Origin of the sequence: Citrobacter telavivensis (assembly GCF_041807075.1) — a bacterium.
Taxonomy (GTDB): domain Bacteria; phylum Pseudomonadota; class Gammaproteobacteria; order Enterobacterales; family Enterobacteriaceae; genus Citrobacter_A; species Citrobacter_A telavivensis.
Map to the genome: position 1 here is coordinate 344,929 of NZ_JBGUBF010000003.1, position 57,671 is coordinate 402,599.

General features: G+C 54.8%; 52 protein-coding genes (2 of these 52 only partly in view). 33 read left to right on the forward strand and 19 right to left on the reverse strand.

The annotated features are described in order from the left end of the window. From ACERJC_RS16305 to ACERJC_RS16325, 5 genes are all read right to left on the reverse strand, one after another. Positions 1 to 226 carry the start of a lysophospholipid acyltransferase family protein gene (locus ACERJC_RS16305; protein WP_371305785.1) on the reverse strand. The gene continues 608 nt to the left of window position 1, outside the view, so only the first 226 of its 834 coding nucleotides appear in the window; it begins with the start codon at positions 224 to 226; the stop codon falls past the left edge of the window. Further along, positions 205 to 927 carry a beta-ketoacyl synthase chain length factor gene (locus ACERJC_RS16310; RefSeq protein WP_373672077.1) on the reverse strand — a complete coding sequence of 241 codons (723 nt, stop codon included), beginning with the start codon at positions 925 to 927 and terminating at the stop codon, positions 205 to 207. Before ACERJC_RS16310 ends, ACERJC_RS16305 begins: the two co-directional genes overlap by 22 nt. A gap of 54 nt (positions 928 to 981) precedes the next feature. After that, complete coding sequence (locus ACERJC_RS16315; RefSeq protein ID WP_373672078.1) at positions 982 to 2,043, reverse strand: methyltransferase; 1,062 nt, start codon at positions 2,041 to 2,043, stop codon at positions 982 to 984. 68 nt (positions 2,044 to 2,111) lie between these two features. Continuing rightward, on the reverse strand, positions 2,112 to 2,489 hold the full coding sequence (locus tag ACERJC_RS16320; RefSeq protein WP_125369396.1) for a hypothetical protein: 378 nt from the start codon (positions 2,487 to 2,489) through the stop codon (positions 2,112 to 2,114). A 375-nt stretch (positions 2,490 to 2,864) separates the two neighbouring features. Next, positions 2,865 to 3,914, reverse strand: a complete 1,050-nt coding sequence (locus tag ACERJC_RS16325) for an AI-2E family transporter (protein WP_178828424.1) — start codon at positions 3,912 to 3,914, stop codon at positions 2,865 to 2,867. A gap of 98 nt (positions 3,915 to 4,012) precedes the next feature. On the opposite strand from ACERJC_RS16325, the gene ACERJC_RS16330 reads away from it, so the two are divergent. Then, on the forward strand, positions 4,013 to 5,263 hold the full coding sequence (locus ACERJC_RS16330) for an MFS transporter (protein ID WP_152406216.1): 1,251 nt from the start codon (positions 4,013 to 4,015) through the stop codon (positions 5,261 to 5,263). Positions 5,264 to 5,266: 3 nt separating this feature from the next. Here ACERJC_RS16330 and ACERJC_RS16335 read toward each other — a convergent pair whose 3' ends face one another. Beyond that, the gene (locus ACERJC_RS16335; RefSeq protein ID WP_044327800.1) at positions 5,267 to 5,824 is read right to left on the reverse strand and encodes a DcrB family lipoprotein; all 558 of its coding nucleotides are present in this window, start codon (positions 5,822 to 5,824) and stop codon (positions 5,267 to 5,269) included. Between the two features lie 77 nt (positions 5,825 to 5,901). Continuing rightward, a complete protein-coding gene (locus tag ACERJC_RS16340; protein WP_152400376.1) occupies positions 5,902 to 6,567 on the reverse strand; it encodes a 7-cyano-7-deazaguanine/7-aminomethyl-7-deazaguanine transporter in 666 nt (221 codons plus the stop codon). 305 nt (positions 6,568 to 6,872) lie between these two features. Between ACERJC_RS16340 and tusA the strand changes: the two genes are divergently transcribed. Then, on the forward strand, positions 6,873 to 7,118 hold the full coding sequence (gene tusA / locus ACERJC_RS16345) for a sulfurtransferase TusA (protein WP_152406215.1): 246 nt from the start codon (positions 6,873 to 6,875) through the stop codon (positions 7,116 to 7,118). Positions 7,119 to 7,282: 164 nt separating this feature from the next. On the opposite strand, the gene zntA is transcribed toward tusA, so the two are convergent. Continuing rightward, complete coding sequence (gene zntA / locus ACERJC_RS16350; RefSeq protein WP_373672079.1) at positions 7,283 to 9,481, reverse strand: Zn(II)/Cd(II)/Pb(II) translocating P-type ATPase ZntA; 2,199 nt, start codon at positions 9,479 to 9,481, stop codon at positions 7,283 to 7,285. A gap of 76 nt (positions 9,482 to 9,557) precedes the next feature. Continuing rightward, positions 9,558 to 10,184 (reverse strand): lysoplasmalogenase, encoded by a 627-nt coding sequence (locus ACERJC_RS16355; protein WP_286631862.1) that lies wholly within the window; start codon positions 10,182 to 10,184, stop codon positions 9,558 to 9,560. A 141-nt stretch (positions 10,185 to 10,325) separates the two neighbouring features. On the opposite strand from ACERJC_RS16355, the gene ACERJC_RS16360 reads away from it, so the two are divergent. Continuing rightward, positions 10,326 to 10,685, forward strand: a complete 360-nt coding sequence (locus tag ACERJC_RS16360; RefSeq protein ID WP_195505669.1) for a DUF2500 domain-containing protein — start codon at positions 10,326 to 10,328, stop codon at positions 10,683 to 10,685. Between the two features lie 2 nt (positions 10,686 to 10,687). On the opposite strand, the gene ACERJC_RS16365 is transcribed toward ACERJC_RS16360, so the two are convergent. Both ACERJC_RS16365 and rsmD read right to left on the reverse strand, forming a co-directional pair. Continuing rightward, positions 10,688 to 10,957 (reverse strand): DUF1145 family protein, encoded by a 270-nt coding sequence (locus ACERJC_RS16365; protein ID WP_042998484.1) that lies wholly within the window; start codon positions 10,955 to 10,957, stop codon positions 10,688 to 10,690. Then, positions 10,947 to 11,543 carry a 16S rRNA (guanine(966)-N(2))-methyltransferase gene (gene rsmD, locus ACERJC_RS16370; protein ID WP_286631860.1) on the reverse strand — a complete coding sequence of 199 codons (597 nt, stop codon included), beginning with the start codon at positions 11,541 to 11,543 and terminating at the stop codon, positions 10,947 to 10,949. The genes ACERJC_RS16365 and rsmD overlap by 11 nt, the downstream gene beginning before the upstream one ends. Before the next feature lie 250 nt (positions 11,544 to 11,793). Here rsmD and ftsY point away from each other — a divergent pair, with 250 nt between their 5' ends. The 6 genes from ftsY (at position 11,794) to livJ (ending at position 18,807) form a co-directional block, all read left to right on the forward strand. Next, the gene (ftsY, locus tag ACERJC_RS16375; RefSeq protein WP_373672080.1) at positions 11,794 to 13,275 is read left to right on the forward strand and encodes a signal recognition particle-docking protein FtsY; all 1,482 of its coding nucleotides are present in this window, start codon (positions 11,794 to 11,796) and stop codon (positions 13,273 to 13,275) included. A 2-nt stretch (positions 13,276 to 13,277) separates the two neighbouring features. Then, the gene (ftsE, locus tag ACERJC_RS16380) at positions 13,278 to 13,946 is read left to right on the forward strand and encodes a cell division ATP-binding protein FtsE (protein WP_042998481.1); all 669 of its coding nucleotides are present in this window, start codon (positions 13,278 to 13,280) and stop codon (positions 13,944 to 13,946) included. Then, on the forward strand, positions 13,939 to 14,997 hold the full coding sequence (gene ftsX, locus ACERJC_RS16385) for a permease-like cell division protein FtsX (protein ID WP_042998480.1): 1,059 nt from the start codon (positions 13,939 to 13,941) through the stop codon (positions 14,995 to 14,997). Before ftsE ends, ftsX begins: the two co-directional genes overlap by 8 nt. 250 nt (positions 14,998 to 15,247) lie before the next feature. Next, complete coding sequence (gene rpoH, locus ACERJC_RS16390) at positions 15,248 to 16,102, forward strand: RNA polymerase sigma factor RpoH (RefSeq protein WP_042323016.1); 855 nt, start codon at positions 15,248 to 15,250, stop codon at positions 16,100 to 16,102. A 130-nt stretch (positions 16,103 to 16,232) separates the two neighbouring features. Then, positions 16,233 to 17,498, forward strand: coding sequence for a 4-aminobutyrate--2-oxoglutarate transaminase (locus tag ACERJC_RS16395; RefSeq protein WP_373672081.1), 1,266 nt, complete (start codon positions 16,233 to 16,235; stop codon positions 17,496 to 17,498). 208 nt (positions 17,499 to 17,706) lie between these two features. Continuing rightward, positions 17,707 to 18,807, forward strand: a complete 1,101-nt coding sequence (gene livJ / locus ACERJC_RS16400; protein ID WP_152400362.1) for a branched chain amino acid ABC transporter substrate-binding protein LivJ — start codon at positions 17,707 to 17,709, stop codon at positions 18,805 to 18,807. Positions 18,808 to 18,905: 98 nt separating this feature from the next. Here livJ and panM read toward each other — a convergent pair whose 3' ends face one another. Further along, entirely contained in the window at positions 18,906 to 19,289 is a 384-nt protein-coding gene (gene panM / locus ACERJC_RS16405) for an aspartate 1-decarboxylase autocleavage activator PanM (RefSeq protein ID WP_152406214.1), read from the reverse strand. 420 nt (positions 19,290 to 19,709) lie between these two features. Between panM and livK the strand changes: the two genes are divergently transcribed. From livK to ugpQ, 10 genes are all read left to right on the forward strand, one after another. Further along, a complete protein-coding gene (livK, locus tag ACERJC_RS16410) occupies positions 19,710 to 20,819 on the forward strand; it encodes a high-affinity branched-chain amino acid ABC transporter substrate-binding protein LivK (RefSeq protein WP_152400361.1) in 1,110 nt (369 codons plus the stop codon). Positions 20,820 to 20,988: 169 nt separating this feature from the next. Further along, entirely contained in the window at positions 20,989 to 21,915 is a 927-nt protein-coding gene (gene livH, locus ACERJC_RS16415; RefSeq protein ID WP_042323006.1) for a high-affinity branched-chain amino acid ABC transporter permease LivH, read from the forward strand. Then, positions 21,912 to 23,189 (forward strand): branched chain amino acid ABC transporter permease LivM, encoded by a 1,278-nt coding sequence (gene livM / locus ACERJC_RS16420; RefSeq protein ID WP_152400360.1) that lies wholly within the window; start codon positions 21,912 to 21,914, stop codon positions 23,187 to 23,189. The genes livH and livM overlap by 4 nt, the downstream gene beginning before the upstream one ends. Further along, complete coding sequence (gene livG, locus ACERJC_RS16425; protein WP_042323002.1) at positions 23,186 to 23,953, forward strand: high-affinity branched-chain amino acid ABC transporter ATP-binding protein LivG; 768 nt, start codon at positions 23,186 to 23,188, stop codon at positions 23,951 to 23,953. Before livM ends, livG begins: the two co-directional genes overlap by 4 nt. 1 nt (position 23,954) lies before the next feature. Further along, positions 23,955 to 24,668, forward strand: a complete 714-nt coding sequence (livF, locus tag ACERJC_RS16430; protein WP_046491597.1) for a high-affinity branched-chain amino acid ABC transporter ATP-binding protein LivF — start codon at positions 23,955 to 23,957, stop codon at positions 24,666 to 24,668. Between the two features lie 302 nt (positions 24,669 to 24,970). Further along, a complete protein-coding gene (gene ugpB / locus ACERJC_RS16435; protein ID WP_152400359.1) occupies positions 24,971 to 26,287 on the forward strand; it encodes a sn-glycerol-3-phosphate ABC transporter substrate-binding protein UgpB in 1,317 nt (438 codons plus the stop codon). Between the two features lie 97 nt (positions 26,288 to 26,384). Next, positions 26,385 to 27,272: a sn-glycerol-3-phosphate ABC transporter permease UgpA gene (gene ugpA / locus ACERJC_RS16440; protein WP_152400358.1), complete on the forward strand. Its 888-nt coding sequence runs from the start codon at positions 26,385 to 26,387 to the stop codon at positions 27,270 to 27,272. Then, positions 27,269 to 28,114: a sn-glycerol-3-phosphate ABC transporter permease UgpE gene (ugpE, locus tag ACERJC_RS16445; protein ID WP_373672082.1), complete on the forward strand. Its 846-nt coding sequence runs from the start codon at positions 27,269 to 27,271 to the stop codon at positions 28,112 to 28,114. Before ugpA ends, ugpE begins: the two co-directional genes overlap by 4 nt. Positions 28,115 to 28,123: 9 nt before the next feature. Next, a complete protein-coding gene (locus ACERJC_RS16450; protein ID WP_373672083.1) occupies positions 28,124 to 29,194 on the forward strand; it encodes a sn-glycerol-3-phosphate import ATP-binding protein UgpC in 1,071 nt (356 codons plus the stop codon). Further along, positions 29,191 to 29,937, forward strand: a complete 747-nt coding sequence (ugpQ, locus tag ACERJC_RS16455; RefSeq protein ID WP_373672084.1) for a glycerophosphodiester phosphodiesterase — start codon at positions 29,191 to 29,193, stop codon at positions 29,935 to 29,937. The genes ACERJC_RS16450 and ugpQ overlap by 4 nt, the downstream gene beginning before the upstream one ends. Here ugpQ and ACERJC_RS16460 read toward each other — a convergent pair. Next, a complete protein-coding gene (locus tag ACERJC_RS16460; protein ID WP_286632062.1) occupies positions 29,921 to 30,298 on the reverse strand; it encodes a DUF2756 family protein in 378 nt (125 codons plus the stop codon). The genes ugpQ and ACERJC_RS16460 overlap by 17 nt on opposite strands. A gap of 119 nt (positions 30,299 to 30,417) precedes the next feature. Here ACERJC_RS16460 and ggt point away from each other — a divergent pair, with 119 nt between their 5' ends. Beyond that, positions 30,418 to 32,163, forward strand: coding sequence for a gamma-glutamyltransferase (ggt, locus tag ACERJC_RS16465; RefSeq protein WP_373672085.1), 1,746 nt, complete (start codon positions 30,418 to 30,420; stop codon positions 32,161 to 32,163). 87 nt (positions 32,164 to 32,250) lie between these two features. Here ggt and yhhY read toward each other — a convergent pair whose 3' ends face one another. Then, positions 32,251 to 32,739, reverse strand: coding sequence for an N-acetyltransferase (gene yhhY, locus ACERJC_RS16470; protein WP_178825009.1), 489 nt, complete (start codon positions 32,737 to 32,739; stop codon positions 32,251 to 32,253). A 458-nt stretch (positions 32,740 to 33,197) separates the two neighbouring features. Here yhhY and ACERJC_RS16475 point away from each other — a divergent pair, with 458 nt between their 5' ends. The 5 genes from ACERJC_RS16475 (at position 33,198) to gntU (ending at position 38,151) form a co-directional block, all read left to right on the forward strand. Then, positions 33,198 to 34,235: an oxidoreductase gene (locus tag ACERJC_RS16475; protein ID WP_152400353.1), complete on the forward strand. Its 1,038-nt coding sequence runs from the start codon at positions 33,198 to 33,200 to the stop codon at positions 34,233 to 34,235. 123 nt (positions 34,236 to 34,358) lie between these two features. Further along, complete coding sequence (locus ACERJC_RS16480; RefSeq protein WP_044253806.1) at positions 34,359 to 35,054, forward strand: pirin family protein; 696 nt, start codon at positions 34,359 to 34,361, stop codon at positions 35,052 to 35,054. Between the two features lie 90 nt (positions 35,055 to 35,144). Beyond that, positions 35,145 to 36,140: a gluconate operon transcriptional repressor GntR gene (gene gntR / locus ACERJC_RS16485; RefSeq protein WP_152400352.1), complete on the forward strand. Its 996-nt coding sequence runs from the start codon at positions 35,145 to 35,147 to the stop codon at positions 36,138 to 36,140. Positions 36,141 to 36,279: 139 nt separating this feature from the next. After that, entirely contained in the window at positions 36,280 to 36,807 is a 528-nt protein-coding gene (gene gntK, locus ACERJC_RS16490; protein ID WP_373672086.1) for a gluconokinase, read from the forward strand. A 3-nt stretch (positions 36,808 to 36,810) separates the two neighbouring features. Next, on the forward strand, positions 36,811 to 38,151 hold the full coding sequence (gene gntU, locus ACERJC_RS16495; RefSeq protein ID WP_152400351.1) for a gluconate transporter: 1,341 nt from the start codon (positions 36,811 to 36,813) through the stop codon (positions 38,149 to 38,151). Between the two features lie 93 nt (positions 38,152 to 38,244). Here the strand turns inward: gntU and yhgN are convergent, their stop codons facing one another. Next, positions 38,245 to 38,838, reverse strand: coding sequence for an NAAT family transporter YhgN (yhgN, locus tag ACERJC_RS16500; RefSeq protein WP_042322978.1), 594 nt, complete (start codon positions 38,836 to 38,838; stop codon positions 38,245 to 38,247). A 191-nt stretch (positions 38,839 to 39,029) separates the two neighbouring features. Here yhgN and asd point away from each other — a divergent pair, with 191 nt between their 5' ends. The 7 genes from asd (at position 39,030) to ACERJC_RS16535 (ending at position 50,661) form a co-directional block, all read left to right on the forward strand. Continuing rightward, positions 39,030 to 40,136, forward strand: a complete 1,107-nt coding sequence (gene asd, locus ACERJC_RS16505) for an aspartate-semialdehyde dehydrogenase (protein ID WP_286631841.1) — start codon at positions 39,030 to 39,032, stop codon at positions 40,134 to 40,136. 270 nt (positions 40,137 to 40,406) lie between these two features. Then, positions 40,407 to 42,593, forward strand: a complete 2,187-nt coding sequence (gene glgB, locus ACERJC_RS16510; protein WP_373672087.1) for a 1,4-alpha-glucan branching enzyme — start codon at positions 40,407 to 40,409, stop codon at positions 42,591 to 42,593. After that, positions 42,590 to 44,563, forward strand: a complete 1,974-nt coding sequence (glgX, locus tag ACERJC_RS16515; protein WP_373672088.1) for a glycogen debranching protein GlgX — start codon at positions 42,590 to 42,592, stop codon at positions 44,561 to 44,563. Before glgB ends, glgX begins: the two co-directional genes overlap by 4 nt. A gap of 17 nt (positions 44,564 to 44,580) precedes the next feature. After that, positions 44,581 to 45,873 carry a glucose-1-phosphate adenylyltransferase gene (gene glgC / locus ACERJC_RS16520; RefSeq protein WP_178827513.1) on the forward strand — a complete coding sequence of 431 codons (1,293 nt, stop codon included), beginning with the start codon at positions 44,581 to 44,583 and terminating at the stop codon, positions 45,871 to 45,873. 2 nt (positions 45,874 to 45,875) lie between these two features. Then, a complete protein-coding gene (gene glgA, locus ACERJC_RS16525) occupies positions 45,876 to 47,309 on the forward strand; it encodes a glycogen synthase GlgA (protein WP_042322968.1) in 1,434 nt (477 codons plus the stop codon). 19 nt (positions 47,310 to 47,328) lie between these two features. Next, on the forward strand, positions 47,329 to 49,776 hold the full coding sequence (gene glgP / locus ACERJC_RS16530) for a glycogen phosphorylase (protein WP_152400339.1): 2,448 nt from the start codon (positions 47,329 to 47,331) through the stop codon (positions 49,774 to 49,776). A 129-nt stretch (positions 49,777 to 49,905) separates the two neighbouring features. Beyond that, entirely contained in the window at positions 49,906 to 50,661 is a 756-nt protein-coding gene (locus ACERJC_RS16535; protein ID WP_152400337.1) for an IclR family transcriptional regulator, read from the forward strand. Between the two features lie 54 nt (positions 50,662 to 50,715). On the opposite strand, the gene ACERJC_RS16540 is transcribed toward ACERJC_RS16535, so the two are convergent. From ACERJC_RS16540 to ACERJC_RS16550, 3 genes are read right to left on the reverse strand one after another with little or no spacing between them, the layout of a single operon-like run. Continuing rightward, entirely contained in the window at positions 50,716 to 51,621 is a 906-nt protein-coding gene (locus tag ACERJC_RS16540; protein ID WP_373672129.1) for a dihydrodipicolinate synthase family protein, read from the reverse strand. A gap of 53 nt (positions 51,622 to 51,674) precedes the next feature. Continuing rightward, the gene (ilvD, locus tag ACERJC_RS16545) at positions 51,675 to 53,390 is read right to left on the reverse strand and encodes a dihydroxy-acid dehydratase (RefSeq protein ID WP_152400335.1); all 1,716 of its coding nucleotides are present in this window, start codon (positions 53,388 to 53,390) and stop codon (positions 51,675 to 51,677) included. After that, positions 53,387 to 54,718, reverse strand: coding sequence for an MFS transporter (locus tag ACERJC_RS16550; protein ID WP_178825718.1), 1,332 nt, complete (start codon positions 54,716 to 54,718; stop codon positions 53,387 to 53,389). Before ACERJC_RS16550 ends, ilvD begins: the two co-directional genes overlap by 4 nt. 337 nt (positions 54,719 to 55,055) lie before the next feature. On the opposite strand from ACERJC_RS16550, the gene ACERJC_RS16555 reads away from it, so the two are divergent. Next, the gene (locus ACERJC_RS16555; RefSeq protein WP_373672089.1) at positions 55,056 to 56,165 is read left to right on the forward strand and encodes a glycerol dehydrogenase; all 1,110 of its coding nucleotides are present in this window, start codon (positions 55,056 to 55,058) and stop codon (positions 56,163 to 56,165) included. Between the two features lie 47 nt (positions 56,166 to 56,212). On the opposite strand, the gene glpD is transcribed toward ACERJC_RS16555, so the two are convergent. Continuing rightward, positions 56,213 to 57,671, reverse strand: the 3' portion of a protein-coding gene (gene glpD / locus ACERJC_RS16560) for a glycerol-3-phosphate dehydrogenase (RefSeq protein ID WP_373672090.1). 50 nt of this gene lie beyond the right edge of the window; the window shows 1,459 of its 1,509 coding nt (coding positions 51-1,509); the start codon falls outside the window, past its right edge; the stop codon is at positions 56,213 to 56,215.

A 57,671-nucleotide genomic window follows, 5' to 3' on the forward strand; every position in this document is an offset into this window, starting at 1 on the left:
CGCGGGTCACCGTTAAAAAGAGACGGAAACTGGCGGCGATACTGCGCCGGGCAATGCGGCGGCGGCGGGCGTTGTCCCATACGAAAACTAACAAAACGTTAAACCAGACGACCGAAAGCAGCAGTCCGCCGAGTCCGAAGAGGGCGAAGCAGAAGCCGGTCATGGCGATCCGCCAGAGTCGGTTCAACGAGGAGATGACCCCTTTCATGTCCGACTCCAGTGCCACTGCACGCGCTCGCCGGGGAGGGTAAACGCCTCGGCATTCAGTAAATAGTGCTGTAAAAACAGCAGGCTTTGCGGGAGCGTGGTTTCAGCGCCTGCCTGAACCGGTTCGCTCTCACACACCCAGTCGTTACCTGCTTCGCAGACCAGTGCGGTGGCGTACGGCCAGGTTGGCATATTTTCCGGGAGTCGCGGGTGGTAGAACTCGGGAAGAAAACCGTCGAAGTCGACCATCAACACGCGCTGATAACCCGCCTGTAGCAGGCAGATGACTTCACATAACCCCTGCTGGAAGGTATCGCGCCCGGCGGAAAGCGATGACGAGACGATGGGGTGTTTGGCCGCGATAGTCAGGTTGCCCACCGCTGAATTGTGTACTGACAACGCGAAATCGGTCGGTGAGAGCGCCTGTTCGGTCGCCAGCGCATGCAGAATGCGGTAGTTACGTTCAAGTTCACCGTGCCGACTGGTGTACAGCACCGCATCGATATCGTGGCGGCGCAGCATCGCCAGCCCGCACTCGACGGCCAGTTTACTGCCGGAGCTAAGACGACGGGCGGTCATCATTGGCAGTTCACGCAGCTTTCCCTGTGCCGCCGCCGGATCGATGGCGTGCGGATGCCGTGACCATTGCAACCACTGTATTGATTCGCCCAGACCTGGCGCCATCGCCCGCCAGTCGGTAATGTTTAGTGAGAATTTCATCAACGCGCGTCCGCGGTATACCGGTGATTCCAGTAGCGTTCTGATGCTACTTTGTTATTTTTTCTTCTGACATATCAGTAAAGTATGTCCAACGCCTAAATTATCGTGGCGTGCTTCCACCTGGAACCCTGCCTTGTCCAGATAGCCATAAAATTTCTCTGCGCTGTAGAAACGGCTGTTGCCGTTCGCCATGCAGGTAAAGTAAAGCGAAGACGCATTCAGACTGAATGAGGCGGCTTCAAAGCGCTGCGCATCCCAGAACAGCTCCATAATGCACAGCCTTGCACCGGGCTTCATCACACGGGCAACCTTGCTGAGCATGGCGACAATTTGCTCCGGTGAAAAACAGTCAAGAAATTGACTCATCCACCAGATATCGGCCTCTGTGGGTAAAGGCGCATCGCCAAGCATATCCACCGCATGAAAATCGATGCGATCAGATAATCCTGCATTTTCGATATTTTCGCGGGCAAGTGCAATTTGTTGTGGCAAATCTAATAGCGTCACCGCGATATTTTCGTCGAACTGGCTACAGCGTATTGCCCATTTACCCGTATTTCCGCCTACATCGTACAGGGTTGCAGGACAACTGGCGAATACATGCGGTAATGCTGCATCAAACGCACCGTCAGAATAGTAATGATCGAAGGCGAACCAGCTTTCACGCGCGGACGGTGGTAATTGTGACAATGCCGGGTAAATGGTTGGCCAGTCGCCAAATACTTTTAACCCGGACGGTTTTCCTTCTTTCAGCGCATTTTCTAAAAAGAATAATCCCTGATAACAGACGTCGTGGGTGAAATCCATATTCACGCGTGTCATGGTGTCATGCAAAAGGAAATGTCCGATTTTCGCCAGATAATAGCGTCCCGCTTGACGGGTGATGATGCGTCCGCTTAATCCCATATCCAGCAGAACGCTGACCGCATATTCGTTGACGTGACTGTTTTCGGCGATCTCTTCAAGCGTTGCACCCTGTTTACCCTGGCGGTCAAGATAAGCCAGCACATCTGCATTTCGCAGGCAAAGCGCGGTTTGAAACAGCATGGGGGCGAAGGCGATACGCTGCGCTTCAGTGATCGCATCCAGTGCGCTGAGGGAGTCCTGTTCGTACATGGCGAGTACAACCTGTTAAGAAAACGAAAAAGGTTATCGGGCCGCGCGCGGCCCGACTTCAGGCGTCATTACAGATTTGCACCCGCAGACAGGTTCAACTGAATGTCTTTATCCAGGTTACGTACCCAGCGGTTGTAGTTTTTATGAATTTTACCGCCAGAAGCCTGCAGATTGAGGCTGCTGTCGTACTTGATATCGTAGCTGGAGGCGGTGTAGGTAATGCGCACTTCCGCAACGTGGTCGCGAGACTGCTGACGCGCTTTGATCACTCCCGGACCCGCTTCAGTCATGATCCATTTACGCTGAATGCCGGCTTTCAGAATCGCATTTTTTACCTGATCCTGGGTGTGGCCTGCGGTAACCGAAGAGTGAACCTGATCGATGGGGGCAGTACGCGCACAACCCGCCAGCGCACCAACAACCGCAATCGCCGCAAACCACTTAATGTATTGTTTCATGAAAACTCCCTATCAAAATCACTATTTATATTAACGTTGAATGCATTTCTGAATTTAGTTTTAGTTACAATAATACCGACTATTATTAATGTTAACTTTGACGGACGGCCGTGAAATTCTTGTAATTAATGAGTGAACGCAGAAGGTAATTTATCTTCCGGGTTATCATGGCGTTAGTCAGTTAATTCTCACTTAAATTCCATTGTCGATATCATTTAATTTGAATTAAATGCACTGTGGGAGACCTGGATCTCATTTTGCAAAGGAAACCGCGCGCTTATTGAAATACTCAGATAACAAAAGCGCGCCTTATAGTACTTTCATCTGTAAGTGAATGAAACTACCCTGGTTGGTAGGGCTGGTTTATCCCGGTAATCTATTTTTCGGTCTCCCCGGGCCCAGTAATATGGCCAGTTTGCTGCCGCCTGTCGTGGTTTCCATCCAGATTTTGCACACGCTGGTCAGAGGGACGGAGAGCAACATTCCCACCGGGCCGAGCAGCCAGCCCCAGACCAGCAGGGAAAGGAACACCACCAGCGTCGACATGCCCAGGCGATGCCCCATCATGCGTGGTTCAACCATGTTGCCTAATACCATATGAACCACCAGGAACAGCGCTCCCACCAGCACGCACTCATAAATGCCGTTGAAAAGCAGCGCCTGAACCATCGGTGGAACGGCGGAAATCACCGAGCCAATGTTTGGTACATAGTTCAGCAGGAACGCCAGCACCCCCCACATCAGGGCAAACTGAATGTGCATCAATTCCAGTCCCAACCAGACAATGACCCCGGTCCACAGGCTAAGCAGCGTTTTTAACGCCAGATAGTGCGAAACCCCCTTCAACGCCCGGTGCAGTCCGGCAATGTGGATTTGTGGGTTATGCAGCGCAAAACGCATTTTGTAAGGCACATGGCGGACTTCAAACAGCATAAATACGACGGTCATTACCAACAAAATGACGCTGGCCATCGCGCCCGACAACCCGGTCATCAGCGTGGTGGTGAAGGTGACAATTTTGTCGGAGTCGATTCGCTGTAACATCCGTTCCGGGGACATGTGTAGATTTAAAAATGGAATCATCTCCTGTACATACAAGACCTTGCGCGTCAGTTCTTTGTTGTACTTCGGCAGCATGGCAATAAATTCGTTAACCGAGGCGGCCAGCACGCCAATCAGCGCGGTGAGCACAAACAACATCACAACCACCACAATCGTAATTGCCACCGGGCGTTTCACGCCCCGGCGAATAAACCAGGTGACCAGCGGATTGAGGACAATGGCAAAAAAGAGTGCCAGCAAGAGCTGCACAATGATATCTGCGGCGGCGTGGATCCCGGCGAGAATGACGACCAGCGCGGCCAGTTTGAGCAGAATATGTAAACCCGTTTTATCGGGCTGAGGGGTTGTCATGGTGGCTTCCTGTTATTGATTTTCATTAAGTGTAGCGGCTGGCCTGCTGCCGATATTCCTAATCTGGCTGCTGATTTTCCCGGCGTGGCATGATAGAAATGAAACATTGTTGTAAAAACGTGGTGGTCCCCATGCCCGAACCCGTCGCTGAACCGGCGCTTAATGGATTGCGCCTCAATCTGCGCATTGTTTCTGTTGTGATGTTTAACTGTGCCAGCTACCTGACCATCGGCCTACCGCTCGCGGTGCTGCCTGGCTATGTCCATGATGTGATGGGCTTTAGCGCCTTCTGGGCGGGACTGGTCATCAGCCTGCAATACTTCGCGACCTTGCTCAGTCGCCCTCATGCCGGACGCTACGCGGATTTACTTGGTCCGAAAAAGATTGTGGTTTTTGGTCTGTGCGGCTGTTTTCTCAGCGGCGCGGGCTATTTTCTGGCGGGAAGCGTCAGCAGTTGGCCGGTCGCCAGTTTGCTGCTGCTGTGTCTGGGTCGCGTCATTCTGGGGATTGGACAGAGCTTCGCCGGGACCGGCTCGACGCTGTGGGGAATAGGCGTGGTGGGGTCGCTACATATCGGACGGGTGATCTCCTGGAACGGTATTGTGACCTACGGGGCGATGGCGGTCGGCGCACCGCTCGGCGTGCTGTTTTATAACTGGAGCGGACTACAGGGATTAGCGCTGATTATCATGGGGATCGCGCTGCTGGCGGTTCTGTTGGCGATTCCGCGCCCGGCGGTGAAAGCGAGCAAAGGAAAGCCACTTCCCTTTCGTGCGGTGCTCGGACGCGTCTGGCTATACGGGATGGCGCTGGCGCTGGCCTCGGCGGGTTTTGGGGTGATCGCCACCTTTATCACCCTGTTCTATGACGCCAAAGGCTGGGACGGCGCGGCGTTTGCGCTCACCCTGTTTAGCTGTGCTTTTATCGGTACGCGTCTGCTGTTTCCTAACGGTATCAACCGCCTGGGCGGTCTGAACGTGGCGATGATCTGCTTTGGCGTTGAGATTGTCGGACTGCTGTTGGTGGGCGTGGCGATGATGCCGTGGATGGCAAAAATCGGCGTGCTGCTGGCAGGAATGGGTTTCTCGCTGGTCTTCCCGGCGCTTGGCGTGGTGGCGGTAAAAGCCGTGCCGCAGCAGAATCAGGGCTCGGCGCTGGCAACTTATACGGTGTTTATGGATCTGTCGCTGGGGGTGACGGGGCCATTGGCCGGGCTGGTGATGAGCTGGGCTGGCGTGCCGGTGATTTACCTGGCGGCGGCGGGTCTGGTGGCGATTGCGCTACTGTTAACCTGGCGGTTAAAAAAACGGCCTCCGCAGGAATCGCCAGAGGCCGTTTCATCATCCTGACGGTTACTGAATAACCAGCGTATTGATGATGTTTTCCGCGGCCGTTTGCGCTTTCTGCTGGTCGTCAGCCGGCAGCGTAATTTGCAGGGTCAGCAGTTGGTTATCCACTTTACCCAGTACGACGGATGAGTAAGCGGTCTGGCCTTTCGCCGAGATAATGCTGTCTAACTGTTGCAGCGTGTGGCCTTTCAGCTCGATGGATTTGTTGGTCACCACCTGCAGTTGCGGGTCGCGGCTGCGCTGCTGATCTTCCAGACGTTTTGCCAGCACAGACAGCTCTTCGTTAGTGTTATCACCAACGATGACAATGACCGCTTTCTGGCCGGTCGCGTCAGAGTAAACGTGCATATTATTGGCCTGCGTACCCAGCTTGCCGCTCTGGTCAGTCATATCCGCCGGCAGGGAGAAACTCAGTTTGCCATCCAGCAGAGAAACCGGTTGACCGGTTGCGTTGCTTTCTGCCGCCGTGCCCTCTGCCGGCGCTTTCGTATCACTATTATCACAGGCCGCCAGCCCCATAACCAGCAGGCCAATACCGACATATTTAACCAGATTACGCATTGACTTCTTCCTTTCGATAAACGGCCATAACGGCTCATCCGTTCATCTTATCACAACCCGGAAAAGGAACCTTTAGCTCAACTTGCCTGCATCGCCGGGATTTCAGATTTATCTGCCAGTTTTTTCAGCAACATATTCAGTAATACGCCATACATCGGCAGGAAGAAAAGGATGCTGATCAGCACTTTAAAACAGTAATCGACGATGGCGATTTCCATCCAGTGCTCGGCCATAAAGGCATCCGGGCTGCGCCAGAACGCAATAAAGAAGAAGGCGAGGGTGTCGCTGACGTTGCCAAACAGCGTCGAGGCCGTCGGTGCCAGCCACCAACGGCGGTTTTGACGCAGGCGGTTAAAGACGTGCACATCGAGAATCTGTCCCAGCGCGTAGGCCATAAAACTGGCGACCGCGATACGGGCGACAAACAGATTGAAGTGCATCAGCGCCCCAAATCCCTGCCATGAACCCATATAGAACAGCGACGAAATCACATAGGAGATCAGCAGCGCCGGCATCATCACCGCAAAGATAATTCGACGGGCCAGCGGCGCGCCAAAAATCCGCACGGTCAGGTCGGTTGCGAGGAAAATAAAGGGAAAGCTAAACGCGCCCCAGGTGGTGTGGAAACCAAAAATGGAGACCGGAAGCTGGACCAGATAGTTGCTGGAGGTGATCACCAGCAAATGGAATAGCGATAGCCAGAACAACGCTTTCATGCGTTGTGATTGTGTAAATGCGTTCATATTGTACCTTTTTGATGGTTATTGGGGTGAGGGAACCCAATTCGTGCTACACGCTATTTTACTGCCATTTTGCTTTCGGGCAGTGCTCGCGCGCCGCACGTACTCCGTGTACGCGTCGGGCGCTGTGCGCTGGCCTTCAAATAAACTGGCTGCGCCAATAACGCGTCTTCGTTTTTTTAAGCCGCCGCATGATACTGCTTTGCGGCGGTAATGCAATGGCTATTTTTCACGCAATCGTTAACCTGATTGGCTTACTTCGGAACTGAGCGTAAACTACAGCCGTTTTTTTAGTGAATGAGACCATGATGAGCGATCTGTTTTCCTCTGCCGACCATACCCTTGATGCCCAGGGACTCCGCTGTCCGGAGCCGGTAATGATGGTGCGTAAAACCGTACGCAACATGCAGACCGGCGAAACACTGCTGATTGTGGCGGACGATCCGGCGACCACCCGTGACATTCCCGGCTTTTGTACCTTTATGGAACACGAGCTGGTGGCAAAAGAGACCGACTCTCTGCCGTATCGCTATCTGGTGCGTAAAGGCCAGTAAGCGACGCCGGATGGCGCTAACGCTCATCCGGCTTACAAAGGATAATGCACCGCGCACGGCCCGTAAGCCGGATGGCGCTAACGCTTATCTGGCCTACAAAGGATAATGCACCGCACACGGTTCGTAGGCCGGATAAGGCAACGCCGCCATCCGGCAAAAACACGTTATCCTTTACGTAACAATCTCAGGGCGTTGGCGGTGACCAGCACCGTTGCCCCGGTATCCGCCAGCACCGCCAGCCACAGGCCGGTCATCCCGAGCAGCGTGGTGACGAGAAATATCCCTTTCAGCCCCAGCGCAATGGTGATGTTCTGACGAATATTGGCGTGGGTCGCGCGCGCCAGTTGGATCATCTGCACCAGCCCCGTGAGGCGGTTATGCGTCAGTGCGGCGTCCGCGGTTTCCAGCGCCACGTCGGTGCCGCTACCCATCGCGATACCAATGGCGGCGGCCTTCATTGCCGGCGCATCGTTAATGCCATCACCCACCATCGCCAGCGGTGACTGCTGATTCAGCGCGGTGACCGCTTTCACTTTATCTTCCGGCAGCAATCCTGCGTTAAATGCCAGACCCAGTTCGCCGGCAATGGCTGCCGCCGCGCGCGGGTTATCGCCGGTCAGGATCACACCCTTCACACCCAGCGCGTTAAGTTCGCTGATGGCGGTGCGGGCATCGTCGCGCAGCGTATCCTGCAAGGCGATTACCCCGATTACACGTTCGTTGCGCAGAACCAGAACGACGGTCTGTCCGGCGCTTTCGAGCTGGTTAATCTCTCCGGCAAAGGCGTCGGCAGGACGTTTCCCGGCGGCGCAAATCAGAACGCTTTCGCCATTCACCTGCGCTTCAATCCCTGATCCCACCAGCGCCCGTTGCCCTTCGGCGACCGGGATTGTTAACCCTGTGGTTTGCGCTTCGCGAACAATGGCCTGTGCCAGCGGGTGCGTTGCGCCCTGTTCGACGGCCGCCGCCAGCGTCAGTAGTTCAGACTCGCTGACACCGGTCGCCGGGTGAATCGCCGTCACGCGCGGTTTCCCCACGGTCAGCGTCCCGGTTTTATCAAAGGCGACCTGCGTGATACGGCCTAACTGTTCCAGCGCCGCGCCGCCTTTAATCAATGCCCCGCGACGGGCCGCCGCCGCCAGGCCGGAAGTGATAGCTGCTGGCGTGGAAATCACCAGCGCACACGGACAGCCGATCAGCAGCAGCGTTAACCCTTTATAAATCCACTCCTGCCAGGCGCCGGCGAACAACAGCGGTGGGACGAGCGTCACCAGCAGGGCAATGGCCATAATCGCTGGCGTATAAATCCGGCTGAAGCGGTCGATAAAACGCTCAATTGGCGCGCGGCGTTCCTCGGCCTCTTCGATTAACTTCAGGATCCGGTCAATCGCGCTGGCACCCGGTTCGCAGACGACTTCCAGCGTGACGAGACGGTCCACGCTGGTGGCTCCTGCCGGTACTTTTTCGCCGGTGGCGCGTTCTACCGGGATCGATTCGCCCGTCAGCGCACTCTCATCAAAACTGGCAAAACCGGAGATCAGTTTACCGTCGGCAGGCAAACGTCCCCCGGCGGCGACTTCAATGATATCGCCCGGTTGCAGGGTGTTGATTGCCACCTCTTCGCGCACACCGTCGCGTAAACGCATCGCGGTTTCTGGCTTCAGCGCCATCAGCGCGCTGACCCCTTTGCGGGCGCGACTGGCAGCCCAGCCTTCGAGTCGTTCGCCAATCAGGAACAACAGCAATACCATTGCCGCTTCTGCCGTGGCACCGATGAACAGCGCCCCGATAGCCGCGACGCTCATCAGCGTTTCAATGGCAAACCAACTGCCGGTTTTAATCAGACGCAGCGCCTGGCGGGCAATCGGGAACAGGCCGACCAGCGTCGTGGCGATAAACGCCAGTTGACCGAACGGGTGGTTAAACTGCTCCAGTCCCCAACTGAGCGCCATCATGACGGTAAGCGTCAGCAGCGGCAGGTTCTCTTTAAAGCGGGATTCGGGGACGTCTTCCTTCGCCTGTTCATCGCGCAGGGTGTAACCCGCTTTTTGCACCGCGTTCTCGATTTGCTGACGGAGATCGCCGTTGCTGTCGACGACCAGTTTCTCGGTAGCAAACAGCACCTGGACCTGGTTGACGCCGCTGACCTGGCGCACGGCGTTTTCCACTTTGCGGGCGCAGGCGGCGCAGTCCATCCCGGACACTTTCCAGCTGTAGCGAGTGCCTTTTACCGTTTCAACAACCGATTCAGGGGGCGAGCACGCGCCTTCGCAGCAGCAGTCATCGGTCTTCTGCGGCGTTGGCGCAGGCTTGAAAGATGAAAATTGTGGGGCTTTTTTGCCATCGTGAGCAGGTATCGACATGGCATCCTCCGGTTGATGATAATTTTCTCATTAACCGGAGGATACACTCTGGAGTCGACTCCAGAGTCAAGCATTATTAGAGATAAAGCGAACGGACGATCAGGAAGTGCCCGGCAAAGTAGCAGGCGGCGGCGATGGCGTTGTCTGCGCGGAAACGACAGCGGTAGTGACTGCCCAGCCAGACGATGTTGCCAATAAACAGCAGCGACGCGCCCAAAAATGCCGACAGCGCAGGCGCGGTGGGACGGAAGAACCACAGTTCGCCGGCCAGCCAGACCATGACCAGCGTCATGGCGATAAAGGTACATACCGGCCAGCGCAACTCTTCAAGACGTGTCCAGATCACCGCAATCAGCAGTGCGCCCAGCACCATCAGCACCAGCGGCAGCGGCCAGAAGAAAGAGAGCGTCATCTGGCTGGCAAAATAGATGGTATACAGCAGGTGCGAAAGGAAAAACGCGCCAATCGCGTAGAGCAGCCGCTGACGCGGCAATAATGTCAGCGCATCGCCAACCAGTGAAGCGCAAAGACCGGCCAGTACCAGATAGCTCACGGCGTTGAACATCGGCGCTTGCCAGGCCAGTAACAGCAGGAGTAATAAGGTGACGGGTTTAAAGACCCAGCGTTGCCAGGTGGGTCCACGGTAGGAGGCATCCACAAATAACCATGCGGAAAGGCAGACAGCGATAAACGACCAAAGCATCTTAGTTCCTTGAATTCGTTATTTTTTCGTAAGCGGTATGCTCACAACCCTGGTGTTCAGTGTAGAGGCCGCGACCACCTGATGACAACACCATAACGGGCAAGGTATGCTTATTTCCGCATTTTCTGATGGGTTATCAATATGAGTAAGCCGCCACTTTTCTTCATTATTATCATTGTGTTAATTATTGTTGCCGCCTCATTTCGCTTTATGCAGCAGCGGCGGGAAAAAGCCGATAACGATGCGGCACCGCTTCGGCAGGCGCAGATGGTGGTCAGCAATAAGCGTGAAAAGCCCATCAACGACCGACGTTCCCGACAGCAGCAGGTCACGCCAGCGGGAACCAGCATGCGCTATGAGGTCAGCTTTAAGCCGCAGAACGGTGGGCTGGAAAAGACATTCCGCCTTGATGCGACGCAGTACCATGCGCTGACGGTGGGGGAGAAAGGGACGCTGAGCTACAAAGGATCGCGCTTCGTCGATTTTGTCGCTCAGCCGTAGCATTACTTTTTGACGTTAAACTTTTTCTGCCAGACCAGCAGTTCAAACACGCCAAACAGGAAAATACGCACCTTCTCGCCGGTGGTCATTTGTGGCCCATCTTTGGGCAGGGTGGACTTCAGCAGCGCCAGTTGCATGCCGTGCATCAGCACCATGAACACGAGGGCGACGTTAACGAAGATGTTGAGCGGGCGCGGGAAGGGTTGCACCAGGTTTAACAATAAGAATGCCCACACGCCGAGCATCAGTAGTCGACCAAGATTAATCAGCATCGCTTTCTCCTTGTGCTTCGCGTTGATACAAACGGTACGCTACCTGCCCGGCGATTTTTTCCCGGTACAGCGACCAGTTCGTCGGCACGGGCGGCAGACCGTTTTCCACTTCGCTTTCCACGTAAATCCAGGCAACATCTGCCAGCCAGCCGTGATTTTCCAGCAGGCTTAAGGTCTCTTCCAGTAACCCTTTACGAAACGGCGGGTCGACAAACACCACATTGTGCGGGGTGCCCGACTGCGCCAGGAATGTCAGGGTATTGGTATTCACGACTTTTGCATTCCCTGCTTTCAGCGTAGCCAGGTTCTTTTGTAATTGCTGAGAGACCGCGCGATCCATCTCCAGCAGCGTCGCACTGGCGGCATAGCGTGACAACGCTTCCAGCCCCAGCGCGCCGCTTCCGGCGAAACAGTCCAGACAATGGGCCTCTACCATCACCGGTGCCAGCCAGTTAAACAGCGTCTCACGCACGCGGTCGGTTGTCGGACGTAGACCGGGGCTGTCGGGGACCGGGAGTTTGCGGCCGCGCCATTGCCCGCCAATAATGCGGATTTGGCCGCTGCCAGAGTGATTCGGTTTTTTCATTTCTGTTGCTCAAACCGCCGCTTGCAGATGATTCCAGGCGGTGATGTGGATTAAGTAAAGTGATAGACTATTTCATCATTTTTTTAGCTTCCATGTATATATGCATAAAATCATTCAGGATGCATCGAGGCGGCAAGCGATAAAATCCCCTGGAGCATAGAAGACGATGTGACTGGGGTTTTTGAGCGCAGCCAACAAAGAGGCAGCCTGAAAGATGAAATGCATAGGGCCGCGAGGGGTGTAATCGCAAATGGCAAAACAGAAAAAACGTGGCTTCTTTTCCTGGCTGGGCTTTGGTGAAAAAGAGCAGGAACAAGAACAAAAAACCGAAGAGCAGCAGGGTGTTGACGCGCAATTACCGCCCGACGCACCCGTTGAAACGGCGGTTGATGTAGAAGCGCAAGCGCCGGTTCACAGCAAAGAAGAAACAGAAGCCTTTGCTGAAGAAGTGGTTGAGGTGACTGAACAAGTTCAGGAAATCGAAACGTTCCAGTCTGCTGAACCCGCGCCCGCCGTTGCTGAAGTGCGCGTTGAGCCGCAGATTGCCGTCGAACACGAAGAGCTGCCGCTGCCGGAAGAGGTGAACGCCGAAAAGGAAACCTCAGCGCAAGAGTGGCAGGCGGAAGCGGAAACCGTTGAGATTGTTGACGCGGTGGAAGAAGAGGCGCAAAACGAGCCGGAACTGACCGACGAAGAGCTGGAAGCACAGGCGCTGGCGGCGCAAGCCGCGGAAGACGCGTTGATGGTCGTGCCGGTGGCGGAAGACGACGCGCCGGTCGACGAGATCGCTCAGGAGCAGGAAAAACCGACCAAAGAAGGCTTTTTCGCGCGCCTGAAACGCAGCTTACTGAAAACCAAAGAAAATCTCGGTTCCGGATTTATCAGCCTGTTCCGTGGTAAAAAAATCGACGATGATCTGTTTGAAGAACTGGAAGAGCAACTGCTGATTGCCGATGTGGGCGTGGAAACCACGCGTAAAATCATCACCAATCTGACAGAAGGCGCCAGCCGCAAACAGCTTAAAGATGCCGAGGCGCTGTACGGTCTGCTGAAAGACGAGATGGGCGACATTCTGGCGAAAGTCGATGAGCCGCTGAACGTTGAGGGCAAAACGCCGTTTGTTATCTTAATGGTTGGCGTTAACGGCGTGGGAAAAACCACCACCATCGGTAAGCTGGCGCGTCAGTTTGAGCAACAGGGTAAATCGGTGATGCTGGCAGCGGGCGATACGTTCCGCGCGGCGGCGGTTGAGCAATTGCAGGTCTGGGGCCAGCGTAACAATATCCCGGTGATCGCCCAGCACACTGGCGCGGACTCCGCTTCCGTTATCTTCGACGCTATTCAGGCAGCGAAGGCGCGCCACATTGATGTGCTGATTGCCGATACCGCAGGTCGCCTGCAAAACAAATCGCATCTGATGGAAGAACTGAAAAAAATCGTTCGCGTGATGAAGAAACTGGACGAAGACGCACCGCATGAAGTTATGCTGACGCTTGACGCCAGCACCGGGCAGAATGCGATAAGCCAGGCCAAACTGTTTCATGAAGCGGTGGGCCTGACCGGTATTACCCTGACCAAACTGGACGGTACGGCGAAAGGTGGGGTTATCTTCTCGGTGGCCGATCAGTTTGGCATCCCTATCCGCTATATTGGTGTGGGCGAACGTATCGAGGATTTACGTCCGTTTAAGGCGGACGATTTTATAGAGGCACTTTTTGCCCGAGAGGATTAACAATGATTCGCTTTGAACATGTCAGCAAGGCCTATCTCGGTGGGAGACAAGCGCTGCAGGGAGTGACATTCCATATGCAGCCAGGCGAGATGGCGTTTCTGACCGGCCATTCCGGCGCGGGGAAAAGTACCCTACTGAAGCTTATCTGTGGGATTGAGCGGCCGAGCGCCGGGAAAATTCTCTTCAGTGGACATGACATCACGCGACTGAAAAACCGTGAAGTGCCGTTTTTGCGTCGTCAGATCGGCATGATTTTCCAGGATCACCACCTGTTGATGGACAGAACGGTATTCGACAACGTGGCGATACCGCTGATTATCGCCGGAGCCAGCGGGGATGATATTCGTCGTCGCGTGTCGGCGGCGCTGGACAAGGTCGGACTGCTGGACAAAGCGAAGAACTTCCCGATTCAACTCTCCGGCGGTGAACAGCAGCGTGTCGGTATCGCCCGTGCGGTGGTGAACAAGCCAGCAGTACTGCTGGCGGATGAACCGACGGGTAACCTGGACGACGCGCTGTCGGAAGGGATCCTGCGTCTGTTCGAAGAGTTTAACCGCGTTGGGGTGACGGTACTGATGGCGACGCACGACATTGGGCTCATTTCCCGTCGTTCGTACCGCATGCTCACCCTGAGCGATGGTCATTTGCATGGAGGCGAAGCTCGTGAATAAGCGCGACGCTATCAACCAAATCAAACAGTTCGGTGGACGACTGGACCGTTTCCGTCGTTCCGGCGGCTCTTCCGGCGACGGTGGGCGTAACGCACCGAAGCGGGCGAAACCATCGCCAAAGCCGAACTCGCGTAAAACCAACGTTTTTAACGAGCAGGTGCGCTATGCGTTCCAGGGCGCGTTACAGGATCTGAAAAGCAAACCGCTGGCGACGTTTCTGACGGTGATGGTGATTGCTATCTCCCTGACCCTGCCGAGCGTCTGCTACATGGTCTACAAAAACGTTAACCAGGCGGCGACGCAGTATTATCCGTCTCCGCAGATAACCGTTTATCTGCAAAAAACGCTGGATGATGATGCGGCGGCAGGCGTTGTCGCCCAACTGCAGGCCGAGCAGGGCGTGGAAAAGGTGAATTATCTTTCCCGTGAAGATGCCCTCGGCGAATTCCGCAACTGGTCCGGTTTCGGCGGCGCGCTGGATATGCTGGAAGAGAACCCATTACCTGCGGTGGCGGTGGTGATCCCGAAGCTCGACTTTCAGAGCACCGATTCGCTGAACACATTGCGTGACCGGGTCTCCCGCATCAACGGGATTGATGAAGTGCGGATGGACGACAGCTGGTTTGCCCGTCTGGCGGCGCTGACCGGACTGGTCGGGCGCGTGTCGGCGATGATTGGCGTACTCATGGTTGCCGCTGTCTTCCTCGTCATTGGTAACAGCGTGCGGCTAAGCATTTTTGCCCGCCGCGATACCATTAACGTGCAAAAACTGATTGGCGCAACGGATGGATTTATCCTGCGTCCGTTCCTCTACGGCGGTGCGTTGCTCGGTTTTTCCGGCGCATTTCTTTCACTGATTTTGTCAGAAATTTTGGTGTTGCGACTGTCGTCGGCGGTTACGGAAGTGGCACAGGTTTTCGGAACGAAGTTTGATCTCAATGGCTTATCGTTCGATGAGTGCCTGTTACTGCTGCTGGTTTGCTCGATGATTGGCTGGGTGGCGGCGTGGCTTGCGACGGTTCAACATTTACGTCACTTTACTCCCGATTAATAAAAGCGTGGTATAATCTTTCCCTGCAATGGGTTTCCGTTCGCAGGGAAAGAGTTGCTGTCGCCTCTTCCCCGCTTTTCATCTTCATGTCACAATTTGTGCGTAATTTATACACAACGTTGCATTGAACTTGTGGATAAAATCACGGTCTGATAAAAGAGTGAATGCTAATCTCGTTGCTCATTAACGCTGGCACGGTTGTTGCTGTCTATCGCTGTGGTGTCAGACGATAAAACTTGAGAGGATTTGAATGACCAAAGAAATGCAAAATTTAGCTTTAGCCCCTGTTGGTAACCTGGAGTCTTACATCCGGGCTGCGAACGCGTGGCCGATGTTGTCGGCTGACGAGGAACGGGCACTGGCTGAAAAGCTGCATTACCAGGGCGATCTGGAAGCAGCTAAGACGCTGATCCTGTCTCACCTGCGCTTTGTTGTTCATGTTGCTCGTAACTATGCGGGCTATGGCCTGCCGCAGGCGGATCTGATTCAGGAAGGTAATATTGGCCTGATGAAAGCCGTGCGCCGTTTTAACCCGGAAGTGGGTGTGCGCCTGGTTTCCTTCGCCGTGCACTGGATCAAAGCTGAGATCCACGAATACGTCCTGCGTAACTGGCGTATCGTGAAAGTAGCGACCACCAAAGCACAGCGTAAGCTGTTCTTTAACCTGCGTAAAACCAAGCAGCGTCTGGGCTGGTTTAATCAGGATGAAGTGGAAATGGTTGCGCGTGAGCTGGGGGTTTCCAGCAAAGACGTTCGCGAGATGGAATCTCGTATGGCGGCGCAGGACATGACTTTTGATATGTCCACGGACGACGAATCCGACAGCCAGCCGATGGCGCCGGTGCTGTATCTGCAGGATAAAACCTCTAACTTTGCCGATGGTATTGAAGAGGATAACTGGGAAGATCAGGCCGCCAACAAATTGACCCACGCGATGGAAGGTCTCGACGAGCGTAGCCAGGATATTATCCGCGCCCGCTGGCTGGACGAAGATAACAAGTCCACGCTGCAGGAACTGGCCGATCGCTACGGCGTTTCCGCAGAACGTGTGCGTCAGCTTGAAAAGAACGCCATGAAAAAACTTCGCGCCGCTATCGAAGCGTAACGCCCGCGAAGTCCCCGCTAAAACCCTGGATAACTGTCCGGGGTTTTTGTTTTTTTAGCGCCTGCTCTGGCGAATTTCTCCCCCCTGGCAAACACTTACCGATGGGTTGTGCGCATCTTAGGGGATGAAAATGAAAAATAACGAACTGAATGAACGGCGTTTGCAGGCGACGCCGCGCGGGATCGGCGTGATGTGCGGCTTTTACGCCGAGAGAGCGGAAAACGCAACGTTGTGGGATGTGGAAGGCCGTGAGGTGATCGACTTTGCCGCCGGCATTGCGGTGCTGAATACCGGGCACCGGCACCCCAAAGTCATCGCCGCGATTGAAAAACAGCTCCAGTCCTTTACTCATACCGCTTACCAGATTGTTCCTTACGAAAGCTATGTCCGGCTTGCTGAACGTATCAACACGCGCGTTCCCATTCAGGGGCCGGTGAAAACGGCGTTCTTCTCTACCGGTGCAGAGGCGGTGGAAAACGCGGTGAAGATTGCCCGCGCGTATACCAAACGCCCAGGGCTAATTACCTTCAGCGGCGCATTTCATGGGCGGACCTTCATGACGATGGCGCTGACCGGTAAGGTTGCGCCCTACAAAATCGGTTTTGGGCCGTTTCCTGGTTCGGTTTATCACGCCCAGTACCCTAATGCGTTGCACGGCGTGAGTACTGCCGATGCGCTGCAAAGTCTGGAGCGCATTTTCAAAGCGGATATCGCGCCGGATCAGGTCGCCGCCATCATCCTTGAACCGGTTCAGGGCGAAGGGGGCTTTAATGTTGCGCCAACGGATTTCATGCAGGCACTGCGGGCGTTGTGCGATACCCACGGTATCTTGTTGATCGCCGATGAGGTGCAGACCGGCTTTGCTCGTACCGGCAAGCTGTTTGCGATGGAGCATCATGGCGTACAGCCCGATCTGATGACAATGGCGAAAAGCCTGGCGGGCGGGATGCCGCTCTCTGCGGTGGCTGGCCGTGCCGGGGTGATGGATGCGCCTGCGCCTGGCGGTCTGGGAGGGACGTATGCCGGGAATCCGCTGGCCGTTGCGGCAGCACACGCGGTGCTGGATGTAATTGATGAAGAACAGCTCTGCGCCCGCGCTGCCACATTGGGCGCGACGCTGGTCGACGCGTTGAATCAGGCGAAAGCGGACTGTCCGTTTATTGCCGACATTCGTGCTCAGGGGTCGATGGTGGCGGTGGAATTTACCGACCCGCACACCGGGAAGCCCTCCCCGGAATTCACCCGCCAGGTGCAGGACCGCGCCTTGCAGGAAGGACTTCTGTTGCTGAGTTGCGGCGTGTATGGCAACGTCATTCGTTTTCTCTATCCGCTAACCATCCCTGAGGCGCAATTTCGTCAGGCGCTCGGCATTATCACCCACTCGCTGACACGATAAACCTGTGCCGTCCCTCACCGGGCGGCACGACGTTATGTCGTTCACTTATTATTTGAATATGAAATTAGCTATTCCAAAATTATAAAAATGGGGTATGTTTTAGCAGAGTGTGCTGAAAATGCGCGAACGGTACACCTATAAATGAAATAAAGCGCTACACAACAACATCACAATAGTCGTAATAACCATAAGAATGGGGAAGGTCAGGATGAATATGAAGGGTAAAGCGTTACTGGCAGGATGTATCGCGTTGGCATTCAGCACAATGGCTCAGGCCGATATTAAAGTCGCTGTTGTGGGTGCGATGTCCGGTCCGGTAGCCCAGTACGGCGATCAGGAGTTTACTGGTGCGGAACAAGCGGTTGCAGACATTAATGCCAAAGGTGGCATCAAAGGCGAAAAACTGCAGATCGTAAAATATGATGATGCCTGTGACCCGAAACAAGCGGTCGCAGTAGCAAACAAAGTGATCAATGACGGCATCAAATACGTTATCGGCCACCTGTGCTCCTCTTCCACTCAGCCTGCGTCTGATATCTATGAAGACGAAGGCATTCTGATGATCACCCCGGCGGCAACGGCACCGGAACTGACCGCGCGTGGCTATAAACTGGTACTGCGCACCACGGGCCTGGACTCAGACCAGGGCCCGACCGCCGCGAAATACATTCTGGAGAAAGTGAAGCCGCAGCGCATCGCGATCGTTCACGACAAACAACAGTACGGTGAAGGTCTGGCGCGTGCCGTGCAGGAGAACCTGAAGAAGGGTAATGCCAACGTGGTGTTCTTTGACGGTATTACTGCCGGTGAGAAAGACTTTTCTACGCTGGTGGCGCGTCTGAAGAAAGAGAATATCGACTTTGTCTACTACGGCGGTTATCACCCGGAAATGGGCCAGATCCTGCGTCAGGCTCGTGCTGCTGGCCTGAAAACGCAGTTCATGGGTCCGGAAGGGGTTGCCAACGTTTCCCTGTCTAATATCGCCGGTGAATCGGCTGAAGGTCTGCTGGTGACCAAACCGAAGAACTACGATCAGGTTCCCGCGAACAAACCTATCGTGGATGCGATCAAGGCGAAGAAACAGGATCCGAGCGGTGCGTTCGTGTGGACCACCTACGCTGCGCTGCAATCTTTGCAGGCGGGCCTGAACCAGTCAGCCGATCCGGCTGAAATCGCCACCTGGCTGAAAGCGAACTCAGTGGAAACCGTGATGGGACCGCTGTCGTGGGATGAGAAGGGCGATCTGAAAGGCTTTGAATTCGGCGTCTTCGACTGGCACGCCAACGGCACGGCGACCGACGCGAAGTAATTGAATGCCGGATGGCGCTGGCGCTTATCCGGCCTACCGTCTTGGGAAAATACGCTAGTGAATGTAGGCCGGGTAAGCATTAGTGCCACCCGGCTTTTTTAACGCTTTTCCCAGCCGTTCTGCTGCGCGGTAAAGCCCAGTACTTGCATAAACGCTGCCATGATCCCCCGGTCTTCCACGCCGACATCCGCCATCCACCAGGATGAGACGTCCGGATTATCCTGGATCACCTCTTCCACCAGATATCTCCCCACTCCCCGACGCCGCGTGACGTCACGGATGCGCAGCGAATCCAGCGCGCCCTGAGTGCCGCTCAGGGTGACCCTTACGGCACCTAACAATCGCTCATTAAATCGCGCTGCGTAGATCCGGTGTGTTTCATCTACGCTTAAAGAGGCGGCGGAATACTCCGGCCAGATTTTGCCCAGGTCGATCAGGTCCTGATCGCTAAAGTGTTCTAAACGAATGATGGTCAGCTTCATCGACAGCATGTCCAAATCACAAAAGATAATGCCAGTGTACCGAAATAATTCATCAGGACGCTTTCTCTTTTTTAAATCATTTGGCAGGGGATTAATTTTGTGACGGTCAGAACCTCAGTTCGAAACATCAGAGAATGAAAAACAGGCAGAATAATACCCTGGAAGGCAGTGTTTTATTCGGCTCATTGTCCCGTTATTTTATGCTGACAAGCGTGCTTTTTTTTGTTTATCTATGGTGAAAAGCAGAATATTATCTGTTCTTAATAGACTGAAAAATAGAGATTTTAATCTGTATTTGCGGAAAATACTGCGCTAAACCATTAATCAGACTAGTAAAAATAGTGTAGTACAAATAAAGCACAGTCTGCTTTTTAACCATATAAATACAAAATAAGTACATCACGAATGGGGATTCAGTAAATGAAACGGAATGCGAAAACGATCGTCGCAGGGGTGATTGCACTGGCGATGTCGCAGGCGGCGATGGCAGAGGAGATTAAAGTTGCCGTTGTGGGCGCGATGTCAGGTCCGGTAGCCCAGTGGGGCGACATGGAATTTAACGGCGCACGTCAGGCCATTAAAGACATCAATGCGAAAGGCGGCATCAAAGGCGACAAACTGGTGGGCGTGGAATATGACGATGCCTGCGATCCTAAACAGGCCGTGGCAGTGGCGAACAAAATCGTCAATGACGGCATTCAGTATGTGATTGGTCACCTCTGCTCTTCTTCCACTCAGCCGGCGTCGGATATCTACGAAGACGAAGGCATTCTGATGATCTCGCCTGGTGCGACTAACCCGGAACTGACACAGCGTGGCTACGCGCACATCATGCGTACCGCCGGGCTGGACTCTTCTCAGGGACCGACCGCGGCAAAGTATATTCTTGAGCAGGTAAAACCGCAGCGTATCGCCATCCTGCACGACAAACAGCAGTACGGCGAAGGGCTGGCGCGTTCCGTTCAGGACTCGCTGAAAGCGGCAAACGCCAATATCGTCTTCTTTGATGGTATTACCGCAGGCGAGAAAGATTTCTCCGCGCTGCTCGCGCGCCTGAAAAAAGAGAACATCGACTTTGTGTATTACGGCGGCTACTACCCGGAAATGGGGCAGATGCTGCGCCAGGCGCGATCCGTCGGGCTGAAAACCACGTTCATGGGGCCGGAAGGCGTGGGCAATGCGTCGCTGTCGAACATCGCCGGTGAAGCGGCTGAGGGCATGCTGGTTACCATGCCAAAACGCTATGACCAGGATCCGGCTAACAAAGCGATTGTTGATGCGCTGAAAGCCGATAAAAAAGATCCTACCGGTCCGTATGTATGGATCACCTACGCCGCCGTGCAGTCACTGGCAACGGCATTGGATCGTTCCGGCAGCAAAGCGCCGCTGGATCTGGTGAAAGATTTGAAAGCAAACGGTGCTGATACCGTGATTGGGCCGCTGAAATGGGATGAAAAAGGCGATCTGAAGGGATTTGAATTTGGTGTCTTCCAGTGGCATGCGGACGGCTCGTCCACCGCCGCCAAATAAGGCAACCACTCGTCATACTTCGAGCCGCAGATGCGTTGGCTTCGTTCACCCACCCCGGTCACGTACTTGTGTACGCTCCCGGGGATGGGCAAACTTGCCGCCTTCCTGCAACTCGAATTATTTAGAGTGGGTTCAGTATCCCGGTTTGTCGGGTTGAAAAGGTTATTTTATGTCCGAGCAGTTCCTTTATTTCTTGCAGCAGATGTTTAACGGCGTCACGCTGGGAAGCACCTACGCGCTGATCGCTATCGGTTACACCATGGTGTACGGCATTATCGGCATGATCAACTTCGCCCATGGCGAGGTGTACATGATCAGTAGTTATGTCTCTTTTATGATTATCGCGGCACTGATGATGATGGGGATTGATACCAGTTGGTTACTGGTGGCAGCCGGATTCATTGGGGCGATTATCATTGCCAGCGCCTACGGCTGGAGCATCGAGCGGGTGGCTTATCGGCCCGTCCGCAGTTCCAAGCGTCTGATTGCGCTTATCTCCGCCATTGGGATGTCCATCTTCCTGCAAAACTACGTCAGCCTGACGGAAGGTTCGCGAGACGTGGCGCTACCCAGCCTGTTCAACGGGCAATGGGTGGTGGGTGCCAGCGAAAACTTCTCTGCTTCGATCACGACCATGCAGCTGGTTATCTGGATTGTGACCTTCCTGGCGATGCTGGCGCTGACCATTTTTATCCGTTACTCCCGCATGGGACGCGCCTGCCGCGCCTGCGCGGAAGACCTAAAAATGGCCAGCCTGCTCGGGATTAACACTGACCGCGTGATTGCGCTGACCTTTGTGATTGGCGCGGCAATGGCGGCGGTAGCGGGTGTGCTGCTCGGACAATTCTACGGGGTGATCAACCCTTATATTGGCTTTATGGCCGGGATGAAAGCCTTCACCGCCGCGGTTCTCGGCGGGATCGGCAGCATCCCTGGCGCGATGATCGGCGGCCTGATTCTGGGCGTCGCGGAAGCGCTTTCTTCTGCTTATCTGAGTACGGAATACAAAGACGTGGTGTCGTTCGCTCTGTTGATTCTGGTACTGCTGGTGATGCCGACCGGGATTCTGGGTCGTCCGGAGGTAGAGAAAGTATGAAACCGATGCATTTTGCGATGGCGCTGCTCTCTGCCGCGATGTTCTTCGTTCTGGCGGGCGTCTTTATGGGCGTTCAGTTGCAACTGGATGGCACCAAACTGGTGGTGGATACCGCTACCGACATCCGCTGGCAGTGGGTGTTTATCGGTACTGCCGTGGTCTTTTTCTTCCAGATGCTGCGTCCGATCTTCCAGAAGAGCCTGAAGAGCGTCTCCGGACCGAAGTTTATTCTGCCAGCCATTGATGGCTCAACCGTAAAGCAGAAGTTATTCCTGATTGCGCTGCTGGTGATTGCCGTGGCGTGGCCGTTTATGGTTTCACGCGGCACGGTGGATATCGCCACGCTGACCATGATTTACATCATCCTCGGTCTGGGGCTGAACGTCGTCGTGGGGCTCTCCGGCCTGCTGGTACTGGGCTACGGCGGCTTCTACGCGATTGGCGCGTACACCTTCGCGCTGTTGAACCACTATTACGGTCTCGGCTTCTGGACCTGCCTGCCGCTGGCAGGGCTGGTTTCGGCGGCGGCGGGTTTTCTGCTGGGCTTCCCGGTGCTGCGCCTGCGCGGCGATTATCTGGCCATTGTGACCCTGGGCTTCGGTGAGATAGTCCGTATCTTGCTGCTCAACAATACTGAGATCACCGGAGGTCCGAACGGCATCAGCCAGATCCCGAAACCGACGCTGTTCGGCCTCGAGTTCAGCCGGAGCGCGCGTGAAGGCGGCTGGGATACCTTCAGCAACTTCTTTAACGTGAAATACGATCCGTCCGATCGCGTGATTTTCCTCTATCTGGTCGCACTGTTGCTGGTGGTGCTGAGCCTGTTTGTGATTAACCGTCTGCTGCGCATGCCGCTGGGACGGGCGTGGGAAGCGCTGCGTGAAGATGAGATCGCCTGCCGCTCGTTAGGCTTAAGCCCAACGCGCATCAAACTGACCGCTTTTACTATCAGCGCCGCGTTTGCCGGTTTCGCTGGCACGCTGTTCGCGGCGCGTCAGGGTTTTGTCAGCCCCGAGTCGTTCACCTTTGCCGAGTCGGCGTTTGTTCTGGCGATCGTGGTACTCGGCGGAATGGGTTCACAGTTTGCGGTGATCCTTGCGGCTATCCTGCTGGTGGTCTCCCGCGAGCTGATGCGTGACTTCAATGAATACAGCATGTTGATGCTGGGTGGTTTGATGGTACTGATGATGATCTGGCGTCCGCAGGGCTTGCTGCCGATGACCCGTCCACAGTTAAAGCTGAAAAACGGGGAAGCGAAAGGAGAGCAGGCATGAGTCAGCCATTATTATCGGTTAACGGCCTGATGATGCGCTTCGGCGGTCTGCTGGCGGTGAACAACGTTGAACTGGAACTGCATCCACAGGAAATTGTGTCGCTGATCGGGCCGAACGGCGCCGGTAAGACCACGGTGTTTAACTGCCTGACCGGTTTTTATAAGCCGACGGGCGGTACCATTAAGCTTCGCGATCAGCACCTTGAAGGGCTGCCGGGTCAACAAATTGCCCGTATGGGCGTAGTGCGAACCTTCCAGCACGTACGTCTGTTTCGTGAAATGACGGTGATTGAAAACCTGCTGGTGGCACAGCATCAGCAGCTGAAAAGCGGCGTGTTTTCCGGCCTGCTGAAAACCCCGGCGTTTCGTCGGGCGCAGAGCGAAGCGCTGGATCGCGCGGCCACCTGGCTTGAGCGTATCGGTCTGCTGGAACACGCGAACCGTCAGGCCAGCAACCTGGCCTATGGCGACCAGCGTCGTCTGGAGATCGCCCGCTGTATGGTGACACAGCCAGAGATTCTGATGCTGGATGAACCGGCTGCGGGTCTTAATCCGAAAGAGACCAAAGAGCTGGACGAGCTGATTGCCGAGCTGCGCAACCATCACAACACCACCATCCTGCTCATTGAGCACGATATGAAGCTGGTGATGGGGATTTCCGACCGTATTTACGTGGTGAACCAGGGCACGCCGCTGGCGAACGGGACGCCGGAACAGATTCGTAATAACCCGGACGTGATCCGTGCATACCTTGGTGAGGCGTAAGATGGAAAAAGTCATGTTGTCCTTTGACAAAGTCAGTGCCCACTACGGCAAAATTCAGGCGCTGCACGAGGTGAGCCTGCACATCAATCAGGGGGAGATTGTGACCCTGATTGGTGCCAACGGCGCCGGGAAAACGACGTTGCTTGGTACGCTGTGCGGCGATCCGCGTGCGACCAGCGGTCGGATTGTGTTTGATGATAAAGACATCACCGACTGGCAAACGGCAAAAATCATGCGTGAAGCGGTAGCGATTGTTCCGGAAGGGCGTCGCGTGTTTTCCCGCATGACGGTGGAAGAGAATCTGGCGATGGGCGGCTTCTTTGCCGAGCGCGACCAGTTCCAGGAGCGCATCAAGTGGGTATACGAACTGTTCCCGCGTTTGCATGAACGTCGTATTCAGCGTGCGGGTACGATGTCCGGCGGTGAACAGCAGATGCTGGCGATTGGTCGTGCACTGATGAGCGAGCCGCGTCTGCTGCTGCTTGACGAGCCTTCTCTGGGACTGGCGCCGATTATCATCCAGCAGATCTTCGACACCATCGAACAACTGCGCGAGCAGGGAATGACCATCTTCCTCGTTGAGCAGAACGCTAACCAGGCGCTGAAGCTGGCCGATCGCGGCTACGTGCTGGAGAACGGTCATGTCGTTCTCGAGGATACCGGCGACGCGCTTTTGGCCAACGAAGCGGTACGTAGCGCCTATTTAGGCGGTTAAACGGTCTGTGATGCCTGATGACGACGCATTGCGTCTTATCAGGCCTACAAGACCAAGCCGTTTGTATTGCCCGGTGGCGCATACGCTTACCGGACCCACAGGATCGACCAGGCCGGGTAAGGCGAAGCCGCCACCCGGCTTTTTTCTGTTTTCTTGCCACTGAAACGTCATTCACCTGAAGCCTGACTGTCACCGCTTCGTCATCTAACGGTTATCTTTCTGTCATTCGCGCATGTCATGTTACCTCGCGAGCATAAAACGCGTGATTTCGCGCATCCGGCACAATAAGAGAGATGATGACAATGACATCGTTACGACACACAGCTTTGGGTCTGGCGGTTGGTCTGGCTTTTGCGACGAACGCAATGGCCGTTACCACCATTCCATTCTGGCATTCCATGGAAGGGGAGTTGGGTAAAGAAGTTGACTCCCTGGCGCAACGTTTCAACGACACCCACCCGGATTACAAGATTGTGCCGGTGTACAAAGGTAACTACGAACAGAGCCTGAGCGCCGGCATCGCCGCGTTCCGTACCGGAAATGCGCCAGCGCTGCTACAGGTTTATGAAGTCGGTACCGCGACAATGATGGCCTCGAAAGCCATCAAGCCGGTCTATGAAGTGTTCAAGGACGCAGGGATTAACTTCGACGAATCGCAGTTTGTACCGACCGTTTCTGGCTACTACACCGATTCGAAAACCGGGCATCTGTTGTCTCAGCCGTTTAACAGTTCCACCCCGGTGCTGTACTACAACAAAGACGCTTTCAAGAAAGCCGGTTTAGATCCGGAGCAACCGCCGAAAACCTGGCAGGATCTGGCTGACTACACCGCGAAGCTGAAAGCCGCAGGGATGAAGTGTGGCTACGCCAGCGGCTGGCAGGGCTGGATCCAGATTGAAAACTTCAGCGCCTGGCACGGTCTGCCGGTGGCGACTAAAAATAACGGTTTCGACGGCACTGATGCGGTGCTGGAGTTCAATAAACCGGAGCAGGTGAAACACATCGCGCTGCTGGAAGCACTGAACAAGAAGGGCGATTTCAGCTACTTCGGACGTAAAGACGAGTCCACCGAGAAGTTCTATAACGGCGATTGCGCTATCACAACTGCCTCTTCCGGATCGCTTGCTGATATCCGCCATTACGCCAAATTCAACTATGGCGTAGGCATGATGCCTTACGATGCGGACGCCAAAGGCGCGCCGCAGAACGCCATCATCGGCGGCGCGAGCCTGTGGGTGATGCAGGGCAAAGACAACGATACCTACAAAGGCGTTGCCGAGTTCCTCGACTTCCTGGCAAAACCGGAAAATGCGGCCGAATGGCATCAGAAGACCGGCTATCTGCCGATCACCAAAGCCGCTTACGATCTGACCCGCGAGCAGGGCTTCTATGACAAGAACCCCGGTGCGGATATTGCGACGCGTCAGATGCTGAACAAGCCGCCATTACCGTTCACCAAAGGGCTGCGTCTGGGTAACATGCCGCAGATCCGCACCATCGTTGATGAAGAGCTGGAAGGCGTGTGGACCGGCAAGAAAACTCCGCAGCAGGCGCTGGATGCCGCCGTCGAGCGCGGTAATCAGCTGCTGCGCCGCTTTGAGCAGTCTACGAAGTCTTAATGTTTTTGCCGGATGGCGCTACGCTTATCCGGCCTACGCGAATCTGTAGGCCGGATAAGCGTAGCGTCATCCGGCGCTGTTCAGGAATCAACCCCTTATGTCCTCATCCCGTCCGGTGTTCCGCTCGCGTTGGCTGCCCTATTTGCTGGTCGCGCCACAACTGGCGATCACCGTCATTTTCTTTATCTGGCCTGCGGGTGAAGCGCTGTGGTACTCACTACAAAGCGTCGATCCGTTTGGGCTTTCCAGCCAGTTTGTCGGGCTGGATAATTTCGTCACGCTGTTTCATGACAGCTACTACCTCGACTCCTTCTGGACGACGATCAAATTCAGCGCGCTGGTGACCTTCAGCGGCCTGCTGGTATCGTTATTTTTCGCCGCGCTGGTGGATTACGTGGTGCGCGGCAGTCGTCTGTATCAGACGCTGATGCTGCTGCCCTATGCCGTGGCGCCTGCGGTGGCCGCCGTATTGTGGATCTTCCTGTTTAATCCTGGCCGCGGGCTTATTACCCATTTCCTTGAGCAGTTTGGCTATGACTGGAACCACGCGCAGAACAGCGGACAGGCGATGTTCCTGGTGGTTTTTGCGTCTGTCTGGAAGCAGATTAGTTACAACTTCCTTTTCTTCTTCGCCGCGCTGCAATCGATCCCGCGCTCGCTGGTTGAAGCCGCCGCGATCGATGGCGCCGGGCCGATCCGTCGCTTTTTCAAACTGGCGTTACCGCTGATCGCGCCGGTGAGTTTCTTCCTGTTGGTGGTCAATCTGGTCTACGCCTTCTTCGATACGTTCCCGGTTATTGATGCCGCGACGGCAGGCGGTCCGGTGCAGGCTACCACCACGCTGATTTATAAGATCTACCGCGAAGGGTTTGCCGGGCTGGATCTCTCTGCGTCCGCCGCGCAGTCGGTGGTGCTGATGTTCCTCGTCATCATTCTGACGGTGGTGCAGTTCCGCTACGTAGAAAGTAAGGTGCGTTACCAATGATTGAAAACCGTCGCGGGCTGACGATATTCAGCCACACCATGCTGATACTGGGGATTACGGTGATTTTGTTCCCGCTGTACGTCGCGTTTGTCGCGGCGACGCTGGACAACAACGCGGTGTTTGAAACGCCGATGACGCTTATCCCCGGTACGCATCTGCTGGAAAACATGAAAAACATCTGGGTCAACGGCGTCGGTGCGAACAGCGCGCCGTTCTGGCTGATGATGCTCAACAGCTTCATCATGGCGTTTGGCATTACGGTGGGGAAAATCGCGGTCTCGATGCTTTCCGCCTTTGCCATCGTCTGGTTTCGTTTTCCGCTGCGTAACCTGTTCTTCTGGATGATTTTTATCACCCTGATGCTGCCGGTTGAAGTGCGCATCTTCCCGACGGTGGAAGTGATCGCCAACCTGAAAATGCTCGACAGTTACGCCGGGCTGACGCTGCCGCTGATGGCCTCGGCAACCGCCACCTTTTTGTTCCGCCAGTTCTTTATGACCCTGCCGGATGAACTGATTGAAGCGGCGCGTATTGACGGTGCCTCGCCGATGCGTTTTTTCCGCGACATCGTGCTGCCGCTGTCGAAAACCAATCTGGCGGCGTTGTTCGTCATCACCTTTATCTACGGCTGGAACCAGTATCTGTGGCCGTTGCTGATTATTACTGACGTCAATCTGGGGACTGCCGTGGCGGGGATCAAAGGCATGATTGCCACCGGCGAAGGCACCACCTTGTGGAATCAGGTGATGGCGGCAATGCTGCTGACCCTCATCCCGCCGGTCATTATCGTTTTAGCCATGCAGCGGGCGTTTGTGCGTGGTTTAGTGGACAGTGAGAAGTAGGATACCGCGATGGCAGGTTTAAAATTACAGGCAGTAACCAAAAGCTGGGATGGTAAAACCCAGGTGATTCAACCGCTGACGCTGGACGTGGCGGACGGTGAATTTATTGTGATGGTCGGCCCATCCGGCTGCGGGAAATCAACGCTTCTGCGGATGGTGGCCGGACTGGAGCGTGTCACCAGCGGTGATATCTGGATCGACCGTCAGCGCGTGACCGAAATGGAGCCAAAAGATCGCGGGATCGCGATGGTTTTCCAGAACTACGCGCTCTATCCGCACATGAGCGTGGAAGAGAACATGGCGTGGGGGCTGAAAATCCGAGGGATGGGCAAGGGGCATATTGAGCAGCGAGTGAAAGAGGCGGCGCGTATTCTCGAACTGGACGGCCTGCTCAAACGTCGTCCGCGCGAACTCTCCGGTGGCCAGCGTCAGCGTGTGGCGATGGGGCGCGCCATTGTGCGCGATCCCGCCGTGTTCCTGTTTGATGAGCCGCTCTCTAACCTGGATGCCAAACTGCGCGTGCAGATGCGCCTGGAACTCCAGCATCTGCACCGTCGCCTGAAAACCACCTCGCTGTACGTGACCCACGATCAGGTCGAAGCGATGACGCTCGCCCAGCGCGTGATGGTGATGAACAAAGGCATTGCCGAGCAGATTGGCACGCCGGTGGAGGTCTACGAAAAACCGGCCAGCCGCTTTGTCGCGAGCTTTATTGGCAGTCCGGCGATGAACCTGCTGGAAGGGCGTATCAGCCATGCGGGTACGCATTTCGAACTGGAGAGCGGCATGGCGCTACCGGTGAACTGGTTTTATCGTGGCTATGCCGGGCGTAAAATGACGCTGGGTATCCGCCCGGAACATATTGCGCTAAGCTCCCAGGCGGAAGGCGGCGTGCCGCTGGTGATGGACACGCTGGAGATGCTGGGCGCGGACAACCTGGCGCACGGTCGCTGGGGCGATCAAAAGCTGGTGGTGCGTCTGGCCCATCAGGATCGCCCAAAGGCAGGCAGCACGCTGTGGCTGCATCTACCGGAAAATCATTTGCACCTTTTTGACGGTGAAACAGGACAACGTGTATGAGTAACTGGCCGTATCCCCGCATCGTCGCCCATCGTGGCGGCGGTAAACTGGCACCGGAAAACACGCTGGCGGCGATCGACGTTGGCGCGCACTACGGGCACACCATGATCGAGTTCGACGCGAAGCTGTCGAAGGATGGGGAAATATTCCTGCTGCACGATGACAACCTTGAACGCACCAGCAACGGCTGGGGCGTGGCGGGGGAGCTCAGCTGGCAGGATTTGCTGCGGGTGGACGCCGGCGGCTGGTACAGCGGCGAATTTAAAGGCGAACCGCTCCCACTACTCTCGCAGGTGGCAGAACGCTGTCGCCTGCATGGCCTGATGGCCAATATCGAAATTAAACCGACCACCGGAACCGGGCCACAGACGGGGAAAGTGATAGCCCTCGCCGCGCGTACGCTGTGGCAGGGGATGACCGCACCGTTGCTGTCGTCATTTGACATCGATGCGCTGGAGGCCGCGCAGGCCGCCGCGGTGGAGTTACCTCGAGGTTTGTTGCTTGACGAGTGGCGTGATGACTGGCGCGAACTGACCGCTCGCCTGGCCTGCGTGTCGATTCACCTGAATCACACCCTGTTGGATGAAACGCGGGTTAAGCAGCTTAAAACGGCGGGGTTACATATTCTGGTATATACCGTCAACAAACCCCAGCGCGCGGCGGAACTGCTGCGCTGGGGCGTGGACTGCATCTGTACCGATGCGATTGACGTGATTGGCCCGGACTTTACTGCTGCGGGTTAAGCATATCGCCATTCTGACGCGGCGGTAGCATGTGCTGCTGGCCGCTCCCCTGGCGCGTACCGCCACTCAACATTCCGCCGTTGGTATTCGGTAACGGCTGTTCGCGTACCTGACCCTGCTGGATCCGCTGCTGATTGTTGTTCATTTGCGTTTGCAGGTTTTGCTGCTGGAGTTGCGTCTGCGATTTTAACTGCTGATTTAACATCCCTTTCTGTTGGATCTGCTGTGTTTGCATCTGCGTTTGCATCCGCTGCTGGCTGGGGATCTGATAACCCGGCTGGTTCGGATTGTTCAGGGTGTTAATCGGCTGTGCGAGACAGGCAAATGGCAGTAGCGCTGCCAAAATTAAGCATCGTTTCATCATCTTTCCTCCTCTGAGGTATCTCTTAAGTTTACCCCTTTCCTGGAGAAACGATGATCATTTCAGAGTTATGCACCAGGCTTAGTGGGGGGCTGACCCCGCATCTTTGGAGAATAACGATGACGAAACCGACGTTTTTACGCCGGGTAGCCCTTGCTGCTCTGCTCTCAGGAAGCTGTTTCAGCGTGCTCGCTGCTCCCCCTCCTCCGCCTCCGGTGTCGTATGGCGTGGAAGAGGATGTGTTCCATCCCGTTCGCGCGAAACAGGGGATGGTGGCCTCGGTGGATGCGATGGCAACAAAGGTGGGGGTGGATATTCTCAAACAGGGCGGTAACGCTGTGGATGCCGCGGTTGCCGTGGGATATGCGCTGGCGGTGACGCATCCGCAGGCCGGGAATCTGGGCGGCGGTGGTTTTATGCTGCTGCGGACCAAAGACGGTAAGACCACGGCGATCGATTTTCGCGAAATGGCACCGGCTAACGCTACACGCGACATGTTCCTTGACGATCAGGGCAATCCGGACAGTAAAAAATCGCTGACCTCCCATCTGGCTTCCGGCACGCCGGGCACAGTGGCTGGGTTCTCACTGGCGCTGGAAAAATATGGCACCCTGCCGCTCAACAAAGTGGTGCGTCCGGCGATCAAGCTGGCTGAAGAGGGCTTTGTGGTTAACGATGCGCTGGCGGACGATCTGAAAACCTACGGCAGTGAAGTGTTGCCGAATCACGAGAACAGCAAAGCTATTTTCTGGAAGGATGGCGAACCGCTGAAAAAGGGCGACAAGCTGGTGCAGAAAAACCTGGCAAAAAGTCTGGAGCTGATTGCGGAAAAGGGGCCTGAGGCTTTCTATAAAGGGGCGATTGCCGACCAGATTGCGCAGGAGATGCAGAAAAACGGCGGTTTGATGACTAAAGAAGATTTGGCGGGCTACCAGGCGGTAGAGCGCACGCCGATCGGCGGCGACTATCGCGGGTATCAGGTCTTCTCAATGCCGCCCCCGTCCTCTGGCGGGATCCACATCGTGCAGATCCTGAATATCCTTGAAAATTTCGACATGAAGAAATACGGCTTTGGCAGTGCGGACGCCATGCAGGTGATGGCGGAAGCGGAGAAACAGGCCTACGCCGATCGTTCGGAATACCTGGGTGACCCGGATTTTGTGAACGTGCCGTGGCAAGCGCTGACCAACAAAGATTACGCCAAATCGATTGCCGAACGGATTGATATCAACAAGGCGAAACCTTCCAGTGAAATTCGCCCTGGTAAGCTTGCGCCTTATGAGAGTAACCAGACGACTCACTTCTCGGTGGTGGATAAAGACGGTAACGCCGTGGCGGTGACGTATACCCTCAACACCACCTTCGGCACCGGCATTGTGGCGGGTAACACCGGCATTCTGATGAATAACGAGATGGATGACTTTTCGGCCAAACCGGGCGTACCTAACGTCTATGGTCTGGTGGGGGGCGATGCCAATGCCGTTGGACCGAAGAAACGTCCGCTGTCGTCGATGTCGCCCACCATCGTGGTGAAAGACGGTAAAACCTGGCTGGTCACCGGCAGCCCTGGCGGGAGTCGTATTATCACGACCGTGCTGCAAATGGTGGTCAATAGCATCGATTTCGGGATGAACGTGGCGGAAGCCACCAATGCGCCGCGTTTCCATCATCAATGGTTGCCGGATGAGTTGCGTGTGGAAAAAGGCTTTAGCCCGGACACCCTCAAACTGCTTGAGCAAAAAGGGCAGAAGGTCGCGCTGAAAGAGGCGATGGGTAGCACGCAGAGCATTATGGTCGGGCCGGACGGCACGTTGTACGGTGCATCTGACCCACGCACCGTGGACGATTTAACCGCAGGGTATTGATTTTGTTGCCGGGTGGCGGCTTCGCCTTACCCGGCCTACGTTTGTGCAGCTGTAGGCCCGGTAAGCGTAGCGCCACCGGGCAATTTGTCACTTCATCCGCGCCATAAAATATGCATCGACATATTCGCCGTTACGCAGGCCGTACTTTTTGCCGGTGCCTTCAATTTCGAAACCGTATTTTTTATACACCGCCACGGCGGGCGCATTATCGACAAACACCGTTAATTCAATGCGTTCGACGCGCAGCCAGTTGTCGCACATATCGATCATGGTGCGCATTAATGCGCTGGCGACCCCGTGGTTTTGCCATTGTGTATCGACACAAATACCAAAATCGGCGACGTGACTCCGGCGCGGACGCTGAGCGACGGCAATGCACAGGTGTCCGACGACGCGGTCATCAATACAGGCGACAAGTTGTTTGATGCCGGGCTGTTCGGCGAGTCGTGTCTGCCACATCTCGCTGGAAGGATGAGGAACCTGTAGCGTGTTGTAATACACCTCCGGCTGGGCATGGATCTGACGAATCGCGTCGTAATCTTTGGTCTCAGCGTGGCGTATCACGATCTCACTCATTCCCGCTCTCCTTCATCGTTAATTGTGCCTTTACAGTCGCTGAGATTAAAAATGTCGTCAACCGCATTTTTTTGTAAAAATCACTGGACAACTGCGAATGAGAATGATTATTATTGCTCTGCGTTCAGGAAGACCCTTGCGGAGAAACCTGAAAGCACGACATTGCTCACATTGCTTCCAGTATTATTTTAGCCAGCCGGGTGCTGGCTTTTTTTTGGTTTTTTTCAGCCTGGCTTACTTGTCATTTTGTCCCCGGGAAGTGCTCGAGCTCCTCACGTACATTAAGTACGCTCCGGTTGCTGTGCGCAGGCCGTGAATAATCTGCCTGCGCCACTCACGCCCGAGGCGCGAGCAATCCGTTTCCAGGTGCGCCAGCGCGCCCTCAAGGACTTCCCGCATTTTGTCTCCCTCCGCTTTGCGCTATGGTGTAGGTCATCACCTTCTGAAAGGACAGCATCATGACCTTACATTGCGCATTTATCGGGTTCGGCAAGAGCGCGACTCGCTACCATCTTCCGTACGTTCTCAACCGTAAAGACACCTGGCATGTGGCCCATATTTTTCGCCGTCACGCGAAGCCGGAAGAGCAGGCACCCATCTACTCACACATCCATTTCACCAGCGATCTTGATGAAGTGTTCAACGACCCTGAGGTGAAACTGGTCGTCATCTGTACCCACGCGGACAGCCATTTTGACTACGCGAAACGGGCGCTGGAAGCCGGAAAGAACGTACTGGTTGAGAAGCCATTCACCCCGACGATGGTTGAAGCGAAGGTGCTGTTTGAACTGGCGCAAAACAAAGGGTTGACGGTGACGCCGTATCAGAACCGTCGCTTTGATTCCTGTTTCCTGACCGCCAAAAAAGCGATTGAAAGCGGTAAGCTTGGTGAGATTGTGGAAGTGGAAAGCCACTTCGATTACTACCGTCCGGTTGTGGAAACCCACCCCGGTTTGCCGCAGGATGGCGCGTTCTATGGCCTGGGCGTACACACCCTGGATCAGATAATCTCGTTGTTTGGTCGCCCGGACCATGTGGCCTACGATATCCGCAGCCTGCGCAATAAGGCCAATCCGGATGACACCTTTGAAGCGCAGCTGTTTTACGGCGATGTAAAGGCGATTGTCAAAACCAGCCATCTGGTGAAAATCGACTATCCGAAGTTTATCGTTCACGGCACCAAAGGTTCGTTTATCAAATACGGTATTGATCAGCAGGAAACCAGCCTGAAGGCCAACATCATGCCGGGTGAACCGGGCTTTGCGGCGGATGATTCCGTTGGCGTGCTGGAGTACGTCAACGATGAAGGCGTGACGGTGAAAGAAGAGATCAAACCGGAAACGGGCGACTATGGTCGTGTCTACGACGCGCTGTATGCCACTCTCACCACCGGCGTGCCAAATTACGTCAAGGAATCTGAAGTTCTTACCAATCTTGAAATTCTCGAGCGGGCATTTGAACAGGCCTCTCCTGCCACCATCAGCCTCGCCCGATAAGCCGGATTGACTCCTCCTGAGTTGTTCATAATTTTTGAACAGAGGAGTCAATTTTCACCCTCTATGATTGATGGTGGATTCGGTCCACACTTACTCCATCGAAAACATCTGGGGGTGAACACAATGATCTACTTACGCAAAGCAAACGACCGTGGCCACGCGAATCATGGCTGGCTGGATTCCTGGCATACCTTCTCTTTTGCGGATTACTACGATCCAAACTTTATGGGCTTCTCGGCACTGCGCGTGATTAACGACGACGTGATCGACGCTGGTCAGGGGTTCGGTACTCACCCACATAAAGACATGGAAATCCTGACCTACGTGCTGGAAGGCGCAGTAGAACACCAGGACAGCATGGGCAATAAAGAGCAGGTTCCGGCGGGTGAATTCCAGATTATGAGCGCGGGGACCGGGATCCGTCACTCTGAGTACAACCCGAGCAAAACGGATCGTCTGCGTCTGTATCAGATCTGGATCATTCCGGAAAAAACCGGCATCACGCCGCGTTACGAGCAGCGCCGCTTCGACGCCGCGCAGGGCAAACAGCTGGTGCTGTCGCCGGACGCTCGCGACGGCTCGTTGAAAGTGTACCAGGATATGGAGCTGTACCGCTGGGCGCTGGTGAAAGGCGAGCAGTCAGTACATCAGATTGCCGCTGAACGTCGCGTCTGGATCCAGGTGGTAAAAGGTGAGGTGAGCATTAACGGCACTAAAGCCACTACCAGCGACGGTCTGGCGATTTGGGATGAGCAGGCTCTGTCAATTCATGCTGACAGCGATAGCGAAATCCTGCTGTTTGATCTGCCTCCTGTATAAATAATTACGCAACCTTCCCTTTAAACGGGGAAGGTTGTGCTTTGTCCGTGATAAACTGAGCAAATCTCTCACTTATGATTTCTCAGGACGATGAAGAAGAAAAGACCCGTACTTCAGGATGTAGCCGACCGCGTTGGCGTGACCAAAATGACGGTCAGCCGCTTTTTGCGTAATCCGGAGCAAGTTTCCGTCGCTCTGCGGGGCAAGATCGCTGCTGCACTTGATGAACTGGGTTATATTCCCAATCGCGCACCTGATATCCTCTCCAACGCCACCAGCCGGGCCATTGGCGTTTTACTGCCCTCGTTAACCAACCAGGTTTTTGCCGAAGTTTTACGCGGCATTGAGGCCGTGACGGACGCGCATGGCTATCAAACCATGCTGGCGCACTACGGTTATAAGCCAGAGATGGAACAGGAGCGTCTGGAATCGATGCTCTCGTGGAACATCGATGGTCTGATCCTGACTGAACGTACCCATACGCCGCGCACGTTGAAAATGATCGAAGTGGCCGGAATTCCGGTGGTTGAACTGATGGACAGTCAGTCGCCTTGCCTCGATATCGCTGTCGGTTTTGACAACTTTGAAGCCGCGCGTCAGATGACCGCCGCGATTATTACACGCGGGCATCGCCACATCGCTTATCTGGGAGCACGTCTCGACGAACGTACTATCATCAAACAGAAGGGTTATGAGCAGGCGATGCTGGATGCGGGTCTGGTACCCTACAGTGTGATGGTGGAGCAGTCTTCTTCTTACTCCTCGGGTATTGAGCTTATCCGTCAGGCGCGTCGTGAGTATCCACAACTGGACGGTATCTTCTGTACCAACGATGACCTGGCGGTGGGCGCAGCTTTTGAATGTCAGCGTTTAGGGCTGAAGATCCCGGACGACATGGCAATTGCGGGTTTCCACGGCCATGATATCGGCCAGGTGATGGAGCCGCGTCTGGCCAGCGTGCTGACGCCGCGCGAGCGAATGGGCAGCATTGGCGCAGAACGTCTGCTGGCGCGCATCCGCGGGGAGAGCGTCACGCCAAAAATGTTAGATTTAGGTTTCACCTTGTCACCGGGTGGATCTATTTAAGCCGACAAGTTTGAAGTAGCTCACACTTATTCACTTCTCGCACGTTTGGATATTGCTTCTGTTTTAGTCAGGCTGGACAATGTTACCGATAACAGTTACCCGTAACAATTCCTGATTCTTGTACTGTGGGGGCACCACTTTGAGCACGACTAACCATGATCACCACATTTACGTTCTGATGGGCGTATCGGGCAGTGGCAAATCCGCTGTCGCCAGCGAAGTAGCGCATCAACTGCATGCCGCGTTTCTTGATGGCGATTTTCTCCATCCGCGTCACAACATTGAGAAAATGGCGTCTGGTGAGCCACTCAATGATGACGACCGTAAGCCGTGGCTGCAGGCGCTGAATGATGCGGCGTTTGCGATGCAGCGTACCAACAAGGTTTCGCTGATCGTCTGTTCCGCGCTGAAAAAACACTACCGTGACCTGCTGCGTGACGGTAACCCGAACCTCTCTTTCATCTACCTGAAAGGCGATTTCGACGTGATCGAAAGCCGTCTGAAGGCGCGTAAAGGCCATTTCTTCAAAACCCAGATGCTGGTGACGCAGTTTGAAACGCTGCAAGAGCCGGGTGCTGACGAAAACGATGTACTGGTGGTGGATATCGATCAGCCACTGGAAGGTGTTGTTGCCAGCACCATTGAGGTCATTAATAAAAGGCAGTAAGTTTTGAGTACATTAACGCTTGTTTTAACGGCAGTAGGCTCTGTTCTGCTGCTGTTGTTTTTAGTGATGAAGGCGCGTATGCACGCCTTCGTTGCTTTGATGGTGGTGTCTATTGGTGCAGGTCTCTTTTCCGGTATGCCGCTCGATAAAATCGCGGCGACAATGGAAAAAGGGATGGGAGGTACGCTGGGTTTCCTGGCGATTGTGGTCGCTCTGGGGGCAATGTTCGGCAAGATTTTGCATGAAACGGGCGCGGTCGATCAGATTGCGGTCAAGATGTTGAAATCCTTCGGCCACAGTCGCGCGCACTATGCGATTGGGCTGGCGGGGCTGATTTGCGCGCTGCCGCTGTTCTTTGAAGTGGCGATTGTACTGTTGATTAGCGTCGCGTTTTCGATGGCGCGTCACACCGGTACGAACCTGGTGAAGCTGGTGATTCCGCTGTTTGCGGGCGTGGCGGCTGCCGCCGCATTTCTGCTGCCAGGGCCGGCGCCGATGCTGCTCGCCTCTCAGATGCACGCCGACTTCGGTTGGATGATTCTGATTGGTCTGTGCGCTGCGATTCCTGGGATGATCATCGCCGGGCCGCTGTGGGGCAACTTTATCAGCCGCTACGTTGAGCTGAATATTCCTGACGATATTACCGAACCGCACCTGGGCGAGGGCAAAATGCCGTCCTTCGGCTTTAGCCTGTCGCTGATCCTGCTGCCGCTGGTGCTGGTGGGGCTGAAAACCATCGCCGCACGCTTTGTGCCGGTCGGTTCTACGGCTTATCAGTGGTTTGAATTTGTCGGTCACCCGTTCACCGCAATTCTGGTGGCTTGTCTGGTGGCGATTTACGGCCTGGCGATGCGTCAGGGGATGCCGAAAGATAAGGTGATGGAGATCTGCGGTCACGCGCTGCAACCGGCGGGGATCATCCTGCTGGTGATTGGTGCAGGCGGCGTCTTCAAGCAGGTACTGGTGGATTCCGGCGTGGGCCCGGCATTGGGTGAAGCGCTGACCGGGATGGGCTTACCGATTGCCATTACCTGCTTCGTGCTGGCGGCGGCGGTGCGTATCATTCAGGGCTCCGCGACCGTGGCCTGCTTAACGGCGGTGGGTCTGGTGATGCCGGTGATTGAACAACTGAACTTCTCCGGTGCGCAGATGGCGGCGCTGTCTATCTGCATCGCAGGCGGTTCTATCGTGGTCAGCCACGTGAACGACGCCGGTTTCTGGCTGTTCGGGAAATTCACCGGTGCGACAGAAGCACAAACCCTGAAGACCTGGACGATGATGGAAACCATCCTCGGCACCGTGGGCGCCGTTATTGGGATGATTGCGTTTCAACTATTGAGCTGATGTTTGTCGGGTGGCGCTTGCGCTTACCCGACCTACAAAAACCGCAAATACCAGGCCCGGTAAGCATAAAAGCGACCGGGCTTTTTTACGCTTTTATCCCTTCATCCACATCCGAATACCGTCCAGGAACATCTGGGTCGCCATCATCACCAGAATCAACCCCATCAGGCGCTCCAGCGCGTTCACCCCTTTCTCACCCAGCAGACGCAGAAACAGCGACGACTGCAGCAGGATCGCAAAGGTCCCGCCCCAGGCCAACAGCAGGGCAATCACCAGATGTCCCATCTGATTCGGATACTGATGTGATAACAGCATCAGCGTGGCCAAAATGGTTGGACCGGCCACTAACGGGATCGCCAGCGGGACAATAAAGGGTTCTTCACCCGCCGGAAGTCCGGCACTGTTTCCGGTGGCGCTGGGGAAAATCATCTTGATGGCGATCAGAAACAGGATAATGCCCCCGGATATTGAAACCGTTTCGGCTCGCAAATTAAGAAATGCGAGAATTTTCTCGCCCGCGAAGAGGAAGATCAGCATCAGCAACAGCGCAATGAAAAGCTCGCGCACCATTATCGCCCGACGCCGTTTCGGCTCGGTATGTTTCAGTACGGACATGAAAATGGGCAAGTTACCGAGCGGATCCATAATCAGGATCAATAAAACGGCTGCAGAAATGATTTCATTCATAACTCAAATTCCCTGATAATTGCCCTGGACTTTCTGCTCGCTTAAGCAGCGGGATAAGTCGCATTACTGATGGCATCGCTATCATTGATTAAATTCACTTGCGACTTTGGCTGCTTTTTGTATGGTGAAGGATGAGCCAGTAGGACACTGGTCAGCATACACAGCACACATCTTTGCAGGAAAAAAACGCTATGAAAAATGTTGGTTTTATCGGCTGGCGCGGTATGGTCGGCTCTGTTCTCATGCAACGCATGGTTGAAGAGCGCGACTTCGACGCCATTCGCCCTGTTTTCTTTTCAACTTCCCAGCTTGGGCAGGCAGCGCCGACGTTCGGCGGCACCTCGACCGGCACACTTCAGGACGCTTTCGATCTGGACGCGCTGAAAGCGCTCGATATCATCGTGACCTGTCAGGGCGGCGATTATACCAACGAAATCTATCCAAAGCTTCGTGAAAGCGGATGGCAGGGTTACTGGATTGACGCCGCCTCTTCACTGCGCATGAAAGATGACGCGATCATCATTCTCGACCCGGTAAACCAGGATGTCATCACCAACGGCCTGAACAAGGGGATTAAAACCTTTGTTGGCGGTAACTGTACCGTCAGCCTGATGCTGATGTCGCTGGGCGGCCTGTTTGCTCACGACCTGGTGGACTGGGTGTCGGTTGCAACCTACCAGGCGGCCTCCGGCGGCGGCGCGCGTCATATGCGCGAACTGCTCAACCAGATGGGCCAGCTGCATAGCTACGTGGCTGATGAACTGGCAACCCCTTCTTCCGCCATCCTCGATATCGAACGCAAAGTCACCCAACTGACCCGTAGCGGCGAATTGCCGGTGGATAACTTTGGCGTCCCGCTGGCGGGCAGTCTGATTCCGTGGATCGACAAACAGCTTGATAACGGCCAGAGCCGCGAAGAGTGGAAAGGTCAGGCGGAAACCAACAAGATCCTCGACACCGCGTCAGTCATCCCGGTAGATGGCCTGTGCGTGCGCGTCGGCGCGCTGCGCTGCCACAGTCAGGCGTTCACCATTAAGCTGAAAAAAGATGTTTCCATTCCGACCGTGGAAGAACTGCTGGCGGCTCACAATCCGTGGGCGAAAGTGGTGCCAAACGATCGGGATATCACTATGCGTGAGTTAACCCCAGCGGCCGTTACCGGTACGTTGACCACGCCGGTTGGCCGTCTGCGTAAGCTGAATATGGGACCGGAGTTCCTGTCAGCCTTTACGGTGGGCGACCAACTGCTATGGGGGGCAGCAGAGCCGTTGCGCCGCATGTTACGGCATCTGGCGTAACCGCGTTTGTTTATATTCAAGGGGTGCTGAGTCACCCCTTTTTATGCGTAAAAAAGGAGTAAACGCAGATGTATTATCTTTATGCAGGAGTTAATTAAAGTGTTGGCTATTCTTTAAGGGTGTCCTGATCGCAGTATCAGGGCTTTACCTGAAGGTAGGACGGGGCAGAGAGGATGCACAATTGTGCTGCGCCGTTCAGGTCAAAAAAAGTGTCACTGGCTGATGTCGAAAATCAGTTGGAGGAGTGACACCAAAAACAGGATGAAAACCATGTCCGATCGAATCGATAGAGACGTGATTAATGCGCTAATTGCAGGCCATTTTGCGGATCCTTTTTCCGTACTCGGTATGCACCAGACCTCTGCCGGACTTGAAGTCCGCGCACTTTTACCTGACGCCACTGAAGTGTGGGTGATTGAACCTAAAACCGGACGCAAAGTCGGCAAACTGGACTGCCTCGACTCACGCGGTTTTTTCAGCGGTGTATTACCTCGCCGTAAAAATCCTTTTCGCTACCAACTCGCTGTTGTCTGGCATGGCCAGCAAAATCTGATTGATGATCCCTACCGTTTTGGCCCCCTGATTCAGGATATGGATGCCTGGCTGCTGTCTGAAGGCACCCATTTGCGTCCGTATGAAACCCTGGGGGCGCACGCGGACACGATGGATGGCGTCACGGGCACGCGTTTCTCCGTCTGGGCGCCAAACGCGCGTCGCGTTTCCGTGGTCGGGCAATTTAACTTCTGGGATGGTCGCCGTCACCCGATGCGTCTGCGCAAAGAAAGCGGCATCTGGGAACTGTTCATCCCCGGCGCGCAGCATGGTCAGCTCTACAAATATGAGATGATTGACGCCAACGGCAACCTGCGGGTTAAGGCCGACCCTTACGCCTTTGAAGCGCAGATGCGTCCGGAAACGGCCTCGCTCATTTGCGGTCTGCCCGAAAAAGTGGAACAAACCGAGGCGCGCAAAAAAGCCAACCAGTTCGACGCGCCTATCTCCATCTATGAAGTGCATCTGGGCTCGTGGCGTCGACATACTGACAATAATTTCTGGCTGAGCTACCGCGAACTCGCCGATCAGCTCATCCCGTATGTGAAATGGATGGGGTTCACCCATATCGAACTGATGCCGGTGAACGAGCATCCGTTTGACGGCAGTTGGGGCTACCAGCCAACCGGTCTTTATGCGCCAACGCGTCGTTTCGGCACGCGCGATGATTTCCGTTATTTCGTGAACGCCGCGCATCAGGCGGGTCTGAACGTGATCCTGGACTGGGTGCCGGGCCACTTCCCGTCAGATGATTTTGCGCTGGCCGAATTTGATGGCACCAAACTGTACGAACATAGCGACCCGCGCGAAGGGTATCACCAGGACTGGAATACGCTTATCTACAACTATGGTCGTCGTGAGGTCAGTAACTATCTGGTGGGTAACGCCCTGTACTGGATTGAACGCTTTGGTATTGACGCCCTGCGCGTGGACGCCGTGGCGTCGATGATCTATCGCGATTACAGTCGCAAAGAGGGCGAGTGGATCCCCAACGAATTTGGCGGTCGCGAAAACCTGGAAGCGATTGAATTTCTGCGCAATACCAACCGCATTCTCGGTGAGCAGGTGCCGGGAGCGGTGAGCATGGCGGAAGAGTCGACGGATTTTGCCGGCGTCTCTCGCCCCCAGGATATGGGCGGTTTGGGTTTCTGGTACAAATGGAACCTCGGCTGGATGCACGACACCCTCGATTACATGAAGCTGGATCCCGTTTATCGTAAGCATCACCAGGATAAGCTGACTTTCGGCATGCTCTACAACTACACCGAAAACTTTGTTCTGCCGCTGTCGCATGACGAAGTGGTGCACGGTAAGAAATCGATTCTTGACCGTATGCCGGGCGACGCGTGGCAAAAATTTGCCAACCTGCGCGCCTATTACGGTTGGATGTGGGCCTTCCCGGGCAAGAAACTGCTGTTTATGGGCAACGAATTTGCTCAGGGACGCGAGTGGAACCATGATGCCAGCCTCGACTGGCACCTGCTTGAGGGCGGCGACAACTGGCACCACGGTGTACAGCGGCTGGTACGCGACCTCAACCAGACCTACCGTTACCACAAAGCGTTGCATGAACTCGACTTTGATTCCTACGGCTTTGAATGGCTGGTAGTGGATGACAACGAACGTTCGGTACTGGCGTTTGTCCGCCGCGACAAGGTCGGGAATGAAATTATCGTCGTTAGCAACTTCACGCCGGTGCCGCGTCACGGTTATCGCTTTGGCGTCAATCAGCCGGGTAAATGGCGCGAAATTCTCAATACCGATTCAATGCACTATCACGGCAGCAATGCCGGGAACGGCGGAGCGGTACATACCGATGAGATTTCCAGCCACGGACGCCCGCAATCGCTGAGTCTGACCCTGCCGCCGCTGTCGACAATCTGGCTGGTGCGGGAGGCGGAATGACGCAACTGGTTGCCGGCAACGCCACACCGCATGGCGCAACGTATGACGGACACGGCGTGAATTTCACGCTCTTTTCCGCGCATGCTGAGCGCGTTGAGCTGTGTGTGTTTGACGCGTCAGGCAATGAGCAGCGCTACGACCTGCCAGCGCGCACCGGGGATGTCTGGCACGGTTATCTGGCCGGCGCCCGTCCCGGTCTGCGCTATGGCTACCGCGTGCATGGCCCGTGGCAGCCCGCGCAGGGGCACTGGTTTAATCCGGCGAAGCTGCTGATTGATCCCTGCGCGCGTCGCGTAGAGGGCGACCTGAAAGATGACCCGCTGATGCATGCGGGTTATGACCAGCCGGATCATCGCGATAACGCCACCATTGCGCCGAAGTGCGTGGTGACAGCCGATCGCTATGACTGGGAGGACGATGCCCCGCCGCGCACGCCGTGGGGCAACACCGTGGTCTATGAAGCGCACGTCAAAGGATTAACCTGTCTGCATCCGCAGATCCCGCCGGAGATTCGCGGTACGTATAAAGCGCTCGGTCATCCGGTGATGATCAACTACCTGAAGCATTTGGGTATTACCGCGCTGGAACTGCTGCCCGTGGCGCATTTCGCCAGTGAACCGCGTTTACAACGGTTGGGACTGTCGAACTACTGGGGCTACAACCCCGTCGCGCTGTTTGCGCTGCATCCGAGCTATGCCTGCTTGCCAGAGACGGCGCTGGACGAATTCCGCGATGCCGTTAAGGCGCTGCACAACGCGGGTATTGAGGTCATCCTCGACATTGTGCTCAATCACAGTGCTGAGCTGGATCTGGACGGACCGCTCATCTCCCTGCGCGGAATCGACAACCGTAGCTATTATTGGATCAGAGAGGATGGCGATTATCACAACTGGACCGGTTGCGGTAACACGCTCAATCTCAGCCATCCTGGCGTGGTGGAGTATGCCCTTGAATGCCTGCGTTACTGGGTCGAAACCTGCCACGTTGATGGTTTTCGATTTGACCTGGCATCGGTGATGGGGCGCACGCCGGCGTTTCGCCAGGATGCGCCGTTGTTTACCGCCATCAAACAGTGCCCGGTACTGTCCGCCGTTAAGCTTATCGCTGAACCGTGGGATATCGGGGCTGGCGGGTATCAGGTGGGGAATTTCCCCGCGCCGTTCGCTGAGTGGAACGATCATTTTCGCGATGCGTCACGCCGCTTCTGGCTACAGCGCAATCTGTCGCTTGGTGAGTTTGCCGGGCGCTTTGCGGCCTCCAGCGACGTGTTTAAGCGGGATGGGCGCAAACCTTCTGCTTCCATCAATCTGGTCACCGCGCATGACGGTTTTACGCTCAGAGACTGCGTTTGCTTCAATCAGAAACACAATGAGGCAAACGGAGAGGAAAATCGGGACGGAACCGACAATAACCATAGCAATAATCATGGTAAAGAAGGATTAGGCGGCACTCTGGAGGTCGTCGAACGTCGACGCGACAGCATTCATGCGTTGCTGACGACGCTTTTACTTTCTCAGGGAACGCCAATGTTGCTGGCCGGTGATGAACATGGACACAGTCAGCATGGCAACAACAACGCCTACTGTCAGGACAATGCGTTGACCTGGCTGGACTGGTCGCAGGCGAGCGGGGGATTAATCGATTTTACCGCCGCATTGATAAAACTGCGCCAGCAAATCCCGGCGCTGGTGGGAGACCATTGGTGGGAAGAGGGAGATGGCAACGTGCGCTGGCTTAACCGCCACGCACAACCATTGAGTGCGGATGAGTGGCAACACGGGCCAATGCAGATGCAAATCCTGCTGTCGGACTGTTTTCTTATTGCTATCAATGCCGCGCTTGATACCGCTGAAATTGTTTTACCTGAAGGGGAATGGCGTGCTGTTCCCCCCTTTGCCGGAGTGGATAATCCGGTAATTACGGCTGTCTGGCCGGGACCTGCGCACGGACTGTGTGTGTTCCAGAGATGATCAAAAAGGAGTTAGTCATGGTGAGTTTAGAGAAGAATGACCGTTTAATGTTGGCGCGCCAGTTGCCGTTGAAATCTGTTGCCCTGATTCTGGCTGGAGGACGTGGCACCCGTCTGAAAGATTTAACCAACAAGCGCGCAAAGCCGGCCGTTCACTTTGGTGGTAAGTTTCGTATTATCGATTTTGCGTTATCCAACTGTATTAACTCCGGGATCCGCCGTATTGGCGTCATCACGCAATATCAGTCTCATACTCTGGTACAGCATATTCAGCGTGGTTGGTCGTTCTTCAGCGAGGAGATGAATGAATTCGTCGATTTGCTGCCTGCCCAGCAAAGAATGCAGGGCGAAAACTGGTATCGCGGCACGGCAGATGCGGTGACGCAAAACCTCGATATCATCCGTCGTTATAAGGCGGAATATGTGGTGATCCTGGCGGGTGACCATATCTATAAGCAAGACTATTCGCGCATGCTGATCGACCACGTAGAGAAAGGCGCGCGCTGCACCGTGGCCTGTATGCCGGTGCCGATCGAAGAGGCCAGCGCGTTCGGCGTAATGGCGGTCGATGAAAACGAGAAGATCATTGAATTCGTGGAGAAACCGGCCAACCCGCCCGCAATGCCAGGCGATGCCACGAAATCCCTCGCCAGTATGGGGATCTACATTTTTGATGCCGATTACCTCTATGAGTTGCTGGAAAAGGATGACGGCGACGACGGCTCCAGCCATGACTTCGGCAAAGATATCATTCCTACCGTCACCAAAGCTGGCATGGCTTATGCACATCCCTTCCCGTTGTCCTGCGTCCAGTCGGATCCTGAGTCTGAGCCGTACTGGCGTGATGTCGGAACGCTGGAAGCGTACTGGAAAGCGAACCTCGATCTGGCATCCGTGACCCCAGAACTGGATATGTACGATCAGAACTGGCCGATTCGCACCCACATGGAATCGCTTCCGCCGGCAAAATTTGTGCAGGACCGCTCGGGCAGCCACGGCATGACGCTGAACTCGCTGGTTTCTGGCGGCTGTATTATTTCCGGTTCAGTGGTCGTGCAGTCCGTTCTGTTCCCGCGCGTGCGGGTGAATTCATTCTGTAATATTGATTCGGCAGTGTTGTTACCTGAAGTCTGGGTCGGCCGCTCATGTCGCCTGCGTCGCTGTATTATCGATCGCGCCTGCGTTATCCCTGAAGGCATGGTGATTGGTGAAAATGCGGAAGAAGATGCCCGTCGCTTCTATCGTTCCGAGGAAGGCATTGTGCTGGTGACGCGCGAAATGCTGCGCAAACTGCAGGTCAAACAGGAGTGAGAATGCAGGTTTTACATGTATGTTCGGAAATGTTTCCCCTGTTGAAGACAGGGGGTCTGGCAGATGTGATTGGCGCGTTGCCGGCAGCGCAAATCGCGGATGGTGTGGATGCCCGCGTTCTGCTGCCCGCGTTCCCCGACATTCGTCGGGGCATCACGGATGCGCAAGTGGTTAGCCGCCGCGACACCTTCGCGGGCAGGATTAGCCTGCTGTTTGGTCATTACAACGGCGTGGGCATTTACCTGATTGATGCCCCGCATCTCTACGATCGTCCGGGGAGTCCGTATCACGATACGAACCTGTTTGCCTACACCGATAACGTGCTGCGTTTTGCACTGTTGGGATGGGTCGGATGTGAAATGGCCTGTGGGCTTGATCCATTCTGGCGCCCGGATGTGGTGCACGCGCACGACTGGCATGCCGGCCTGGCGCCTGCGTATCTGGCCGCGCGTGGGCGTCCGGCGAAATCGGTATTCACCGTGCACAACCTGGCGTATCAGGGCATGTTTTATGCACAGCATATGAATGACATCCAACTGCCATGGTCGTTCTTTAACATGCATGGTCTGGAGTTTAACGGTCAGATTTCATTCCTGAAGGCCGGCCTGTACTACGCCGACCATATTACGGCGGTTAGCCCGACCTACGCGCGGGAGATCACCGAGCCGCAGTTTGCCTACGGTATGGAAGGACTGCTGCAGCAGCGCCATCGTGAAGGGCGTCTTTCCGGCGTTCTGAACGGGGTTGACGAGAAAATCTGGAGTCCGGAGACGGATCTCTTGCTGGCGTCGCGCTATACGCGTGATTCACTGGAAGAGAAGGCGGAAAACAAACGCCAGTTGCAGATAGCGATGGGACTGAAGGTGAATGACAAGGTTCCGTTGTTTGCTGTCGTCAGCCGACTGACCAGCCAGAAGGGGCTGGATCTGGTGCTGGAGGCGCTGCCGGGACTTCTGGAGCAGGGCGGACAACTGGCGCTGCTGGGGGCGGGCGATCCGGTGCTGCAGGAAGGTTTCCTTGCTGCCGCCGCGGAATATCCTGGTCAGGTTGGCGTACAGATTGGCTATCACGAAGCGTTTTCGCACCGCATTATGGGCGGCGCGGACGTTATTCTGGTGCCGAGTCGCTTTGAGCCGTGCGGCTTAACGCAACTCTACGGACTGAAGTACGGCACGCTGCCGCTGGTACGGCGTACCGGTGGACTGGCTGACACGGTGTCCGACAGTTCGCTGGAAAACCTTGCCGATGGCATCGCCAGCGGGTTTGTGTTTGAGGACAGCAACGCCTGGTCTCTGCTGCGGGCCATCCGGCGCGCGTTCGTGCTGTGGTCTCGACCTTCGCTCTGGCGGTTTGTGCAACGGCAAGCGATGGCGATGGATTTTAGCTGGCAAGTCGCGGCGAAGTCATACCGCGAGCTTTACTATCGCTTGAAATAGATATTCAGGAATCATCATTATGAATGCTCCATTTACCTATGCATCGCCGACTCTGAGCGTAGAAGCGCTTAAGCACTCTATTGCTTACAAGCTGATGTTCACGATTGGTAAAGACCCGGTTATTGCCAATAAACATGAATGGCTGAACGCGACGCTGTTTGCGGTGCGCGATCGTCTTGTGGAGCGCTGGCTGCGTTCTAACCGTGCCCAACTGTCACAGGAAACGCGCCAGGTTTATTACCTGTCGATGGAGTTCCTGATTGGGCGTACCCTTTCCAATGCGCTGTTATCCTTAGGGATTTATGACGATGTCCAGGGCGCACTGGAAGCGATGGGGTTAGATCTTGAAGAGCTCATCGATGAAGAAAACGATCCGGGTCTCGGTAACGGTGGCCTCGGGCGACTGGCGGCCTGTTTCCTCGATTCGCTGGCAACCTTAGGGCTGCCGGGGCGCGGCTACGGCATCCGCTACGACTACGGGATGTTTAAGCAGAACATTGTCGATGGACGACAGAAAGAGTCTCCCGATTACTGGCTGGAATACGGCAACCCGTGGGAATTTAAACGCCATAACACGCGGTACAAAGTCCGCTTTGGCGGGCGTATTCAGCAGGAAGGCAAGAAAACGCGCTGGCTTGAAACCGAAGAGATCCTCGCGGTTGCGTACGATCAGATTATCCCCGGTTATGATACCGACGCTACCAACACGTTGCGTCTGTGGAATGCGCAGGCCAGTAGCGAAATCAACCTCGGTAAATTCAACCAGGGGGATTACTTCGCCGCAGTGGAAGATAAAAACCACTCTGAGAACGTGTCGCGCGTACTGTATCCGGATGACTCCACCTACTCCGGGCGCGAACTGCGTCTGCGTCAGGAGTATTTCCTGGTCTCCTCTACGATACAGGATATCCTGAGCCGTCACTATCAGCTGCACAAAACCTACGACAACCTCGCGGATAAGATTGCCATTCACCTGAATGATACACACCCGGTGCTGTCAATTCCGGAACTGATGCGACTGTTGATCGATGAGCATCAGTTCACCTGGGACGACGCGTTTGAAGTGTGCTGTCAGGTCTTTTCCTACACCAACCACACGCTGATGAGCGAAGCGCTGGAAACCTGGCCGGTGGATATGCTGGGTAAAATCCTGCCGCGCCACCTGCAGATCATCTTTGAAATTAACGACTACTTCCTGAAAACGTTGCAGGAGCAGTATCCGAACGATACGGGTCTGCTGGGACGGGCATCGATTATTGACGAGTCCAACGGTCGTCGCGTGCGTATGGCGTGGCTGGCGGTCGTGGTGAGTCATAAGGTGAACGGTGTTTCCGAATTGCACTCTAACCTGATGGTTCAGTCGCTGTTCGCGGATTTTGCGACCATCTTCCCGACCCGTTTCTGCAACGTGACGAATGGTGTGACGCCGCGCCGCTGGCTGGCGCTGGCGAACCCGCCGCTTTCCGGGGTTCTGGACGAGAACATTGGCCGTACATGGCGTACCGATCTGAGCCAACTGCATGAACTCGAACAGCACTGCGATTTCCCGCTGGTCAATCATGCGGTACGTCAGGCGAAGCTGGAAAACAAAAAGCGGCTGGCAAACTATATTGCGCAGCAACTCAACGTGGTGGTGAATCCGAAATCGCTGTTTGATGTCCAGATCAAGCGCATTCATGAGTACAAGCGTCAGTTAATGAATGTGCTGCATGTGATTACGCGCTACAACCGCATTAAGGCCAACCCTGATGCGCAGTGGGTGCCGCGGGTGAATATTTTTGCCGGTAAGGCCGCATCGGCCTATTACATGGCGAAGCACATCATTCACCTGATTAATGACGTTGCGAAGGTCATCAATAACGATCCGCAGATTGGCGATAAGCTGAAGATCGTGTTTATCCCCAACTACAGCGTGAGCCTAGCGCAGTTGATCATTCCGGCGGCGGATTTGTCCGAGCAGATTTCACTGGCGGGGACGGAAGCCTCCGGCACCAGCAACATGAAGTTTGCGCTGAACGGTGCATTGACTATCGGTACGCTGGACGGGGCGAACGTGGAGATGCTGGAACACGTTGGCGAAGAGAACATCTTTATCTTTGGTAACACGGCGGAAGAGGTCGAAGAACTGCGCAGGCAGGGCTATAAGCCGCGTGAGTATTACGAAAAAGATGAGGAACTGCATCAGGTGCTGACGCAAATCGGCAGCGGCATGTTCAGTCCACAAGAGCCTGGACGCTATCGTGATTTGGTGGACTCGCTGATCAACTTTGGTGACCACTATCAGGTGCTGGCGGACTACCGCAGCTATGTTGATTGTCAGGACAAGGTGGACGAGTTGTATGGTCGCCCGGAAGAGTGGACCGCCAAAGCGATGCTCAATATCGCCAACATGGGCTATTTCTCCTCTGACAGGACCATCAAGGAGTATGCTGACACCATCTGGCATATTGATCCGGTGCGGTTGTAAGTTGTCACGTTAACAAAAGGAGCCCCCGGGCTCCTTTTTTGTGCGCGGTGATGGCGCATTGATATGGAATAATAACCGTCTGCTGGTGTATAGTGTCCGAGGAATTAATTATAATTAATTGATAAATTTATGAAAAAAATCACAACATCGATTCCCGCCCTCGACAAAATTATGCGCGTCTTCGCTTATCTGATGGAATGTGATGGCGCAACGTTCACACAGATTCATCAGAATTCAGGGATCGCAAAAAGTAGCACCTCTTCTTTACTGACGGGCATGGTTGCGCATGGCTTATTGCGTCAGGAAAAAGACAAATACTATTTGGGGTTACGTCTCTACGAATTAGGGAATAAAGCCGCACAACAGTACGATATTAAAAAAATAGCGTTACCGGTGCTGGAAGAAATTCGCGATGCGACAGGCTTAACCTGTCATCTTGGCGTGCTTGAGGGCGACTCCCCCATTTATCTTCTCAAGCTCGAAAGCCCACAGGCGATTGTGATACGCAGTTGGGAAGGTAAGCGCCTTTCGCTGCATAGTTCCGGTCTGGGGAAAGTGCTGATTGCCTGGCTTAATTCGGAAGATCTGGATGAACTGCTGCCGCCCGATCAGGTTCTGACGCGCTATACCGAAACGACGATTACCGATGTGAATATCCTGAAGCAGGAATTAGCCGGGATCCGTCAGCGTGGCTGGGGCTATGATAACGAAGAAGATTCTTTGGGCGTGCGTTGCATCGCTGTGCCCATATTTAATGCCGAAGGAAAGGTAGTGGCGGCATTGAGCGTATCCGGTGTGGCGTTCCAGATCCCGGATGAAAAACGAGAAGCGCTTGCCACACAAATGATGGATGCCAGCCGTCGCCTGTCGTCGATGCTGCGCTAGTCTTTTCGCCGGGAGGGGGAAAGAAAAGGCGGGCGTTAAGCCCGCTGATCAGGGTTACAATCCGGCGCGCTGTAAAACCTTTTTCAGGCTGGCGATGTGGGCCTCATTTGCCGGCTGCACTGGCGGCATGACCTCTACCGGGATATCAATGCCGCTGAGCTGAATGGCTTTTTTGATAATCCCGAAGAAAGGGGTATCCAGACTGTAAATGGTTGATAACGCGGAGAGTCTGCGTTGCAGGTGGAACAGGGTCTCATACTCTTTTTCGCACCAGGCGCGATAAATTCCGCAGGTTAATTGTGGAGCAAAGTTAGCCGTCGCCGGGATCCCGCCATTTCCCCCCATAATCAACGTGTCCATCATATATTCATCGTAACCAGAGAAAATAACAAAGTCAGGGCGAACCGGTCGTACGGTATTGATGATTTCGCGAATATGACTAATGTTATCTACCGTATCTTTTATGCCAATGATATTGGGAATGTCATGCGCCAGTCGGGTAATTAAATCAATACTGAGATCCTGGCCGGTGAGCGCCGGAAAGTTATAGAGAATAACCGGCGTTTTGATGCTTTCTGCAACGGTTTTGAAATGATGATAAATATAATCATCGGTCAGCCTGGCATAATAAGGATTAAGGACCAGGACGGCATCCACTTCCAGACGGTCGGCATGCAGACCGTAATCAATAACCTCTTGCGTGCAGGTACTGCTGATCCCTAACAGCACGGGAATTCGATGATTGATATGTTGAACACAAAACTCGGCGGCTTCCAGACGCTGCTCTTTTGTCATGTGGCAGAACTCACCGCCGCTGCCAAGCAATAATACACCGTTCACCTGGTTTGCAATAAGGTGGTCGAGTAAGGTTGCCATCCCTTTTTTATCTAGCTCTCCCTGCGCATTAACAATGGTGGGAACTGGCGGAAAGACACCGTTGAATTTTTCTGTTTGCATAATGAGTTTATCCTTAAAAGCAGGTGGGCTGGCAATCATGCCGCCCACCAGGGACGTTATTTAATCCAGGCTCCCGCCATTAATGAGGTTGCGTTGGTCGTAAATTGCTTAAAGACGCCGCGTCGGTTTGAATAATCCGGTTTCGTCCAGTTTTCCCGACGGCGTTCAAGACAGTGCTGAATTTCTTCTTCCGTTTTGTACTCTCCGTGAATGCCAACAATGTTGAGCTTGCGTCCTTTGACGTCCATTTCGATGAGGTCACCGTCTTCGACAAGTGCAATGGGACCGCCATCGGCCGCTTCCGGAGAAACATGGCCGACGCAAGGACCGCTGGTTGCGCCGGAGAAACGACCATCGGTAATCAGGGCGACTTTGCCATCAAGACGTTTGTCATAAACAATCGCGTCTGTGGTCATGAGCATTTCCGGTGCTCCCGAACCTTTAGCCCCTTCATAACGAATAAAAATGACATCACCTGGTTCGATGTGGTTATGAATAATGGCTTGCTGGGCATCCTCTTCCGAGTTGAAGACGCGTGCAGGGCCGATATGGTGGTGCATATCTGGCGCACAGGCGGCGTATTTGATAACCGCGCCTTCCGGCGCGATATTGCCTTTTAGCACGGCAATCGACCCTTTCTTGGTCGCGTTTTCCGGTTTACGGATCACCTCTTCCGGGCTGACCCGATAATTACTCAGATAGCCGTGGTTGCGGGTAAAGAAACCGGACTGATGGAGCATCTCCAGGTTTTCACCCAGCGTCCGGCCTGTCACCGTCAGGACATCCAGATCCAGATAGTCGCGTAGATACCATTGCACCATCGGTACGCCGCCCGCGAACCACATCATTTCTGTGACGTACTGGCCGCTGGGTTGAATATTGGTGAGGTAAGGGATCTCATTGTTTATCTGGTCAAACAGTTCAGGTTTCAGCTCCCAACCCAGTTCATGGGCGATTGCCGGGAGATGGATCATGGCGTTGGTACTCCCGCCGATGGCGGCATGGACCTTAATGGCGTTTTCAAAGGCGGCGGGGGTGAGAATCTTATGCGTCGTGATATTTTTCTCTGCCAGGTATAACGCCTGATGACCGGCGCTCCGTGCGATGCGACGAATTTCCGCCAGCGTGGAGGGCAGTAACGCGCTTCCCGGTAGGGCAAGGCCCAGCGCTTCAGACATGCACTGCATCGTGCTGGCGGTGCCCATAAACTGGCAGGCGCCTGCCGTTGGGCAACCGCACTGCTGCATGGCCTCTACCTGCTGAATGCCTATCTCGCCTTTCTTGAGTTTGGCGGTAATACCACCGAGATCGGACGTACTCATATTCGGCGCCGGACGCATTGAGCCGCCGGGAATATGCAGCATCGGTAGATTCAGGCGCGCCGCGGCGATCAAATGCGCCGGGATCGATTTATCACAGCTGGAGATCAGGATACCGGCATCGTAAGGCACGACGGAGGCATGGATTTCGACCATGTTCGCGATAGCCTCGCGGGAGGCTAAAATATAGTTCATCCCATCATGACCCTGGCCCCAGCCATCACAAATATCGGTCACGTGATGACGAACGGCACGACCGCCGCTTTCGTGAATGCCTAAAACGGCTTCATCGCCCAGATGATTAAGATGAAAGCTACCAGGATGACTTTCGCCATAGCAGTCATCCACCAGAACCTGCAGTTTATTGACATCTTCTTTGGTGTAATTCATCCCCAGACGCAGGGCGTCCAGTTGTGACCACAGGTCACGGGCGTGTTGGCATTTCTGACTCATTTGGCGATTCCTTCTTGTTTGAGCGACGTCTCAGGCGCCGATGCATGATGAGGATTGCTACTGCCTGCTGGACGGGCAGTAACCGACGGTAGGCTGAACAGCAGCGCGACAGCGATGAGGAGTGCGGCTACCAGCACCGTCATCCCCGCCGTTTGGGAGAACGTGACGGTTAACAAGCCCACCAGATAAGGGCCAATAAAGCCGCCGATGTTGCCTAATGCGTTGATGGTGCCGCGTACGCCGCCCAGCACGTTGGGGGCGAAGAGTAATGGCGGCAATGTCCAGAACGGTCCCGCATAGGCCTGCAGGAAGAAGCCGCAGATGACCATCATGCCGTACGCCAGCCAGACGTTATCTTTCAATAGCAGGGAGAGCGCGAGGCAGGCGGCAAAGCCCAGCAATGGGATTGCCGTGTAGAGGCGGCGATTCATGGTTTTGTCACACCATTTGGCAATGTAGTACTGGCCGACGATGCACAAAATGTACGGTGCCGCAGTCAGTAAGCCGACGATAGTCATTCCGCTGCCGGTCAGGTGTTTAATCAGGTTTGGCATCCAGAGGGCGAAGCCGTAGAAACCAACCTGCACGAAGAAATAGATGCCGATCAGCTTCCATAAGTTAATGCTGCTCAGGACATTGCGGATACTGCTTGCCTCGCCCCCGATCGTCAGCGCGCGATCGGCCTGCAATTTCTGTTCGATCCAGGCGCGCTCTTTAGGATCCAGCCATTTGGCCTGATGAGGATGGTCAGAGACCAACGGCAGCCAGACGAACAGCAGACCGAGTGAGAGTAACCCCTCGATGACGAACATTTCTCGCCAGCCATAGGTTTCGATAAGCCAACCGGAAAGCGGTCCGGTGATGATCGACGCCACGGCAAGGTTCATCTGGAAATAGGCAATCGCCCTTGCGCGTTCTTCATTGGGGAACCAGTGACCAATCAACGCCAGGATGGCGGGATAGACCGCACCCTCAGCGACGCCAAGGATAAAGCGGATAATCAGCAACTGGGTAGGGGTCTGGACGAAGCCGGTCAGCAGCGCGAAGCCGCCCCATGCGACGATAGTCCAGGCGATCAATTTCTTGGCGCTTAATCGTTCCGCAATTTGACCGCCGGGGATTTGCAAAAAGATATAACCAATAAAGAAAATGCCAGCGACCAGACCGGCAAACGAAGCGGTCATTCCCAGGTCTTCTTCCATTCCCCCCGCAATCCCAATCGCGATGTTCGTCCTGTCCATGTAAGCCACGATATAAACGAGGATGGTGGCTGGAATGATGTGTAGCCAGCGTCCTCGCGTAGTCGGTTTATCGAGTTCAATGCTCATTAGCGCATCCCTTAATAGTAGAGGTAATTTGTTCTGTATATAGAACTATTGTTCTGTATACAAATACTATGAGGGGATAAATTTTGAGCGTCAATTCCATATTGTCAGCAAGGTTATGTTTTGTGATTTGCTTCATATCCTGTTGCAAAAACCGCAGAAACGCGTTCCCTTGCTAAAAACAGGCCAGTTTTCCGGGGAAGCATCAAAACTGTGTCACTCTTCACAGGATGAAGCTTTCTATTGATTTGTCGGTTGTGTGCGTCAGAGAACTTGCAATAAATTCCATATAAAGAATCAACGTTCCGTATATTGAACTTTAATGGTAAGGAGAATTTGAATGGTCACAACGGCAATATTTCCGTCTCGCTATGTTCAGGGAAAGGGCGCATTGACAACGCATCTGCCTCAGGAGCTTGCCTCTTTAGGGCATAAAGCGCTTATTTTACAAGACCCTGTGGTTTACGAGAGATATCAGGATACGCTCGCGTCGGCACTTCACGGCGTGGTTGATTTTGAAATTGAGGTTTTCAATAGTGAATGCAGCGATGAAGAGATCGCCAGAATTTCTGCGCGTGCGCAGCAAGTCGGGGCGGATGTTATTGTGGGTATGGGCGGGGGTAAAACATTAGATACCGCCAAAGCGACAGGGGCAAGTTTGCGTCTTCCTATTGCCGTCGTTCCCACGCTTGCCTCAACGGATGCCCCCTGCAGCTCATTAGTCGTCATCTATACACAGGAAGGTCAATTCAAACGCTATCTGATGATCCCCCGTAATCCCACGTTGGTGTTGGTGGACAGCGCCATTATCGCCGCCGCGCCGGTGCGTTTCTTAATCTCCGGAATGGGGGATGCGTTGGCGACCTGGTTTGAAGCCGAGGACTGTCGAATAAAAGGGGCCGGGAATATGACATCCCGTCCAGGCCCTATGACGGCTTTTGAGCTGGCCCGCTTCTGTTACAACACGCTGATGCGCTATGGTCGTTCGGCAAAGCTGGCCTGTGAGCAGCACCAGGTTACGCCAGCGCTGGAACATGTGATTGAAGCCAATACGCTGTTATCCGGGCTCGGTTTTGAAAGTGGAGGACTGGCGGCAGCGCATGCTATTCATAATGGTTTAACCGTACTTCCCGCAACACATCAGTACTGGCACGGTGAAAAAGTGGCCTTTGGTACGCTGGCAATGCTGGTGTTAACCGACAGGGCTCCTGAACTTGTCGAAGAGGTCTATCAGTTCTGTGAGGACGTGGGGCTACCGATAACGCTGGCAGATATTGGTCTGGCTGACGTCAACGATAAAGAGCTACTGACAGTGGCACAGGCAGCCTGTCAGGTGGGAGAAACGATGCATAATGAACCCTGCGAAATTACGCCTGAAGCGGTACTTGCTGCATTACGAACGGCAGATGCGCTTGGACAAGCGCGGAAGCGGAAAATGAAGTCACTCTGAAAGTAATAAAACGCCCGGTAGCGCGTGTCTATCGGGCGTAATGTCATTTAAGACGCCAGTGAAAGCTGATGTTTCTCGACGTACTCCGCCAGCCACTGGGTCATGCGGGACTGCTGTTCGGCGTTGAGCCACATGCCTTCTTTCGTACGGCGCCACAGCGCATCATCCGCGCGGCGAACCCATTCGTGGTCCACCAGATATTTCAGTTCTGCTTCGTAGAATTCATGACCGAAGTCTTCGCCCAGGTCTGCGACCGTTGTCGCTTCACCGAGGATCCACTCCGTGTTGCTGCCGTAGGTACGCGAGTAGTGGCGCGCCAGTGATTCCGTCAGGAACGGATAGCGACGGCGCAGTTTTGCCGCGTAGTCTTCGCGATCGCCACCGATTTCACCGCCTGGCAGCACGCAGTCTTTGGTCCATGCCGGGCCAATGCCCTGATAGTACGACGACAGTTTCTCCATCGCGTGCTCGGCGAGCTTACGGTAGGTGGTCAGCTTACCGCCGAAGACGGAAAGCAGCGGCGCTTTGCCGTTTTCATCATGAATATCCAGCGTGTAGTCACGGGTGATGGCCTGCGGCGAATCCGACTCGTCGTCGCACAGCGGACGCACGCCGGAATAGGTCCAGACGATATCGTCGCGACCGAGCGGTTTCTTAAAGTGTGCGTTGTACACTTTGAGCAGGTAATTGATTTCACTTTCGTCAATTTTCACCGCTTTCGGGTCGCCGTTATATTCAACGTCAGTGGTGCCGATGATCGAGAATTCATCCATCCACGGAATGACAAACACAATGCGCTTATCTTCGTTTTGCAGGATATAAGCCTGTTTCTGGGTGTGGACGCGCGGCACCACAATGTGGCTGCCTTTGATCAGGCGAATACCATACGGTGAAGGCAGATGCATGCCTTCGTCGAAAAATTCTTTCACCCACGGACCGGTGGCATTGACCAGTCCCCGTGCCTGCCAGGTGAATTTCTTACCGGTATCGATATCTTCGGCTTCGACTATCCACAGACCGTTTTCGCGACGCGCAGAGGTTGCCCGAGTGCGGGTTAACACTTCCCCACCTTTACGCACCACCATCTGAGCATTGGCCAGCACCAGACGCGCATCGTCTACCCAGCAGTCAGAATATTCGAAACCGCGCACGATCTCGGGTTTCAGTACGGACTCTGTGCCAAAACGCAAACCGGAAGAACCCGGCAAGCTGGTGCGTTTGCCCAGATGATCGTACATAAACAGACCAATGCGAATCATCCATGCCGGACGCAGGTGCGGACGATGCGGCAGACGAAAGCGCATCGGGAAGGCGATGTGCGGCGCCATTTTCAGCAGCACTTCGCGCTCAGCCAGCGCTTCGCTCACCAGCCGGAATTCATAGTGTTCCAGGTAGCGCAGGCCACCGTGGATGAGTTTAGAACTGGCAGAGGAGGTTGCGCACGCGAGATCCTGCGCTTCCAGCATCAGCACGGATAAACCGCGTCCAGCGGCATCTGCCGCGATA

Coding starts and splice junctions, on each gene's coding strand:
- ACERJC_RS16310 (WP_373672077.1), bottom strand. CDS start 927: ATGAAATTCTCACTAAACATTACCGACTGGCGGGCGATGGCGCCAGGT.
- ACERJC_RS16315 (WP_373672078.1), bottom strand. CDS start 2,043: ATGTACGAACAGGACTCCCTCAGCGCACTGGATGCGATCACTGAAGCG.
- ACERJC_RS16325 (WP_178828424.1), bottom strand. CDS start 3,914: ATGACAACCCCTCAGCCCGATAAAACGGGTTTACATATTCTGCTCAAA.
- ACERJC_RS16330 (WP_152406216.1), top strand. CDS start 4,013: ATGAAACATTGTTGTAAAAACGTGGTGGTCCCCATGCCCGAACCCGTC.
- ACERJC_RS16335 (WP_044327800.1), bottom strand. CDS start 5,824: ATGCGTAATCTGGTTAAATATGTCGGTATTGGCCTGCTGGTTATGGGG.
- ACERJC_RS16340 (WP_152400376.1), bottom strand. CDS start 6,567: ATGAACGCATTTACACAATCACAACGCATGAAAGCGTTGTTCTGGCTA.
- tusA (WP_152406215.1), top strand. CDS start 6,873: ATGAGCGATCTGTTTTCCTCTGCCGACCATACCCTTGATGCCCAGGGA.
- zntA (WP_373672079.1), bottom strand. CDS start 9,481: ATGTCGATACCTGCTCACGATGGCAAAAAAGCCCCACAATTTTCATCT.
- ACERJC_RS16355 (WP_286631862.1), bottom strand. CDS start 10,184: ATGCTTTGGTCGTTTATCGCTGTCTGCCTTTCCGCATGGTTATTTGTG.
- ACERJC_RS16360 (WP_195505669.1), top strand. CDS start 10,326: ATGAGTAAGCCGCCACTTTTCTTCATTATTATCATTGTGTTAATTATT.
- ACERJC_RS16365 (WP_042998484.1), bottom strand. CDS start 10,957: ATGCTGATTAATCTTGGTCGACTACTGATGCTCGGCGTGTGGGCATTC.
- rsmD (WP_286631860.1), bottom strand. CDS start 11,543: ATGAAAAAACCGAATCACTCTGGCAGCGGCCAAATCCGCATTATTGGC.
- ftsY (WP_373672080.1), top strand. CDS start 11,794: ATGGCAAAACAGAAAAAACGTGGCTTCTTTTCCTGGCTGGGCTTTGGT.
- ftsE (WP_042998481.1), top strand. CDS start 13,278: ATGATTCGCTTTGAACATGTCAGCAAGGCCTATCTCGGTGGGAGACAA.
- rpoH (WP_042323016.1), top strand. CDS start 15,248: ATGACCAAAGAAATGCAAAATTTAGCTTTAGCCCCTGTTGGTAACCTG.
- ACERJC_RS16395 (WP_373672081.1), top strand. CDS start 16,233: ATGAAAAATAACGAACTGAATGAACGGCGTTTGCAGGCGACGCCGCGC.
- livJ (WP_152400362.1), top strand. CDS start 17,707: ATGAATATGAAGGGTAAAGCGTTACTGGCAGGATGTATCGCGTTGGCA.
- panM (WP_152406214.1), bottom strand. CDS start 19,289: ATGAAGCTGACCATCATTCGTTTAGAACACTTTAGCGATCAGGACCTG.
- livK (WP_152400361.1), top strand. CDS start 19,710: ATGAAACGGAATGCGAAAACGATCGTCGCAGGGGTGATTGCACTGGCG.
- livH (WP_042323006.1), top strand. CDS start 20,989: ATGTCCGAGCAGTTCCTTTATTTCTTGCAGCAGATGTTTAACGGCGTC.
- livM (WP_152400360.1), top strand. CDS start 21,912: ATGAAACCGATGCATTTTGCGATGGCGCTGCTCTCTGCCGCGATGTTC.
- livG (WP_042323002.1), top strand. CDS start 23,186: ATGAGTCAGCCATTATTATCGGTTAACGGCCTGATGATGCGCTTCGGC.
- livF (WP_046491597.1), top strand. CDS start 23,955: ATGGAAAAAGTCATGTTGTCCTTTGACAAAGTCAGTGCCCACTACGGC.
- ugpB (WP_152400359.1), top strand. CDS start 24,971: ATGACATCGTTACGACACACAGCTTTGGGTCTGGCGGTTGGTCTGGCT.
- ugpA (WP_152400358.1), top strand. CDS start 26,385: ATGTCCTCATCCCGTCCGGTGTTCCGCTCGCGTTGGCTGCCCTATTTG.
- ugpE (WP_373672082.1), top strand. CDS start 27,269: ATGATTGAAAACCGTCGCGGGCTGACGATATTCAGCCACACCATGCTG.
- ACERJC_RS16450 (WP_373672083.1), top strand. CDS start 28,124: ATGGCAGGTTTAAAATTACAGGCAGTAACCAAAAGCTGGGATGGTAAA.
- ugpQ (WP_373672084.1), top strand. CDS start 29,191: ATGAGTAACTGGCCGTATCCCCGCATCGTCGCCCATCGTGGCGGCGGT.
- ACERJC_RS16460 (WP_286632062.1), bottom strand. CDS start 30,298: ATGAAACGATGCTTAATTTTGGCAGCGCTACTGCCATTTGCCTGTCTC.
- ggt (WP_373672085.1), top strand. CDS start 30,418: ATGACGAAACCGACGTTTTTACGCCGGGTAGCCCTTGCTGCTCTGCTC.
- yhhY (WP_178825009.1), bottom strand. CDS start 32,739: ATGAGTGAGATCGTGATACGCCACGCTGAGACCAAAGATTACGACGCG.
- ACERJC_RS16475 (WP_152400353.1), top strand. CDS start 33,198: ATGACCTTACATTGCGCATTTATCGGGTTCGGCAAGAGCGCGACTCGC.
- ACERJC_RS16480 (WP_044253806.1), top strand. CDS start 34,359: ATGATCTACTTACGCAAAGCAAACGACCGTGGCCACGCGAATCATGGC.
- gntR (WP_152400352.1), top strand. CDS start 35,145: ATGAAGAAGAAAAGACCCGTACTTCAGGATGTAGCCGACCGCGTTGGC.
- yhgN (WP_042322978.1), bottom strand. CDS start 38,838: ATGAATGAAATCATTTCTGCAGCCGTTTTATTGATCCTGATTATGGAT.
- asd (WP_286631841.1), top strand. CDS start 39,030: ATGAAAAATGTTGGTTTTATCGGCTGGCGCGGTATGGTCGGCTCTGTT.
- glgB (WP_373672087.1), top strand. CDS start 40,407: ATGTCCGATCGAATCGATAGAGACGTGATTAATGCGCTAATTGCAGGC.
- glgX (WP_373672088.1), top strand. CDS start 42,590: ATGACGCAACTGGTTGCCGGCAACGCCACACCGCATGGCGCAACGTAT.
- glgC (WP_178827513.1), top strand. CDS start 44,581: ATGGTGAGTTTAGAGAAGAATGACCGTTTAATGTTGGCGCGCCAGTTG.
- glgA (WP_042322968.1), top strand. CDS start 45,876: ATGCAGGTTTTACATGTATGTTCGGAAATGTTTCCCCTGTTGAAGACA.
- glgP (WP_152400339.1), top strand. CDS start 47,329: ATGAATGCTCCATTTACCTATGCATCGCCGACTCTGAGCGTAGAAGCG.
- ACERJC_RS16535 (WP_152400337.1), top strand. CDS start 49,906: ATGAAAAAAATCACAACATCGATTCCCGCCCTCGACAAAATTATGCGC.
- ilvD (WP_152400335.1), bottom strand. CDS start 53,390: ATGAGTCAGAAATGCCAACACGCCCGTGACCTGTGGTCACAACTGGAC.
- ACERJC_RS16550 (WP_178825718.1), bottom strand. CDS start 54,718: ATGAGCATTGAACTCGATAAACCGACTACGCGAGGACGCTGGCTACAC.
- ACERJC_RS16555 (WP_373672089.1), top strand. CDS start 55,056: ATGGTCACAACGGCAATATTTCCGTCTCGCTATGTTCAGGGAAAGGGC.